60 protein-coding genes (1 of these 60 running past the window's edge) are annotated in these 54,098 nt (G+C 73.4%); 21 read left to right on the top strand and 39 right to left on the bottom strand.

All coding sequences use genetic code 11. The features are described 5' to 3' along the window. A partial coding sequence (locus AB0K43_RS15990) for a carboxyl transferase domain-containing protein (protein WP_363640260.1) occupies window positions 1–162 on the top strand: 162 nt, incomplete at its 5' end. Between the two features lie 55 nt (window positions 163–217). Beyond that, the gene (locus AB0K43_RS15995) at window positions 218–427 is read left to right on the top strand and encodes an acyl-CoA carboxylase subunit epsilon (protein WP_363639984.1); all 210 of its coding nucleotides are present in this window, start codon (window positions 218–220) and stop codon (window positions 425–427) included. Window positions 428–484: 57 nt separating this feature from the next. On the opposite strand, the gene AB0K43_RS16000 is transcribed toward AB0K43_RS15995, so the two are convergent. The 8 genes from AB0K43_RS16000 to hemL all read right to left on the bottom strand — a co-directional run bounded on the left by AB0K43_RS16000 (window position 485) and on the right by hemL (window position 8,176). Further along, window positions 485–922 (bottom strand): hypothetical protein, encoded by a 438-nt coding sequence (locus tag AB0K43_RS16000; RefSeq protein WP_363639986.1) that lies wholly within the window; start codon window positions 920–922, stop codon window positions 485–487. Window positions 923–1,068: 146 nt separating this feature from the next. Next, window positions 1,069–1,656 carry a hypothetical protein gene (locus tag AB0K43_RS16005; protein ID WP_363639988.1) on the bottom strand — a complete coding sequence of 196 codons (588 nt, stop codon included), beginning with the start codon at window positions 1,654–1,656 and terminating at the stop codon, window positions 1,069–1,071. 20 nt (window positions 1,657–1,676) lie between these two features. After that, window positions 1,677–2,807, bottom strand: coding sequence for a c-type cytochrome biogenesis protein CcsB (gene ccsB, locus AB0K43_RS16010; RefSeq protein ID WP_363639990.1), 1,131 nt, complete (start codon window positions 2,805–2,807; stop codon window positions 1,677–1,679). 3 nt (window positions 2,808–2,810) lie between these two features. Then, entirely contained in the window at window positions 2,811–4,568 is a 1,758-nt protein-coding gene (locus AB0K43_RS16015) for a cytochrome c biogenesis protein ResB (RefSeq protein ID WP_363639992.1), read from the bottom strand. A 2-nt stretch (window positions 4,569–4,570) separates the two neighbouring features. Beyond that, window positions 4,571–5,344, bottom strand: coding sequence for a cytochrome c biogenesis protein CcdA (locus AB0K43_RS16020; RefSeq protein ID WP_363639994.1), 774 nt, complete (start codon window positions 5,342–5,344; stop codon window positions 4,571–4,573). Further along, the gene (locus tag AB0K43_RS16025) at window positions 5,341–5,937 is read right to left on the bottom strand and encodes a TlpA disulfide reductase family protein (RefSeq protein WP_363639996.1); all 597 of its coding nucleotides are present in this window, start codon (window positions 5,935–5,937) and stop codon (window positions 5,341–5,343) included. The genes AB0K43_RS16020 and AB0K43_RS16025 overlap by 4 nt, the downstream gene beginning before the upstream one ends. Before the next feature lie 140 nt (window positions 5,938–6,077). Then, a complete protein-coding gene (locus AB0K43_RS16030) occupies window positions 6,078–6,728 on the bottom strand; it encodes a histidine phosphatase family protein (protein WP_363640262.1) in 651 nt (216 codons plus the stop codon). Between the two features lie 113 nt (window positions 6,729–6,841). Then, the gene (gene hemL / locus AB0K43_RS16035; RefSeq protein ID WP_363639998.1) at window positions 6,842–8,176 is read right to left on the bottom strand and encodes a glutamate-1-semialdehyde 2,1-aminomutase; all 1,335 of its coding nucleotides are present in this window, start codon (window positions 8,174–8,176) and stop codon (window positions 6,842–6,844) included. Between the two features lie 433 nt (window positions 8,177–8,609). Between hemL and AB0K43_RS16040 the strand changes: the two genes are divergently transcribed. After that, window positions 8,610–9,092, top strand: a complete 483-nt coding sequence (locus tag AB0K43_RS16040; protein WP_363640000.1) for a hypothetical protein — start codon at window positions 8,610–8,612, stop codon at window positions 9,090–9,092. Window positions 9,093–9,202: 110 nt separating this feature from the next. On the opposite strand, the gene AB0K43_RS16045 is transcribed toward AB0K43_RS16040, so the two are convergent. Next, window positions 9,203–9,607 carry a hypothetical protein gene (locus tag AB0K43_RS16045; protein WP_363640002.1) on the bottom strand — a complete coding sequence of 135 codons (405 nt, stop codon included), beginning with the start codon at window positions 9,605–9,607 and terminating at the stop codon, window positions 9,203–9,205. A gap of 222 nt (window positions 9,608–9,829) precedes the next feature. Between AB0K43_RS16045 and AB0K43_RS16050 the strand changes: the two genes are divergently transcribed. Then, window positions 9,830–10,255: a hypothetical protein gene (locus AB0K43_RS16050; protein ID WP_363640004.1), complete on the top strand. Its 426-nt coding sequence runs from the start codon at window positions 9,830–9,832 to the stop codon at window positions 10,253–10,255. Window positions 10,256–10,351: 96 nt separating this feature from the next. On the opposite strand, the gene AB0K43_RS16055 is transcribed toward AB0K43_RS16050, so the two are convergent. The 4 genes from AB0K43_RS16055 to AB0K43_RS16070 form a co-directional block, all read right to left on the bottom strand. Continuing rightward, a complete protein-coding gene (locus tag AB0K43_RS16055; protein ID WP_363640006.1) occupies window positions 10,352–11,374 on the bottom strand; it encodes a BadF/BadG/BcrA/BcrD ATPase family protein in 1,023 nt (340 codons plus the stop codon). Further along, window positions 11,371–12,126, bottom strand: a complete 756-nt coding sequence (locus AB0K43_RS16060) for an SIS domain-containing protein (protein WP_363640008.1) — start codon at window positions 12,124–12,126, stop codon at window positions 11,371–11,373. Before AB0K43_RS16060 ends, AB0K43_RS16055 begins: the two co-directional genes overlap by 4 nt. A 209-nt stretch (window positions 12,127–12,335) precedes the next feature. Beyond that, a complete protein-coding gene (locus tag AB0K43_RS16065; RefSeq protein ID WP_363640010.1) occupies window positions 12,336–14,009 on the bottom strand; it encodes an RICIN domain-containing protein in 1,674 nt (557 codons plus the stop codon). A gap of 312 nt (window positions 14,010–14,321) precedes the next feature. Then, window positions 14,322–14,561 (bottom strand): chaplin, encoded by a 240-nt coding sequence (locus tag AB0K43_RS16070; RefSeq protein WP_363640012.1) that lies wholly within the window; start codon window positions 14,559–14,561, stop codon window positions 14,322–14,324. A 260-nt stretch (window positions 14,562–14,821) separates the two neighbouring features. Between AB0K43_RS16070 and AB0K43_RS16075 the strand changes: the two genes are divergently transcribed. The 4 genes from AB0K43_RS16075 to AB0K43_RS16090 all read left to right on the top strand — a co-directional run bounded on the left by AB0K43_RS16075 (window position 14,822) and on the right by AB0K43_RS16090 (window position 16,637). Further along, window positions 14,822–15,064 (top strand): chaplin, encoded by a 243-nt coding sequence (locus AB0K43_RS16075; RefSeq protein WP_363640014.1) that lies wholly within the window; start codon window positions 14,822–14,824, stop codon window positions 15,062–15,064. 394 nt (window positions 15,065–15,458) lie between these two features. Continuing rightward, complete coding sequence (locus AB0K43_RS16080) at window positions 15,459–15,701, top strand: chaplin (RefSeq protein ID WP_363640016.1); 243 nt, start codon at window positions 15,459–15,461, stop codon at window positions 15,699–15,701. A 98-nt stretch (window positions 15,702–15,799) separates the two neighbouring features. After that, window positions 15,800–16,084 carry a chaplin gene (locus tag AB0K43_RS16085; protein ID WP_363640018.1) on the top strand — a complete coding sequence of 95 codons (285 nt, stop codon included), beginning with the start codon at window positions 15,800–15,802 and terminating at the stop codon, window positions 16,082–16,084. A gap of 154 nt (window positions 16,085–16,238) precedes the next feature. Next, entirely contained in the window at window positions 16,239–16,637 is a 399-nt protein-coding gene (locus tag AB0K43_RS16090; RefSeq protein WP_363640020.1) for a hypothetical protein, read from the top strand. A 127-nt stretch (window positions 16,638–16,764) separates the two neighbouring features. Here the strand turns inward: AB0K43_RS16090 and AB0K43_RS16095 are convergent, their stop codons facing one another. Continuing rightward, entirely contained in the window at window positions 16,765–17,451 is a 687-nt protein-coding gene (locus tag AB0K43_RS16095; protein WP_363640022.1) for a hypothetical protein, read from the bottom strand. A 398-nt stretch (window positions 17,452–17,849) separates the two neighbouring features. On the opposite strand from AB0K43_RS16095, the gene AB0K43_RS16100 reads away from it, so the two are divergent. From AB0K43_RS16100 to AB0K43_RS16110, 3 genes are all read left to right on the top strand, one after another. Next, window positions 17,850–18,194 (top strand): rodlet layer protein, encoded by a 345-nt coding sequence (locus AB0K43_RS16100; RefSeq protein ID WP_363640024.1) that lies wholly within the window; start codon window positions 17,850–17,852, stop codon window positions 18,192–18,194. A gap of 200 nt (window positions 18,195–18,394) precedes the next feature. Beyond that, window positions 18,395–18,739, top strand: coding sequence for a rodlet layer protein (locus AB0K43_RS16105; RefSeq protein ID WP_350639974.1), 345 nt, complete (start codon window positions 18,395–18,397; stop codon window positions 18,737–18,739). Between the two features lie 261 nt (window positions 18,740–19,000). Then, complete coding sequence (locus AB0K43_RS16110; RefSeq protein WP_363640026.1) at window positions 19,001–19,258, top strand: hypothetical protein; 258 nt, start codon at window positions 19,001–19,003, stop codon at window positions 19,256–19,258. Window positions 19,259–19,336: 78 nt separating this feature from the next. Here the strand turns inward: AB0K43_RS16110 and hemB are convergent, their stop codons facing one another. The 7 genes from hemB to AB0K43_RS16145 all read right to left on the bottom strand — a co-directional run bounded on the left by hemB (window position 19,337) and on the right by AB0K43_RS16145 (window position 26,612). Then, complete coding sequence (hemB, locus tag AB0K43_RS16115; RefSeq protein ID WP_363640028.1) at window positions 19,337–20,317, bottom strand: porphobilinogen synthase; 981 nt, start codon at window positions 20,315–20,317, stop codon at window positions 19,337–19,339. A 59-nt stretch (window positions 20,318–20,376) separates the two neighbouring features. Then, the gene (locus AB0K43_RS16120; RefSeq protein WP_363640030.1) at window positions 20,377–22,017 is read right to left on the bottom strand and encodes a bifunctional uroporphyrinogen-III C-methyltransferase/uroporphyrinogen-III synthase; all 1,641 of its coding nucleotides are present in this window, start codon (window positions 22,015–22,017) and stop codon (window positions 20,377–20,379) included. Next, a complete protein-coding gene (gene hemC / locus AB0K43_RS16125; RefSeq protein WP_363640264.1) occupies window positions 22,014–23,003 on the bottom strand; it encodes a hydroxymethylbilane synthase in 990 nt (329 codons plus the stop codon). Before hemC ends, AB0K43_RS16120 begins: the two co-directional genes overlap by 4 nt. Before the next feature lie 38 nt (window positions 23,004–23,041). Beyond that, window positions 23,042–24,403 carry a glutamyl-tRNA reductase gene (locus AB0K43_RS16130; RefSeq protein ID WP_363640032.1) on the bottom strand — a complete coding sequence of 454 codons (1,362 nt, stop codon included), beginning with the start codon at window positions 24,401–24,403 and terminating at the stop codon, window positions 23,042–23,044. A 34-nt stretch (window positions 24,404–24,437) separates the two neighbouring features. Continuing rightward, window positions 24,438–25,301, bottom strand: coding sequence for a redox-sensing transcriptional repressor Rex (locus tag AB0K43_RS16135; RefSeq protein WP_363640034.1), 864 nt, complete (start codon window positions 25,299–25,301; stop codon window positions 24,438–24,440). A gap of 101 nt (window positions 25,302–25,402) precedes the next feature. After that, complete coding sequence (locus AB0K43_RS16140; protein ID WP_363640036.1) at window positions 25,403–26,176, bottom strand: 3'-5' exonuclease; 774 nt, start codon at window positions 26,174–26,176, stop codon at window positions 25,403–25,405. 163 nt (window positions 26,177–26,339) lie between these two features. Continuing rightward, complete coding sequence (locus tag AB0K43_RS16145; RefSeq protein WP_363640038.1) at window positions 26,340–26,612, bottom strand: glutaredoxin family protein; 273 nt, start codon at window positions 26,610–26,612, stop codon at window positions 26,340–26,342. Window positions 26,613–26,737: 125 nt separating this feature from the next. Here AB0K43_RS16145 and AB0K43_RS16150 point away from each other — a divergent pair, with 125 nt between their 5' ends. The 3 genes from AB0K43_RS16150 (at window position 26,738) to AB0K43_RS16160 (ending at window position 30,679) form a co-directional block, all read left to right on the top strand. Beyond that, window positions 26,738–27,796: an HAD-IB family hydrolase gene (locus AB0K43_RS16150; protein ID WP_363640040.1), complete on the top strand. Its 1,059-nt coding sequence runs from the start codon at window positions 26,738–26,740 to the stop codon at window positions 27,794–27,796. A 446-nt stretch (window positions 27,797–28,242) separates the two neighbouring features. After that, a complete protein-coding gene (locus AB0K43_RS16155; RefSeq protein ID WP_363640042.1) occupies window positions 28,243–29,118 on the top strand; it encodes an ECF subfamily RNA polymerase sigma factor, BldN family in 876 nt (291 codons plus the stop codon). Between the two features lie 313 nt (window positions 29,119–29,431). Next, on the top strand, window positions 29,432–30,679 hold the full coding sequence (locus AB0K43_RS16160; protein WP_363640044.1) for a DUF5667 domain-containing protein: 1,248 nt from the start codon (window positions 29,432–29,434) through the stop codon (window positions 30,677–30,679). Between the two features lie 100 nt (window positions 30,680–30,779). On the opposite strand, the gene AB0K43_RS16165 is transcribed toward AB0K43_RS16160, so the two are convergent. From AB0K43_RS16165 to AB0K43_RS16210, 10 genes are all read right to left on the bottom strand, one after another. After that, complete coding sequence (locus tag AB0K43_RS16165; protein WP_363640046.1) at window positions 30,780–31,787, bottom strand: lysophospholipid acyltransferase family protein; 1,008 nt, start codon at window positions 31,785–31,787, stop codon at window positions 30,780–30,782. Next, window positions 31,784–32,860: an NAD-dependent epimerase/dehydratase family protein gene (locus AB0K43_RS16170; protein ID WP_363640048.1), complete on the bottom strand. Its 1,077-nt coding sequence runs from the start codon at window positions 32,858–32,860 to the stop codon at window positions 31,784–31,786. Before AB0K43_RS16170 ends, AB0K43_RS16165 begins: the two co-directional genes overlap by 4 nt. A gap of 201 nt (window positions 32,861–33,061) precedes the next feature. Then, on the bottom strand, window positions 33,062–33,160 hold the full coding sequence (locus AB0K43_RS16175; RefSeq protein WP_003948845.1) for an AURKAIP1/COX24 domain-containing protein: 99 nt from the start codon (window positions 33,158–33,160) through the stop codon (window positions 33,062–33,064). A 133-nt stretch (window positions 33,161–33,293) separates the two neighbouring features. Beyond that, window positions 33,294–33,503: a helix-turn-helix domain-containing protein gene (locus AB0K43_RS16180; protein ID WP_033825303.1), complete on the bottom strand. Its 210-nt coding sequence runs from the start codon at window positions 33,501–33,503 to the stop codon at window positions 33,294–33,296. 116 nt (window positions 33,504–33,619) lie between these two features. After that, window positions 33,620–34,471 (bottom strand): phosphatase, encoded by an 852-nt coding sequence (locus AB0K43_RS16185; RefSeq protein ID WP_363640051.1) that lies wholly within the window; start codon window positions 34,469–34,471, stop codon window positions 33,620–33,622. Further along, complete coding sequence (locus tag AB0K43_RS16190; protein WP_363640053.1) at window positions 34,468–35,667, bottom strand: acetoin utilization protein AcuC; 1,200 nt, start codon at window positions 35,665–35,667, stop codon at window positions 34,468–34,470. The genes AB0K43_RS16185 and AB0K43_RS16190 overlap by 4 nt, the downstream gene beginning before the upstream one ends. 49 nt (window positions 35,668–35,716) lie before the next feature. Then, window positions 35,717–36,913, bottom strand: a complete 1,197-nt coding sequence (locus AB0K43_RS16195) for an MFS transporter (RefSeq protein ID WP_363640055.1) — start codon at window positions 36,911–36,913, stop codon at window positions 35,717–35,719. A gap of 117 nt (window positions 36,914–37,030) precedes the next feature. Further along, a complete protein-coding gene (locus tag AB0K43_RS16200; RefSeq protein ID WP_363640057.1) occupies window positions 37,031–37,681 on the bottom strand; it encodes an HAD family hydrolase in 651 nt (216 codons plus the stop codon). Between the two features lie 10 nt (window positions 37,682–37,691). Next, on the bottom strand, window positions 37,692–38,516 hold the full coding sequence (gene proC / locus AB0K43_RS16205; RefSeq protein ID WP_363640059.1) for a pyrroline-5-carboxylate reductase: 825 nt from the start codon (window positions 38,514–38,516) through the stop codon (window positions 37,692–37,694). Window positions 38,517–38,640: 124 nt separating this feature from the next. Then, on the bottom strand, window positions 38,641–40,536 hold the full coding sequence (locus tag AB0K43_RS16210) for a BTAD domain-containing putative transcriptional regulator (RefSeq protein ID WP_363640061.1): 1,896 nt from the start codon (window positions 40,534–40,536) through the stop codon (window positions 38,641–38,643). A 230-nt stretch (window positions 40,537–40,766) separates the two neighbouring features. Between AB0K43_RS16210 and AB0K43_RS16215 the strand changes: the two genes are divergently transcribed. Next, complete coding sequence (locus AB0K43_RS16215; RefSeq protein ID WP_363640063.1) at window positions 40,767–41,261, top strand: hypothetical protein; 495 nt, start codon at window positions 40,767–40,769, stop codon at window positions 41,259–41,261. A gap of 73 nt (window positions 41,262–41,334) precedes the next feature. On the opposite strand, the gene AB0K43_RS16220 is transcribed toward AB0K43_RS16215, so the two are convergent. Both AB0K43_RS16220 and AB0K43_RS16225 read right to left on the bottom strand, forming a co-directional pair. Further along, complete coding sequence (locus tag AB0K43_RS16220; RefSeq protein ID WP_363640065.1) at window positions 41,335–41,787, bottom strand: hypothetical protein; 453 nt, start codon at window positions 41,785–41,787, stop codon at window positions 41,335–41,337. A gap of 99 nt (window positions 41,788–41,886) precedes the next feature. Further along, window positions 41,887–42,483, bottom strand: a complete 597-nt coding sequence (locus AB0K43_RS16225) for a hypothetical protein (RefSeq protein ID WP_363640067.1) — start codon at window positions 42,481–42,483, stop codon at window positions 41,887–41,889. A 139-nt stretch (window positions 42,484–42,622) separates the two neighbouring features. Here AB0K43_RS16225 and AB0K43_RS16230 point away from each other — a divergent pair, with 139 nt between their 5' ends. Further along, window positions 42,623–42,991 (top strand): PH domain-containing protein, encoded by a 369-nt coding sequence (locus AB0K43_RS16230; protein ID WP_363640069.1) that lies wholly within the window; start codon window positions 42,623–42,625, stop codon window positions 42,989–42,991. Between the two features lie 116 nt (window positions 42,992–43,107). Beyond that, complete coding sequence (locus tag AB0K43_RS16235; protein WP_363640071.1) at window positions 43,108–43,476, top strand: hypothetical protein; 369 nt, start codon at window positions 43,108–43,110, stop codon at window positions 43,474–43,476. 68 nt (window positions 43,477–43,544) lie between these two features. Here the strand turns inward: AB0K43_RS16235 and AB0K43_RS16240 are convergent, their stop codons facing one another. Then, entirely contained in the window at window positions 43,545–44,867 is a 1,323-nt protein-coding gene (locus tag AB0K43_RS16240; RefSeq protein WP_363640073.1) for a hypothetical protein, read from the bottom strand. A gap of 327 nt (window positions 44,868–45,194) precedes the next feature. Here AB0K43_RS16240 and AB0K43_RS16245 point away from each other — a divergent pair, with 327 nt between their 5' ends. The 3 genes from AB0K43_RS16245 to AB0K43_RS16255 all read left to right on the top strand — a co-directional run bounded on the left by AB0K43_RS16245 (window position 45,195) and on the right by AB0K43_RS16255 (window position 47,823). Beyond that, window positions 45,195–45,644: a hypothetical protein gene (locus AB0K43_RS16245; protein WP_363640075.1), complete on the top strand. Its 450-nt coding sequence runs from the start codon at window positions 45,195–45,197 to the stop codon at window positions 45,642–45,644. A 368-nt stretch (window positions 45,645–46,012) separates the two neighbouring features. Beyond that, complete coding sequence (locus AB0K43_RS16250; protein ID WP_363640077.1) at window positions 46,013–46,417, top strand: hypothetical protein; 405 nt, start codon at window positions 46,013–46,015, stop codon at window positions 46,415–46,417. A gap of 113 nt (window positions 46,418–46,530) precedes the next feature. Then, window positions 46,531–47,823, top strand: coding sequence for a hypothetical protein (locus tag AB0K43_RS16255; protein WP_363640079.1), 1,293 nt, complete (start codon window positions 46,531–46,533; stop codon window positions 47,821–47,823). Window positions 47,824–47,832: 9 nt separating this feature from the next. Here the strand turns inward: AB0K43_RS16255 and AB0K43_RS16260 are convergent, their stop codons facing one another. The 5 genes from AB0K43_RS16260 to AB0K43_RS16280 all read right to left on the bottom strand — a co-directional run bounded on the left by AB0K43_RS16260 (window position 47,833) and on the right by AB0K43_RS16280 (window position 53,451). Continuing rightward, window positions 47,833–48,357: a hypothetical protein gene (locus AB0K43_RS16260; RefSeq protein ID WP_363640081.1), complete on the bottom strand. Its 525-nt coding sequence runs from the start codon at window positions 48,355–48,357 to the stop codon at window positions 47,833–47,835. Between the two features lie 102 nt (window positions 48,358–48,459). Next, window positions 48,460–50,304, bottom strand: a complete 1,845-nt coding sequence (ilvD, locus tag AB0K43_RS16265) for a dihydroxy-acid dehydratase (RefSeq protein ID WP_363640083.1) — start codon at window positions 50,302–50,304, stop codon at window positions 48,460–48,462. Window positions 50,305–50,423: 119 nt separating this feature from the next. Further along, window positions 50,424–51,194 carry a class I SAM-dependent methyltransferase gene (locus AB0K43_RS16270; protein WP_363640085.1) on the bottom strand — a complete coding sequence of 257 codons (771 nt, stop codon included), beginning with the start codon at window positions 51,192–51,194 and terminating at the stop codon, window positions 50,424–50,426. An 84-nt stretch (window positions 51,195–51,278) separates the two neighbouring features. After that, entirely contained in the window at window positions 51,279–52,082 is an 804-nt protein-coding gene (locus tag AB0K43_RS16275; RefSeq protein WP_363640266.1) for a sugar phosphate isomerase/epimerase, read from the bottom strand. Between the two features lie 412 nt (window positions 52,083–52,494). Then, entirely contained in the window at window positions 52,495–53,451 is a 957-nt protein-coding gene (locus tag AB0K43_RS16280) for a Ppx/GppA phosphatase family protein (RefSeq protein WP_363640087.1), read from the bottom strand. 152 nt (window positions 53,452–53,603) lie between these two features. Here AB0K43_RS16280 and AB0K43_RS16285 point away from each other — a divergent pair, with 152 nt between their 5' ends. Further along, on the top strand, window positions 53,604–54,098 hold the 5' portion of the coding sequence (locus tag AB0K43_RS16285; protein ID WP_363640089.1) for an alpha/beta hydrolase. 261 nt of this gene lie beyond the right edge of the window; only the first 495 of its 756 coding nucleotides appear in the window; it begins with the start codon at window positions 53,604–53,606; its stop codon lies beyond the right edge, outside the window.

A 54,098-nucleotide genomic window follows, 5' to 3' on the forward strand; every position in this document is an offset into this window, starting at 1 on the left:
AAGAGCGAGCTGATGCACCCGTACTACGCGGCCGAGCGGGGTCTGGTGGACGACGTCATCGACCCGGCCGAGACCCGCACCGTGCTCGCCGGCGCGCTGGCCATGCTCCGCACCAAGCACGCCGACCTGCCCAGCCGCAAGCACGGCAACCCGCCGATGTGACAGAGCACCGCACACCATCGTCAGTCAGACTTCGAACCGGGGGAGAAACAGGACCATGAGCATCAGCGCCGAACCTCTTGTCCGCATCGTCCGCGGCTCGCTGAACGACGAGGAACTGGCCGCCCTGACCGCCGTGCTGATGGCCCGCGCGGCCGTCGCGCAGCAGGCCGCGGCCGCCCGGGCCGTCGAGCCGATCGCCAACTGGCAGCGCCTGGAGCGCCGCCCGGCGTACTACTCGCCGGTCAGCTGGCAGCAGGCGGCCTGACGGGCCCCTCAGGCCGCTCCCGCGGGCCCGTCGGGCCCGGGGGGCGGCACCGGCCGCTCAGGCCGCCGCAAGGGCGGTCGGGCGGCCTTCGTGCATCACGCTGAGGTTGGCCGCCAGCCGCTGCGGGTCCTGGGTCAGCCAGAGCCGCACGGCGGCGCCCAGCATCGTGCTGGGGGCGCCGCCCAGCCGCCAGGCCGGCGGTGCGGCGGCGCACAGCGGCGAACCGGTCACCTGGGCGATCCGGGCGGCCGCCGGCACCAGCAGGTCGGCTAGCGCCGCCGGCAGCCAGACCGTCTGGGCGCACGGCGCGGGGTCGGTGAGCGCCGCCAGCAGACGGTGCGCGTCCGCGCTGCAGTGCAGCGTCGGCAGGACGTCCAGCAGGCCGTCGGCGACCACCTCGGAGACGTCGCTGCGGTGGCCCTGCGCCAGTCTGCGGAGCAGCGCTCTCTCCGCAGCGGTGATCCGTACGGTCAGCATGACCTCGTCGCTCTCCATGGCGCGGCCCTCCTCGCGGCTGCTCGAACGATCGGGTGCTCGCCCCGCGTCGATCTGCCACCCCTGGGTGGGTGGCAAACCGAGCGTTGGAGCACGTCCTGATAACGACTGAGGTGACGGTTCCTCAGGGTTGACTACGGGTTGATTCAGGGTTGATTCGCGGCCGACACCGGTGCGGTCGACGGCGCGCCGGGCGGGTGTTCGGCCAGCCCCACCACCGTCAGCGGGAAACGCTCCAGCGGGACCGACGGCGAGGCCTCGAACCCCGGCCCCAGGGCGCCGGCGGGCCAGAAGGCCGTCCGGCAGCCGCGGCAGAGCCTGGCCTGCTCCCAGACCGCCGTCCGGCGCTGCCAGCGGCCGTGCTCCAGCTGCCCTGCCCCGGCCTTCCCGGCGCCCCGCCACCGCCGGAACAGGCCGATCGCGAGCAGCACCCCGGCCGGCACCAGCCCGCCGAGCTGGTTGCCCGCCCGGTACGCGTCGCTGGCCCCCACCAGTTCCGGGTGCGGCGAGAGGAGGTCGAACACGCCCTTGGCCGCGAGCAGGCCGCCGATCACGAACCACGCCGTGCCGGCCGTGTTGGCCACCGGGGCGGGCGGCGGTGGCGGGGCCACCAGCGCCGGCGGCGGCCCGCCGAGGGTGCCCTCCCGGTCCTCGTAGGCCTGCCGGGCGGTCAGCGCGCCCCCGGCCGGCCCGCACTGCGGGCAGGCCGCGGCCGGCTGCTGCTGATCGGTCATCACGATCCCCCGGTCCTCGCTCAGAGCCCGGCGTAGGAGTGCTTGCCGGTGACGAAGATGTTGACCCCGTAGTAGTTGAACAGCCAGCAGGCGAAGGCCAGCAGCGCCAGGTAGGCGGCCTTGCGGCCGCGCCAGCCGGCGGTCGCCCGGGCGTGCAGGTAGGCGGCGTAGGCGACCCAGGTGATGAACGACCAGGTCTCCTTCGGGTCCCACTCCCAGTACTTGCCCCAGGCCGACTCGGCCCAGATCGCGCCCGCGATGATCGTGAAGGTCCAGAGCGGGAAGACGAAGGCGTTGATCCGGTAGGACAGCTTGTCCAGGCTGGCCGCCGCGGGCAGCCGCTGCCAGACGGTGGCCGGGACGCCCAGCATCCGGCCGGTGCGGCCGGCGGCCACCCGGCGCTCGTAGGAGTCCTTGCCGACGAACAGCGCGGTCGCCACGAAGCCGGCGTAGAGCGCGCCGCCGCAGATGATCGCGGTGGAGACGTGGATGCCCAGCCAGTACGAGTGCAGCGCCGGCACCAGCTGCTCGGAGTCGGTGTAGAGGTTGGTGACCGCCACACCGAGGGTGACCAGCGCGGCGAGGATCACCGGCAGGCCGAGCCAGCGGACGTTCTTCCGGGCGGCCAGCAGGGCCACGTAGGCGAGCACCATGGTCAGGGCGAAGGCGCACGAGAACTCGTACATGTTGCCCCACGGCCAGCGCATCACCGACAGGCCGCGGCTGACCACCCCGCCGATGTGCAGCACCACGCCGAGGACGGTCAGCGAGACGGCGATCCGGCCCGCCAGGTCGCCCTTCTCGCTGGTGCCCGCCGCGCCCGGCCCGTCCGGCGCCTCGTCCGCGCCGCGGCCGCTGGTGACCACGGTGGCGCCGGCGTCGGCCAGCGCGGTGCGGGTGAGGGTGGCGGTGCCGCCGTTCGCGGTGGCGACCTTCACGGTCACCTTGCGGGCGCCCTTGGCACCCTCGGCGGCCGCCACCGTCTCGGCCAGGCTGGACTGCTCGGCCGAGCGGACGGCGACGGCGCCCTTGCTGCCGAAGGTCCACTCGAAGACGTGGGCCAGCATGGCCAGGGTGTACACGGCCATGGCCGAGTAGATCAGCTTGTTGGAGAGGTCGGCCAGCTGGGGGTCGACCGAGGCGAGATGCACCGTCTACTCCTTGGAGTCCGGGTCGGCAGGGGCTGCGGGGTGGGCCGGTTCGTCGCCCGGGTCGTCGGGCGGGCCGTCCGACGGGTCCTCGTCCTCGTCCAGCGCGGGGGCGCTGTCCTGGAGCTCGACCGCGAGCTCGGCGAGCTCCTCCGCGGTGCGGGCGGACTCGCTGCGGCCGAGGCCGGCCACCTCGACCAGGGTGCGGCCGTCCGGCCCCGCGGTGGCCCGGATCCAGATCCGGCGGCGCTGCACGAACAGCGAGCCGACCAGGCCGAGGATCGCGCAGACGGCGCCGGTCAGGGCGACCGCGTTGCCGGGCCGGTGCGAGATGTTGAAGCTGGCCCACTGCTGGTAGCCCTCGAAGGTGAGGGTGCCGTAGCCGTCCGGGAGCTCCCAGGCCTGGCCCGGCTTGAGCCGGGCCCGGGCGATGTCCCCGTCCTGCTTCAGCTGGGTCATCCGCTTGGTGTTGAGCTGGTAGACGTTCTGCGGGCCGCCGTTGTCGGTGCCCAGGTCGCCCTGGTAGGCGGTGAGCACCAGCATCGGGTCCGCCGCGTCCGGGAAGAGCGACACCGGCCCGGTCTGCTCGAAGTTGGCCGGGGCGGTGGGCAGGAAGTAGCCGTTGAAGCCCAGCATGGTCTTGGTGCCGTCGGGGCCGGTGCCGTAGTCGCTGACCTTGATCACACCGGTGGAGGTGTTGTTGGAGTCCTGCGGCAGGAAGGGCGTCGGCCCGCGGTAGACGATCTCGTTCTTGGCGTTGCGGATCGTCACCACCGGGGCGTAGCCGTGGCCGATCAGGAAGACCTTGCTGCCGCCGATCTCCAGCGGGTGGTTGACCTCGATGGTGCCCGGGGTCAGCTTGGTGCTGTCGGTGCCCTGCCAGTACCGGATGTGCGCGGTGAAGTCCCGGGCGCTGCCCATCTGGTCACCGGTGGTCTGGTACCGGGCGCTGAAGCTGTCCAGGTTGAACCCGAAGGCGTCCAGGTCGTCGGTGGTGTAGAAGGCGGAGCCGGTGAAGTCGTCCAGCTGGGTGGTGGTGTTGGAGTAGCCCTGGCCCTCCACCAGCAGCTTGCCGCCCTGGCCGCTGGCCAGGCTGGCCCAGCCGAAGCCGGCCAGCAGGGCGAACAGCGAGAGGTGGAACAGCAGGTTGCCGACCTCGCGCAGGTAGCCCTTCTCGGCGGCGACCGCGCCGCCGGCCGACTGGGCCCGGAAGCGTCGCTGCTTCAGCAGCCGGTACCCGGCCGCGTTGACGGCCTTGGCGTCGGCGTCGGTGTGCCAGGCCGCGTAGACCGGCATCCGGGTCAGGTTGCGCGGCGCGGCCGGGGGCGCGGCCCGCAGCACGCCGACGAACTGCCAGGTGCGCGGCACGATGCAGCCGGCCAGCGAGACGAACAGCAGGATGTAGATCGCCGAGAACCAGACCGAGCTGTAGACGTCGAACAGCTGGAGCCGGTCGTACCACGGGGCGATGCCCGGGTGCGCGGCCTTCCAGGTGTCGACCTTGAAGGCGTTCTGGCTGTTCTGCGGGATCAGCGAGCCGGGGATGGCCGCCAGCGACAGCATGAACAGCAGGATCAGCGCGACCCGCATCGAGGTCAGCTGGCGCCAGGTCCAGCGGGCCCAGCCGAGCACGCCGATGCCGCTCGGGGCGCCGTCCGGGCCGCCGGGGTCGCCGGGGTCGACCGGAGCGCTGGTGAGGCGCTCGGCGTCCCGCTCCGCCGTCTCGTCGGCGGGCGTGGGGTGCCCGGTCCGGGTGTCGCTCACGGTCAGAATCCGATCGAGAAGTCGCCGGTGGCGTACTGAAGCTGGTTCACGAGGGTGTCCCAGACGCCGGTCACCAGCAGGACGCCGACCGCGACGAGCATGCCGCCGCCGATCCGCATCACCAGCTGGTAGTGGTTCTTGATCCAGCCGAACGCGCTCAGCGTCCGACGGAAGGCCAGCGCGGCCAGGATGAACGGTACGCCCAGCCCGAGGCAGTACACCGCCGTCAGGAAGGCGCCGCGCCCCGCGCTGGCCTGGTTGATCGCCAGCCCCTGGATCGAGGAGAGGGTCGGGCCCAGGCAGGGCGTCCAGCCCAGCCCGAACACCAGGCCCAGCAGCGGTGCGCCGGCCAGGCCCACCGCGGGCCGGCGGTGCAGTCGCAGCTCGCGCATGGCGAAGCCCGGCACCAGGCCCATGAAGGCCAGGCCCATCAGGACGGTCAGCGCCCCGAGCACGGTCTGGATCACCGTCCGGTGGTCCTTCATGGTGGCGCCGAACTGGCCGAACAGCGTCCCCATCGAGATGAACACGGCGCTGAAGCCCAGCACGAACAGGCTCACCCCGAGCAGCATCCGGCCGCGCCGGCCACCCTTGGCCTCGGCCAGGTCGGCGGCCGAGAAGCCGGTGACATAGCTGAGGTAGCCCGGCAGCAGCGGCAGCACGCAGGGCGAGAAGAACGACACCAGGCCGGCCGCCAGCGCGATCGGGGTGGCGATCAGCAGGGCACCGCTGGAGACCGTCTCGTTGGTGAACTCGGCGGCCAGCCGGCCGCTCACTGCTGCTCCGCGAGGACCGGCTTCAACATCGCCTCCAGGTCCTCGGTGGTGAGCGGGTGCAGCGAACGGGCGGCCAGCCGGCCCTGCCGGTCGACCACGATGGTGGTCGGGATGGCCGAGGGGTTGAGGGTGCCCTTGGGGAACTTGAGGATCTCGGTACCGGCCGGGTCGTAGATGCTCGGGAAGGTGATGCCCTTCTCCTGCTCGAAGCGGACCGCGTTGGCCGGGTCGGTGTCCCGGGTGTTGATGCCCAGGAACTGCACGCCGTCGGCCTGGTGGGCCTGGTACACCTGCTGGAGGTTCTTCGCCTCGGCCCGGCAGGGGCCGCACCAGGAGCCCCAGATGTTGAGCACCACGACCTTGCCGCGGTAGTCGGCGAGCTTGAGGTTGCCGCCGTCCAGGCCGACCCCGGCGATGTCCGGCGCGGCCTTGCGGACGTCCGTCCCGGCGGTGTCGATGCCGCCCTTTCCGGCGACGAAGCCGGCCTGGCCGTCGCTGCTGCTCCCGGAGGAGCTGCAGCCGGCCACGGCCAGCAGGGCGGCCGCGCCGAGAGCGGCGGCGAGGCGGAGGCGGCGGGGGTGCGTCCCAGACATGTGAAAAGTTTCGCATGGGACTTCGGGCGGATTTCGGGGGGTCCGACGTTGCGGGTCGGACCCCCACTGACCTGCGGTTCTTATACTTATGATCCACTTAATCCGGTCATACCGCCCGGCCGCCCGGGCCCGGGGGCGAGCTACGCCCCGAAGCTCTTGCCGACCGGCTTGTCGCCCTTGCGGCCCTTGCCGACCAGGTGGGCCGGCAGCAGGTCGCGGGCCGGCTCGCGGTAGCCGATCGAGACGATCCGGTCGCCCTCGTAGGTGAAGCTGGTCAACGAGGCGAGCGAGCACTGCCGGTTGCGCGGGTCGTGCCACAGCCGGCGCCGCTCGGCGAACGAGCGGACGATCCAGATCGGCAGCTGGTGGCTGACGCAGACCGCCTCGTGCCCGCGCGCCGCGTCCCTGGCCTTGGCGAGCGCGCCCATCATCCGGACCACCTGCTCGATGTACGGCTCGCCCCAGGAGGGCTTGAACGGGTTGGTCAGGTACCGCCAGTACGCCGGGTTGCGCAGCGAACCGTCGCCGACCCCGAAGGTCTTGCCCTGGAAGATGTTGTCGGCCTCGATCAGGCCGTCGTCCACGGCCACGTCCAGGCCGTGCAGCTTGGCGATCGGCGCGGCGGTCTCCTGGGCCCGCTCCAGCGGGGAGGCCACCACGTGGGTGATGTCACGGTCGGCCAGGTGCTCGGCCACCCGGTCGGCCATCTGCCGGCCGAGCTCCGACAGGTGGTAGCCCGGCAGCCGGCCGTACAGCACGCCCTCGGGGTTGTGCACCTCGCCGTGCCGCATCAGGTGGACGACGGTGGTGTCTTTGGCACTCACTGCTCTCGGTCTCCTCGGTGCTCTGCTTCTGGGGCCCTGCTTCGGGCGCTGCTTCTGGGGGCGCTGCCGCGGGTGACCGCTCAGGCCGGCCGGGCCTCGGCGGCCGCGCGGGCGGCCGCGGGCAGGGCGGCCGCGATCCGCTCGATCGCCCGCTCGTCGTGCGAGGCCGAGACGAACCACGACTCGAAGGCGGAGGGCGGCAGGTAGACGCCCTGGCTCAGCATCGAGTGGAAGAAGCCGTTGAAGCGGTAGGACTGCTGGCGCTTGGCCTCGTCGTAGTTGGTCACCTGCTCGTCGGTGAAGAACACCGAGAACATGTTGCCCGCGGTCTGCAGCCGGTGGGTCACGCCCTCCTTGGCGAGCGCGGCCGACACCAGGCCGGAGATCTCGGCGGACACCCGGTCGACGGTGGCGTACACCTCGTCGGTGCAGTTCCGCAGCTGCGCCAGGCCCGCGGCGGTGGCGATCGGGTTCCCCGAGAGGGTGCCGGCCTGGTAGACCGGGCCGGCCGGGGCCAGGTACGCCATCACGTCGGCGCGGCCGCCGAAGGCCGCGGCGGGGAAGCCGCCGCCCATCACCTTGCCGAAGGTGAGCAGGTCCGGGGCCCAGCCCTCGCGGGCGGCCTCCAGGCCGTACCAGCCGGCCCGGGAGACGCGGAAGCCGGTCATCACCTCGTCCGAGACGAACAGCGCGCCGTCGGCGCGGCAGAGCTCGGCGAGGCCCCGGTTGAAGCCGGGCAGCGGCGGGACCACGCCCATGTTGCCGGGCGAGGCCTCGGTGATCACGCAGGCGATCTCGCCGGGGTGCGCGGCGAAGGCCTGCCGGACGGCGTCCAGGTCGTTGTACGGCAGCACGATGGTGTCGCCGGCCTGGGCACCCGTCACACCGGGCGTGTCGGGCAGACCGAGGGTCGCCAGGCCGGAACCGGCGGCGGCCAGCAGCGCGTCCACATGTCCGTGGTAGCAGCCCGCGAACTTGACGATCTTGGCCCGGCCGGTGAAACCGCGGGCGAGGCGGATCGCGGACATGGTCGCCTCGGTGCCGCTGGACACCAGTCGGACCTGCTCCACCGGGGCGATCCGGGCGACGATCTCCTCGGCCAGCTCCACCTCGCCCTGGCCCGGGGTGCCGAACGAGGTGCCGCGGGCCACCGCCTGCTGCACGGCCTCCACCACCGCCGGGTGCGCGTGCCCGAGGATCATCGGCCCCCAGGAACAGACCAGGTCGACGTAGTCGCGGCCGTCCGCGTCGGTGAGGTACGGCCCGGTGCCGGACACCATGAACCGCGGGGTGCCGCCCACCGCCTTGAAGGCGCGCACCGGCGAGTTCACACCGCCCGGCGTGACCTGCGTGGCGCGCTCGAACAGCGACTGGGACTGGGGGGCTTCGTACGGGTAGCGCTTCGGTTCGTTCATCGGCTCGCTCATCGACTGCGTCCTCAGGTCGGGTTACCGGGACATGCTCTCAAATCGTGTCCTTCGGCTCTGCATGGACGAGCCGATCATCTGGAACGATGATCCGTGTACTGCTGCCGTCAGACAGCACGGAGCAGAGGTACGGTTATCCGTACTACCCGGCTTCCGCTGCCGCCGGCCGACCCGGCCGGCTTCCGGTCGGACCGTGCGGTCGGACTGTGTACGGCGGCGCGAGACGGGTATAGGGCACGTTCGGAGGGACACCGAGCGTGTGGGGGTCTGTCGATTCCGGCGAATTCCGGTGAGGATGGTCCGAGTGTCCGAGGCGCAGGACGGCTCCGACGAGGCCGTGGGTGGTTCCCGCAGGTCCGCCCGAGCCGCGGGCGGGGGTACGGGTGCGGGCAGGGGAAGGCGGGGTGAGAGCGGCGTCGGCGTGACCTACAAGTACTTTGGCGCGCCCGACCGGGCGACCGCCGCCAGAGTGCCCACTGCTCTCGGCCCGGACGGCCTCGGCCTCGACGCGGGCGAGCTCGGCTCGCTCGGGCGCCTCGGTGACCTGATGGAGACCAGCGGCTCCCCCACCGGCCACCTCTCGACCAAGATCAAGCCGGAGACCATGAGCGCGATGGTGCTCACCGGCATCAAGGGCGTGCCGCTGCACCAGGTGCCGCCGCTGGAGCTGGTCGTCCTGCACCCCGACTACGCGGTGGTCCAGCTGCCGCAGACGGTGGTCGAGCCGCTGCGGAACGCGGACGAGACCGAGCTGGGCGCGGCCGCCTTCATCTGGTCCACCGTGCCGGACCGGCGCGGGCCGCGGGACGCCTTCGTGATCTACACGATGCTGCACGAGTGGCAGGACTTCGCCAACCGGCTGCACGAGGCCGGGCACCAGCTGTACTGCCTGGTCTGGCCGTGACCTGAGGGGCGGTCAGCCGGCCGCTCGCGGTCCCGCCGTGAGCGGCCGGCGTCGTCACATGCCGAATCCGCCCGCGCCGGGAGCGCGGGCGGATTCGTCGGCGGTCGAGCTCAGTGGTTCTTGCCGAGGCAGAGCACGAAGGGGTCCGAGGACTTCTCCAGGTACGAGGCCTCGATGCCCTCGACCTCGTCGCAGACCTTGTCGTCAGTGGTGTTGCGGACGACCTTGAGGACCTTGAAGTCGGCGTTGGTCGCGCCGCAGTCGACGATCGCGACCTTCGGCTTGCTGTCGCTGCCGTCGTTGTGGACGCAGTTGCCGACCTCGGCGATCGACGGGTCGTCCATGATGTAGTACCCGAAGGCGAAGAACGCGACCACGAGCACCACCACGGTGCCGAGGACCTTCTTGAGCTTCTGGCCGGCGGTGCGCTCGGGCGCGGGCGCGGCGCTGACGCCGGGCGGGAATTCGGGCAGGTCGGGGTGGTCGGTGGTCCCGGGGGCCGGCGGAGTGCTCAACGTGGTTCCTTGCTCATGGTGGTGCGGTGTCGGCAGACGGTAGAGGACGCGCCGGGGCGATCTGAAGGCCCGGCTGGTGAACGTTGCACAGTCGTGTCCGCACGCCTGCCCAGAACGACCCAAATCGGGGTGACGCTACGTCGGCGAACCGTCGTTGCACCAGGTCAGAGGCGCTCTTACGATGAGCGCCGCGCAACTCGCGCCCGACCCCGGAGACACCCGATGAACCAGAAGTACGCCCAGAAGTGCCTCGCCGTGGTGGCTCCCGCGTTCGCACCGGGCGAGCAGGTCACCCTGGTGGAGTCGGTGGCGATCGGTAAGGTCCCGGCCGGCCGTCAGGTGGCGGCGGCGGCGCTGGCCGGGGTGGTCAGCGGAGGCACGGTGCTGGTCGCGGTCAAGCCCCGGGCGTACTACCTGGTGCTGACGGACCGCCGGATGTACCTCGTCGACAACGTCAACGGCCGGGTCGGCCGGAGCATCGTGTCGGCCACCCCGCGGGAGAAGATCACCGCGGGGCCGCTCCGCAAGCACCTGCTGACGCTGTCGATGGAGGTGCGCTTCGAGGGCGCCGCCGCGCCCAGCCGGTTCAGCTGGGGCCGGGTGGTGGCGGGCAGCGCCCGGGCGGTCGCCGAGGCGCTGGCGGGCTGACCCGGCCGCCCTGACCCGGCCCCCGGCGACCCCGGCGACCTCCCGGCGACCTCACGGCGGCCAGGAGGCCCGGCACAGCAGGGACCGGACGGCCGATCAGCTGCTCGGACCGGTGGCGGGTGCCGTCTCCCGGCTCCGGGCCGCCCCGGCGACCAGCCTCCGGTGAAGTGCGGTCAGGTCGGTGGCCGGCGGGGCGATGGTGCGGGCGGCGAGCCACGCGGCGGCGCCCGCACCGTCACCGGCGTGCACGGGCACCGCGTCGGGCCAGCGGTCCACCACCCGGCGCCGGACGGCGGCGGCGAGCGGGGAATCGGCGCCGAGGACACCGCCGGCCAGCACGACCGGGAGCCCGGAGCCCGGTTCGCGGACGGCGGCCAGGGTGTCGAGCAGGTGGTCCGCCGCCTGCTCGACCAGCCGGCCGGCGTCCTGGTCCCCCGCCCGGGCGGCGTCCAGCACCAGCGGGGCGAGCCGGGCGAGGCGGACCGGTGGCTGCGCGTGCACGGCGCCGATCAGCGCGGCCCGCAGCCCGGCACCGCCCGGCGCCCCGGCGGGCCGGTCGGGCAGCAGCGTGTCGAGCACCTCGGCCAGCAGGCCGGCGGCCGGCTGCGCACCGCGGTCGACGGCCGCCAGGGTGGTCCGGACGGCCGCGCGGCCGAGCCAGTAGCCGGAGCCGCGGTCACCCAGCAGCCAGCCGTGGCCGTCGGCGGTGCGGACGGCAGCGAAGGCGCGGACCTCCGCGGCGACCGCGCCGGTGCCGCCGATCAGGGCGGTGCCGTCCGGACCGCTGGTGCCGGCCGCGTACGCCAGCTCGACGTCCCCGGTGAGCCGGGGGGCGACCGGCAGACCCGCGGCGGGCCACAGGCCGGCCAGCGCCGGGGAGCCGGACAGCCCGCCCGCGAGACCGAGCACGCCGGCCGCCACACCGGCCGGGTCGACGGCGGCGAGCGCCTCGCGCAGGGTGCCGGCGATGGCCCGCAGCGCGGCCGGCTCACCGTTGGAGACGGGGTTGCCGCCGCTGCCCCGGGCCGTGCCGAGGATCCGGCCGGCCAGATCGGCGACCAGGACCCGGGTGGTGGAGCCGCCGACGTCCAGGCCGAGGACGAGGGGCCCCGCCGTCACGAGGCGCGCCGGATGCGGCCGGCGTAGCGGGCCTCCAGGGCGCGGTTGTGGGCGTCGCCGTCGGGGATGTTCGCGGAGAGGTAGACCGGCGGGACGGCGCCGCTGCGCTCGATCCGGTGGATCACCTCGGCGACGATCTGCTGGGCGAGCAGGGCGGCGGTGATCGAGGAGATGCCGCAGGCCTTGGCGCCGTTCGCCATCTCCAGCACGGCGTCGCCGTACGGCGCCGCGTTGTCCAGCACCACGTCGGCGAGGTCGCGCAGCCGCAGGCCGGACGGGTGCTTGGGCTCGACCCGGGCGGTGTGCTCGGCCGAGGTGATGACGATCAGCGGGTGGCCGTGCCGCTTGGCCAGGTGGGCGAGTTCGACCACGCAGCCGTTGACCCCGGAGTTGGAGGCCAGCACGAAGACGTCGGCGGGGTGCGGGGCGGTCAACTCCCAGAGCAGGGCGGCCGATTCGGTGCCGCGCTCCAGCTCCGGGCCTTCGAGGATCTCGACCGGCCGGCCGCCGCGCAGCACCACGTCGCGCAGCGCGATCCGGTTGCTGGGCACCAGCCCGCCGGCCCGGCCGGCGATCTCCATCGCGAGCGCCTCGGAGTGGCCGGTGCCGAAGGCCTGGACGACGCCGTCGGCGGCCAGCGCGGCGACGATCAACTCGGCCGCCGCGACCACCCCTTCGGCCTGTTCCTTGGTGACGCGATCGATGGCGGCATGGGCCGCGGCCGCGAAGTCCGCTGCGGAAGGAGAGGGCACCGGTGGCCTCCTTGTCGTGGTCGGATGGTACGCAACTCTGGGGGTGCCCGAACACCACTGTCAATGAGTGGACTAGACCAATCGGGGGACAGTCACGCACTTCCGCCCGAACGGATCATGACCGCCCGTCAGTCCGCCCGAAGCCCGACGCGAGGCCCGAACCGAAGCCGGGCCGGGCGGGGCCGACGTTCCGGCCCCGCCCGGCGGGCTCAGCCGTGCAGGTAGACGATGCCCAGCTTCTCCAGCCGCCAGTGCTGGCCCGCCGCCCCGCTGTCGGCGGCGAGCTCGACCAGCGGGTTGCCCTGCCCGTCGAGGTCGGCGGTGGCGGCCGCCACCTTGCCCTGGTCCTGGGAGTCCGCGAGCTTGTAGGTGCCGTCACCGACCGGCTTCAGCACCCAGTGCTGGTTGCCGCCGCCGTTGCAGCGCCACTGCACCAGCCTGGTCCCGGGGGCGGTGGCCGCGCCGGTGGCGTCCAGGCACATGTCCCGGTTGCCGCTGAAGTCCAGCTCGTAGCTGCCGTCGGACTTGATCTCGAACACGAAGGACTGGTTCAGGCTGCCGGCCGCCGGATAGACGATGGCGCTCCGGCCGTTGGTGGAGTCCCCGTACGTGCCGCCGCCCGCGAAGTCCAGCACCTTGCCGGTGGCGGCGTTGGTGAGCTGGTACCAGGAGCCGTCCTCCGGCTTGTCCGGGAACGGCTGCCCCGGTGCGAGCGGCGTGATCGAGGTGGTGTTCTGCTGGTTGAGGCTGCAGAACGCCTGCTCCAGCGCCGGCTGCTGGTAGAACTGCGCCAGGCAGACCGCCTCGCCCCGGTAGCCGGCAACCCGCAGGTGGTAGGACTGCCGGACCATGTTCATGCAGACGCCGGGGATCCCGATCTCCTGGTCGCAGCCGTTGCGGGTGCGCTCGGAGAGGTCGATGACGTCGCCGTTGGTGTACTCGTACGGCGAGCTGGTCCACTCGGCGCAGACCTCGTGGCCGTAGCTGACCCGGCGCTGGTCCAGGTAGCGCACCCCGGGCACCTGGCCGACGGCCTGCCGCAGCGCGTCGCTGAGCATCGGCACCACCAGGTTGTGGCCCCAGGCGAGGTCCTCGGGGAAGGCCGGGCAGCCGTCGGCGACCTTGCCGACGTAGTCGTTGCGCCGGATGTCGGGGGTGATCGGGGTGAAGTACGACTGGAAGACCAGCTGGTAGGAGCCGTCCTGGTAGCCGGCCCGCCGCATGGTGCTGCGGATGTCGGTCAGGGCGGCGACCACCTTGGGCTTCACCCCCTCGGCGCGCCGGGCGATCTCCGGGGTGCCGATGGTGTCGCGGCACCCCTGCGACTTGGGGATCGGGAAGTACTGCGCCAGGCAGCCGAGCATGATGCCGCTGAAGTCGAAGTCGTCGTTGGCTCCGATCGTGACGACCACCATCTTGACGTCGTACTGCCCGGCCACCTGGGCGAGTTGGGCGTCCTGCTTGGGCTCGCCGAAGTCGCCGCTGCCGCCGCCGGTGATCTTCGCCAGCTCCGGATCGCTGACCAGGTCGCCGGTCTGGGCACCGGAGCAGGCCAGGTCGATCGGGGTGAGCCCGCCGAGGCCGGTGACGAAGATCTCCGACTTGGCGCTGCGGTGGCAGTAGTTGGTGGGCGTGTCGGTGCCGGGGGTGTAGTCGTCGCCGGTGTCGGTACCGGCGCCCTCGCCCGAGATCGCACTGTCGCCGAGCGCGACGATCGCGGGCGCCTTGGCCGCAGCCGCAGCCGCGGATGGTGGTGGTGCGGCGGCGTCCGCGGCAGCGGCACTCGGCATCGCGCCGAGCCCGAGGGCGAGCGACAGCCCCGCCGCGGCCAGCAGGGCGACCGGCCTTCTGCTGTGCGCACCTGACGATCGAGACCTGATCACGCATGACTCCCTGAGGGGTGGGGGGCCACCCGGCGTGCGCCGGGAGGCGCGGAGCATGGAGCGTGCGACGGTGCCACCCGGACCGGTGGGGGTGTTCGCGGCGGACCGGGCGGCACTGAACATGAGTCAGGCTCATATGTTAGGTACTGACAAGTAACGCAACAAGGGTCGCGGCAGGCCCGAAAGCGCGGGTGCCGCCGCCCCGGGACGCGCCAGGGCCGCCACTCCGCGTCTCAGGAGGGGGAGAGACGGAGCGGCGGCCCGGATGCTGCGGAATCGACCAGCAGGCCGACTAGGGCCTGTGGGCCTGCGTCAGCCGACGTTGGCGCAGGAGTTGCCGAACGCCGGGTTGAGCAGGCCGATCACGTTGATCGAGTTGCCGCAGACGTTGACCGGGATGTGCAGCGGGACCTGAGCCTGGTTGCCCGAGATCACGCCCGGGGAGCCGGCCGCGACACCCTCGGCGCTGGAGCTCGCCGCGGCCGAGCCCGCACCAACCGCGACGATGCCGACGACAGCGGCGCCGACAGCGGCAACCTTCTTGACGCTCATATGAGTCTCCTCGAAAAATCAGATCTTCCAATTACCGCGCACCAATGGCCCAGCACGGAAGCGCACAAGGCGTGCACCAACCCCAACGAGGGCAAGGGCACGCGGATGCGCACACCCCTCGACAATCACCCGGATGCATCAATGAAGGCATTCGGGTGATCGCCGGGCCCGGCCGTTTCCCACCGCGTCCTGGGTCGTTCTCCCTGGCGAACCCAGCTCCATCCGGTGCCCGCCACCGGACGAAGAAATGAGACTTCACCATGCGCAAGCTCGCCTACGGCGCGTTCGGTTCTGCCGCGGCCGCGGCCCTGCTGCTCGGCTCCGCCGGCGTTGCCGCCGCCGGTGGCGCGTCGGCCGAGGGTGTCACCGCCGGTTCCCCCGGCGTGCTGTCCGGCAACCAGATCCAGGTGCCGGTGCACGTGCCGGTCAACCTCTGCGGCAACACCGTCGACGTGATCGGCCTGCTCAACCCGGCGTTCGGCAACTCCTGCCTCAACGCCTGAGGCCGACGGGTCCGTTCGACTCCCACCGGACGGACCGGCTCCCGCCATGGCCCCCACCAGGAGCCCATGACCCCAGGAGGGCCGAACCGCCTCGACACCGGCCGAGCGCCATCATGACCGGTCCGATGGTTCGTCACATATGCCTCGACCCCCATTTCTTCGAGGCACTCTCCTGGCCGCGCCGGAGTGCGGATGTCTCTCGACCGTGCGAGAAATAACCGCGGGGCGCACCACAGTGAGCGCGGCCGCTCCCGCCCAAGCCACGGGCGACACGCAATCCCTGAGCCGCGTGAGTGACAATCACGGCGCATCCCTAAATCAGCGGGCGATGATTCTGATTCGTCGCCCGGCACCCGACCTCCAACAGTCGGGCAGAAAACGGAGGAAGAACCCCATGCGCAACATCAAGAAGGCTGCTGTCCTGTCCTTCGCCGCCGCCGGCCTGGTGCTCGGTGCGGCCGGCGGTGCGGCCGCCAGCTCCGGCGCCGAGGCCGTCGTCGCCAACTCCCCCGGCGTGCTCTCCGGCAACTCGATCCAGATCCCGGTGCACATCCCGGTCAACGTCTGCGGCAACTCGATCAACGTGATCGGCCTGCTCAACCCGGCGTTCGGCAACTCCTGCGCCAACGTCGGCTGAATCAGCCGTAGCTGACGCTGCAGTACCCGCGTCGCACCGCCCCGGGAGGGGCGGTGCGACGCACTCCTCCCCGTGTGTGATCTAGGAGATCAACTCCCATGCAGAACGTGAAGAAGGCTGCCCTCCTCTCCGCCACGGCGGCGGGTCTGGTGCTCGGTGCGGCCGGCGGCGCGGCCGCCAGCTCCAGCGCCGAGGGCGTCGTCACCAACTCCCCCGGCGTGCTCTCCGGCAACTCGATCCAGGTGCCGGTGCACGTGCCGGTCAACCTCTGCGGCAACTCGATCGACGTGGTCGGCCTGCTCAACCCGGCGTTCGGCAACTCCTGCGCCAACGTCGACGGTGGCATCCAGCACGAGACCCCCGTCGTGGACGACGACTGCTGATCACCCGCTGATCCGCCCCGCCTCGTGTCAACTGCCCCTCGGCCCAAGGCCGGGGGGCAGTTCGCATCGGCGGCCGCCGCCCGTCGGCCGGATCGGCCGCAGCGGCGGCCCCGGTGCCGCCCACCACCCGTTCACACCGAAGGATTGGTCCCGCATGGCACTCAAGACGAGTGGCGCCGGCGCGCTGGCCGCGCTCGGCGCGGCGATGCTGCTGGGTGGCGCCGCCCCCGCGGCGCACGCCGCCCCCGCCCTGCCCACGACCGGCCTGCCCACGCCGGAGCTCAAGGCCCCCCAGCTCGCACCGACCGATGTCGGCCAGGCCATGGCGGGCACCTCCGCCGGCCTCGGTTACGCGGTCGCCCCGGTGAAGTCGCTGCGCCTGGACCCCTGGGCGCAGTCCTCCGCCGACTTCCTGAACAACGGCGTCGGGGTGCAGCCCGACAACGGCCTGCCCGCGCTGGGCACCGGCACCCTGACCTCCCCGCTGAGCGCCGGCGGCGGCGCCAAGGACCTCCCGGCCGTCGGCCCGCTGCTGGGCTTCCTGCCGGGCTGACCTCCGGGGCCGCCCGGCCGGCCCGGCGCACCACGGCGACGAGCCCGGTACCTCCCCCGAAGGGCGGTACCGGGCTCCGGCTGCTGCTCGGGCGGGCCGGCCGGCGGTCAGCCGGCCGCGCCGGCCGTCACTCCCCGGTGTCGTGGTTGAGGACCCCGTCGACGCTGGTGGTCGCCGCCGAGGTCAGGTTGCGGACCGTGTCCACCGCGGACACCGGCCGGTCGTCGCCGCCGAGCGAGGCCTTGGCGCCCGGCACCACCTGCACCCCCTCGCTCACCAGCCGCGGGTCGAGCCGGCCGAAGCTCAGCGCCCCGTCCGCCAGCTCGCCGCTGTGGTCGCCGAGGTAGCTGACCGGCTGGCCGAGTTCGAGCGCCGGGCCGGCCGCGTGCAGCGGGGCGGCGGGGGCGTCCAGGCCGAGGGTGCCCGGGGTGAGGCCTTCCGCGGCGGCGGGCAGCGGCAGCGTGGTCTTCAGGGCGGGGCCGACCTTGCCTGCGGCCAGCGAGGGCACCACCTGCTCCGGCATCAGCTGGTGCTTCTCCTGCGGCACCGGCGGCATCAGCGGGGAGGTCGGGATCGCCCCCGAGACCTCGCCCCCCTCGGCCAGCACCGGCAGCTGGCTGGTCGGGGCGCTCAGCGGGACCGTGAAGGGCACGGTCTGGGTGGACAAGGTGTCCTCCAGCGCGGCGACGTCCTTCGGCGTCATGGGGGTTGCCGTGGCCGTGCCCTGGGTGGCCACGACGCCGGCGCCGACCGCCAGGAGCAGGGCTCCGGTCGCCCGCTTGGAGAGCTTCATGCTGTTCACCGTTCTGTCCATGATCTTTTGATGGGTGCCTTCGGTCGATAGCCGCTGCGCAGCGGAAAGCACTCTGTCCAAACGAGCGACGCCCACCCGGGATTGCGAGAGTTAACCGGTACGGCCTATTAATCAGACCGTCTGACACTCCTGAGAGCGATCCCGGTCCCCCTCCCGTGAATCTGCCGTAACTTTCCCGCCGCTGACTCTTTGAGCTGGTTGTCGCAGCCAGGACAGCGGCAGGAGTCGGATCGCGGATCGGCTTGAAGCCCTTGATCTTCAAGGATCGGTCGCATTCCGAAATCCCCCCTGACGGGCTAGCAACCGCAGACCAGGTCGCTCGTTGAACGCTTTGCACGAAACAGCGGTCAAGCCCGCCGAGACGACCGTCCCTAGCATTCAGAGAGGTATCTCAGCTCATGCTCAAGAAGACCTTCGCCTCCGTCGGCCTGGCTGCCGCCGCGCTGGCCGCCATCGCCACGCCCGCCGCCGCGATCGGTGACGCGGACGGCGCCGCCGCCTCCATCCAGGGCAACGGTGGCACCAACTCCACCGGCACCTACGGCAACCACAGCCCCAACTTCCACTTCCTCGACAACCCGAACATCTGCCTGCCCGAGATCCACAACATCGGTGTCGGCGTGCTCGGTGTCGCGGTCCCGGTCGAGGTCGCTGCTCTGAACAACCAGCCGAAGCAGACCTGCGTCGTCGGCCAGAGCACCCTCGGCAGCGGCGACGGCGGCGTGTCCCACCTGGTGGGCTGAGGCCGTCTCCGGCTGAGGCCGGGCCTGGCGGCCCCTGCGCCGCCGGCCCGGCACCACCACCACCCAGTTCGGGGCCCGTACGTTCCGCACTGGTCCGGGGCCCGGTCCGCTCCCCCGGCCGGGCTCGCTCCACCGGCCCAACCTGAGCCACCGGTTGGGCACTCGCTCCACTCCATCAGATCCGAAAAGGAACCTCAGAGATGATCAAGAAGGCTCTCGCCGTCGCCGGTATCGCCGCCGCCGGCTTCACCATGGCCACCGCCCCCGCGATGGCCATCGGCGACGCGGACGGCGCCGCCGTCTCCGGCCAGGGCAACGGTGGCACCAACCACACCGGCACCGAGGGCAACCACAGCCCCAACTACCACACCCTGGACAACCCGAACCTGTGCCTGCCGGAGGTTCACAACATCGCGGTCGCCGTCATCGGTGCCGCCGTGCCGATCGAGGTCAAGGCTCTGAACAACAACCCGGAGCAGACCTGCGTCGTCGGCCAGAACACCGTGGGCAGCGGCGACGGTGGCGTCAGCCACCTGATCGGCTGATCAGCCGGGTAGCAGCGACCGCCGGGCCGGGGGGATCCTCCCTGGCCCGGCGGTTGCCGTTTCACCGCAGGTCAGAGCGGGTTTCGACGGTGACAGACTCACCCGTACGGCTGCGGTGCGTTCGGGTGACAGCGTGTCGATCCGGCGCGTACTGACCATCCGCCCGACGCACCATGTGTTCACGTGTAGTGACTCCCCCGTCACGCGTTCCGTCGGCTCTGTCCGCAGGGTGCCGAGGGCACGCAGAAGAGAGGACTTCTCATGAAGAGCATGCTGGGCAAGGCCCTGTTCACCGCGGCCGCCGCGGTGGCCGTCGCCGGTGTCTCCGCCCCCGCCTACGCGCACGTCGCCGCCGGTGGCGGCGGCGAGTTCGTGGCTTCCGCGCACGAGCCCTTCCTGGCCGGCGAGCAGCACGGCTGGGCGGAGACCAGCCACATCTTCGCGGCCGGCCACCAGTGGGGCTGGGCGACCGACGAGGCCGTCGCCGGCGGCGAAGAAGGCATCGCGATCATCGACTGACGCCACGCGCAGCACGGAGGCCGGGTCGCGTTCGCCGCGGCCCGGCCTCCGGGGTGTGCTGGGGTGTCGGACGGAGGGTCAGCGGACCATCCGGGCCGCCTCCAGGGCCCAGTAGGTCAGGATCTGCTCGGCGCCGGCCCGGCGGATCGAGGTGAGCGTCTCCAGGATCATGCGCTCCCGGTCCACCCAGCCGTTGGCCGCGGCGGCCTCGACCATCGCGTACTCGCCGGAGACCTGGTACGCGGCGACCGGCACCGGGGAGGCGTCGGCGATCTGCCGCAGGATGTCCAGGTAGGCCATGGCGGGCTTGACCATCACCAGGTCCGCGCCCTCGGCGAGGTCCTGCTCCAGCTCGCGCAGCGACTCGCGGGCGTTCGCCGGGTCCTGCTGGTAGGTCTTGCGGTCGCCCGTGAGCGAGGAGCCGACGGCCTCCCGGAACGGGCCGAAGAAGGCCGAGGCGTACTTGGCGGTGTAGGCCAGGATGCCGACGTCCTGGTGGCCGGCCCCGTCCAGGGCCCGGCGGACCACGCCGATCTGACCGTCCATCATCCCGCTCGGCCCGACCAGGTGGACGCCGGCGTCGGCCTGCACCACGGCCATGTCCGCGTACCGGGTCAGGGTGGCGTCGTTGTCCACGCTGCCGTCCGCGGCGAGGACGCCGCAGTGCCCGTGGTCGGTGTACTCGTCCAGGCAGAGGTCGGACATCACCACCAAGGCGTCGCCGACCTCGGCGACCACGTCCCGGATCGCCTGCTGAAGGATGCCGTCCGGGTTGGTGCCCTCGCTGCCGATCGCGTCCTGCACCTCGGGGACGCCGAACAGCATGATGCCGCCCAGCCCCGCCTCGGCCGCCTCGACGGCGGCCCTGCGCAGGGTGTCCCTGGTGTGCTGGACCACCCCCGGCATGGAGCCGATCGGCCGCGGCTCGGTGATCCCCTCGCGGACGAAGGCGGGCAGGATCAGCTCGGCCGGGTGCAGCCTGGTCTGGGCCACCAGCCGGCGCATCGCCGGCGTGGTGCGCAGTCGGCGCGGGCGGATCGACGGGAACTGGGCGGACACAGGGCGACTCCGAACGGTGAGAGGCCCGGGGAGGCGGCGGGGCCTCCCCGGGCGGGGTGTCAGCGCGCGGCCTTGCGGCGCGAGCCCGGACGGCGCTCGCTGGGCCGGTAGACCGGCTCCCCGGCGGCCGTGGCGGTGTCCCGGCGGTTGGCGCCGAACTCCGCGAGGGCCTGGGCCAGCGCGGCGGCGGACGGCGCGGGGGCCATCACGTCGACCCGCAGGCCGTGCTCCTCGGCGGTCTTGGCGGTCGCCGGGCCGATACAGGCGATGATCGTGACGTTGTGCGGCTTGCCGGCGATGCCGACCAGGTTGCGCACGGTGGAGGAGGAGGTGAAGAGCACGGCGTCGAAGCCACCGCCCTTGATCGCCTCCCGGGTCTCGGCCGGCGGCGGCGAGGCGCGGACGGTGCGGTAGGCCGTCACGTCGTCCACCTCCCAGCCGAGCTCGACCAGACCGGCCACCAGGGTCTCGGTGGCGATGTCGGCGCGCGGCAGCAGCACCCGGTCGATCGGGTCGAACACCGGGTCGTACGGCGGCCAGTCCTCCAGCAGACCGGCGGCGGACTGCTCGCCCGAGGGCACCAGGTCCGGCTTGACGCCGAAGTCCACCAGCGCCTGCGCGGTGGTCTCGCCGACCGCCGCGACCTTGATGCCGGCGAAGGCCCGGGCGTCCAGCCCGTACTCCTCGAACTTCTCCCGGACGGCCTTGACCGCGTTGACCGAGGTGAAGGCGATCCACTCGTAGCGGCCCGTCACCAGGCCCTTGATGGCGCGCTCCATCTGCTGCGGGGTGCGCGGGGGCTCCACCGCGATGGTGGGCACCTCCTGCGGCACCGCGCCGTACGAGCGCAGCTGGTCGGAGAGGCCGTGGGCCTGCTCCTTGGTCCGCGGCACCAGCACGTTCCAGCCGAACAGCGGCTTGGTCTCGAACCAGGAGTGGGACGAGCGGTGCGCGACCTGCTCGCCCACCACGGCTATCACCGAGGTGGCCGGGTCGACCGGGGCCGACACCGGGGAGGGCAGCACCCGGGCCGCCTTCAGGTCGGCCGCGATCGAGGCCAGCGTGGAGGTGAAGGTGCGCTGGCGGGTGGTGGTGCCGGAGAGGGTCGCCGAGAGCGCGGCCTCGGGCTTGCGGCCGTTGGCCACCAGCGCGTTGGCGGTGGCGGGCAGCTGGCCGAGGGTGGTGCGGACCACCAGCGTGGTCTCCTGCGCGCCGAGGTCCGGCACGCCGCCGGCCAGCAGCTGGGCGGCGTCCACGAAGCGCACGTCGGCGCCGTGGCTGCCGCGCAGCGGGACGCCCGCGTAGGCCGGGACGCCGACCGACTGGGCGACCCCGGGGATCACCTCGAAGGGGATCGCCGAGCGCGCGCAGACCAGCATCTCCTCGGCGGCGCAGCCGTCCAGGCCGGGGTCGCCGTCGACGGTGCGGACCACGTGCTTGCCGGCTCGGACGGCGTCCGCGACCAGCTTGGCCACGTCCAGCCCGGCCTCCTCGGCCGGGCTGTGCACCTGGACGCCGCTGGGGCAGTGGGTGCGTACCGCGGCGGCGGTCAGCGGGTCGGTCACCAGGACGTCGGCCGAGGCCAGCACGTCGACTGCGCGCAGGGTCAGCAGGCCCGGGTCACCCGGACCCGCCCCCAGGAAGGTGCAGCGGCCCGTGCTGGGGACCGGGCTGGCGGCGGTGGCGGCAGTGGGGCTCATCGGGCTCGCTCCCCCATCAGGTCGGCCGCGCCCTCGGCGAGCAGCCGGGCGGCCAGCGCGCGGCCCAGGGCCGCGGCCTGCTGCTCGGCGTCCTCGTCCAGGACGATCGGGCCGGTGGCGGTCATCTTCAGCAGGGTGGCGCCGTCGACGGTGCCGACCACGCCCTCCAGCCGCAGTTCGGTTCCTTCCCAGGTCGCGAGAGCCGCGACGGGGGCGGAGCAGCCGGCCTCCAGGGTGGCCAGCAGGGCTCGCTCGGCGACCACGGCGGCCCGGGTGGGCCGGTGGTCCAGCGCGGCCAGCAGGGCGGCCAGCTCCGGGTCGACGCACTCGACGGCGAGCGCGCCCTGCCCGGGGGCGGGCAGCATCAGCTCGGGGTCGAGGTGCTCGGTGATCTCCTCGGCGCGGCCGAGCCGGTTGAGGCCGGCGGCGGCCAGCAGCACCGCGTCCAGCTCGCCCTGGGCGACGTAGCCGATCCGGGTGTCGACGTTGCCGCGGATCGCGACCGTCTCCAGCTCGGTGCCGCGGGCGGCGGCCCAGGCGTTCAGCTGGGCCATCCGGCGCGGGGAGCCGGTGCCTATCCGGGCCGGGCGGCCGGCCAGCTTCTCCACCAGGTGCTCCAGGCCGAGGCCGTCGCGGGCGACCAGGGCGTCCCTGGGGTCCTCCCGCTCGGGCACGGCGGCCAGCCGCAGGCCGTCGGGCGCCGCGGTCGGCAGGTCCTTGAGGGAGTGCACGGCGAGGTCGATCCGGCCCTCCAGCAGCGCGTCGCGCAGGGCGGAGACGAAGACTCCGGTGCCGCCGATCTGCGCGAGGGCCTCGCGGGAGGTGTCGCCGTAGGTGGTGATCTCCACCAGCTCGACGGGGCGGCCGGTGACCTTGGACACCGCACGGGCGATCATGCCCGACTGGGCCATCGCGAGGGCGCTGCGGCGGGTGCCGAGGCGGAGCGGTCGCGGCTCACCCTGGGGGTTGCGCGGTTGACCATGCATGGGTTCGTCCTGGTCGTGCTGGGTGGCTGACTGGTGGTTCATCTGGATGCTCCGGCCGACTGGCTGCCGGGGTGCGCGCTCTGGGCGCCGATCGGCGTACCGACCGGGGTGCCGGAGACAGCGTGCACCGCCGCCGGGTCCAGGTCGAACAGCTCGCGCAGGGCGTCCGCGTACGAGGCGCCGCCGGGCTCGGCCGCGAGCTGCTTCACCCGCACGGTGGGCGCGTGCAGCAGCTTGTCGACGACCCGCCGGACGGTCTGCGTGATCTCGGCCCGGGACCTCTCGTCCAGGTCGGGCAACCGGCTGTCCAACCGGGCGAGTTCGCTGCTGACCAGGTCGGAGGCCATCGACCGGAGGGCGACCACGGTGGGGGCGATCCGGGCCGCGCGCTGGGCGGCGGCGAAGCCGGCCACCTCGTCGGCGACGATCGTGGTGACCGCGTCGACGTCGCCCGCGCCGGGGGTGGCGGCGTGCGCGTGCGAGAGGCTCTCCAGGTCGACCAGCAGGGCGCCGGGCAGGGCGTGCACGTCGTGGTCGACGTCCCGCGGCATCGCGAGGTCGAGGAAGGCCAGCGGGGTGGCGGCGGTGCGGGTGGCGAGGGCGCGGGACACCGCGTCGGCACCGATCACCACGCCGGCCGCGCCGGTGCAGGAGATCACCAGGTCGACGTCGGCGAGCGCGTCGGGCACCTTGGCGAAGTCCAGCGTGCGGGCGCCACCGCCGAGGATCTCCACCAGGCGCTCGGCCCGGGCAGCGGTGCGGTTGGCGACCAGCAGGTCGGTGACCCCGGAGCGGACCAGGGTGGCGGCCGCCAGCGAGCTCATCGAGCCCGCGCCGACCACCAGCGCCCGCTTGCCGGCGATCTCCCCGGCCCGGGCGGCGATCTGCTCCAGGCCGAAGGTGACCAGCGACTGGCCGGCCTTGTCGATGCCGGTCTCGCTGTGCGCCCGCTTGCCGACCCGCAGCGCCTGCTGGAACAGCTCGTTCAGGCCGCGCCCGGCGGTGTGCTCCTCCTGGGCGCGGGCCAGCGCGTCGCGCAGCTGGCCGAGGATCTGGCCCTCGCCGACCACCATGGAATCCAGGCCGCAGGCCACCGAGAAGAGGTGGTGGACGGCCCGGTCCTCGTAGTGGACGTAGAGGTGCGGGGTGAGCTCCTCGAGGTCGACGCCGCTGTGGTGGGCGAGCAGCAGCGACAGCTCGGCGACGCCGGCGTGGAACTTGTCCACGTCCGCGTAGAGCTCGATCCGGTTGCAGGTGTTGACCAGCGCGGCCTCGCCGACGGTCGCCGTGGCGGCGGCGTCGTGCAGCAGCCGGGTGGGGACGTCGCCGGTCAGCGCGGCGCGCTCCAGCACGCCGACGGAGGCGGTGCGGTGGCTGAGGCCGACCACGAGAAGGCTCATGCCCGACCCCCGTGCAGACAGTGGTTCCTGGTGTTCACGCCGGCATCACCGCGGAGCGCTCGCCCTCGGTGCCCTTGCCGGGCTTGCCCTTGGCCGGCTCGGCCTTGGCGGTGCCGCCGGCGGCCCGGCGGAGCTTGGCGGCCGCGGCCCGGACCGGGCCCGGGGCGCGGTCCAGCATGCCGCCGTCCTGGGTGGGCTCCTCGCCGGCCTTGCGCTGCTCGTGGAAGGCGAGGATCTGGAGCTCTATCGACAGGTCGACCTTGCGCACGTCCACCCCGTCCGGGACGGTCAGCACGGTGGGCGCGAAGTTCAGGATGCTGGTCACGCCGGCCTCCACCAGCCGGTCGCAGACCTGCTGGGCGGCGCCGGGCGGGGTGGTGATCACGCCGATGGAGACCTGCTGGGCGGCCACGATGGCCTCCAGCTCGTCCATGTGCCGCACCGGCAGCCCGGCCGCGCTGCTGCCGACCACGGCCGGGTCGGCGTCCAGCAGGGCCGCCACCCGGAAGCCGCGGGAGGCGAAGCCGCCGTAGTTGGCCAGGGCGTGGCCCAGATTGCCGATGCCGACGATGACGACCGGCCAGTCCTGGGTGAGGCCCAGCTCGCGGGAGATCTGGTAGACGAGGTACTCGACGTCGTAGCCGACCCCTCGGGTGCCGTACGAGCCGAGGTAGGAGAAGTCCTTGCGCAGCTTCGCGGAGTTGACCCCGGCGGCGGTGGCCAGCTCCTCGGAGGAGACGGTGGGCACCGAGCGCTCGGAGAGCGCGGTGAGCGCCCGCAGGTAGAGCGGCAGGCGGGCGACGGTCGCCTCCGGGATGCCCCGGGCACGGGAGGGTCGGCGCGCGGCGCCTGCGTCGGGCGTCTGCGAACTGCTCTGGGTGGGTCGGCCGATTGCCACGGTGCTCCTGTAGGTGAAGCTGGGCTTAGGCAGCCAGGCTATGCGTTTGTGAACGTGTGCACAAAGATGGTGTCCGATTTGTCCCCGCACAGTGATGCGCATCACTCACCACCGGCCGTGCGGAGCGGCAGCCGGGGATGGTCCGTACCCGGTGGCAGTGGGCCGACCGGCACCTCCCGGCGGATCTGCGGGACCGGCCCGCCGGACCGCTCGGCCCGGTCCTGGTCCAGCCGGGGCCAGGGCAGCACGGCCGCCTCGCGCAGCGGCGCGCGCCAGTCCGCGACCCGCTCCCCGGCCCGGCCGGCGCCCCGCTCGGCGGGGTCGGCCGGCTGCGGCGGGACGGCGACGCAGTGCCTGAGCAGCTCGGCGGTGGCCCGGGCATCTCCCAGCGCGGTGTGCGCCGGGTACCAGCCGAGACCGGCCGCGGCGGTGCAGGCCGCCAGGCCGTAGCCGCCCGCGTCGGGCAGCCGGCCGCGGGCCAGTCGCATGGTGCACAGCTCCGGGACGGCCGGCAGCTCGACGCCGATCCGGGCGAACTCACGCTCCAGGAAGGCCCGGTCGCAGCTGACGTGGTGGCCGACCAGCACCCGGCCGGCCAGCAGCTCCAGCAGGGCGGGCGCGACCTCGCGAAAGCGCGGGGCGCCGACCACCTGGTCCTGGGTTATCCGGTGCACATGGGTGGGACCGACCGGGCCGGCCGGATCGATCAGGGTGGAGAACTCGCGCTCGGTGCCGAGGGTGTCGTCCAGCAGCACGACGGCGACCTCGACCACCCGGTGCCGCCACGGGCTCCGGCCGGTGGCCTCGACATCGACCACGGCGAACCCGCCGGGCGGGGCGGGTGCGGGAGGCGCGGGGCGGCGACCGAGCGGCATCGTCCTGCTCTCCTCTTATCTACAGCCCCCGGCGGACACCGAACCTGACGATGGTAAGCCGACGAACGAGCCGTTTTTCAAGGAGATCTTCATCTCGCGGGCAACGATTTGGCGTACCACCCCCGCCGAACGACGGGGGTCGCCGCCGCCGGACCGGCTCCGGTCAGGCGCCCAGCGCGGTGCGCAGCCGGCGCTCGTCGACCCGCCAGAAGTCGTGCTGGCGGCCGTCGATCAGGGTGACCGGGATCTGCTCCCAGTACTTCTCGTACAGCGCCTCGTCCTGGGTGATGTCCTTCTCCTCGAACGCCGCGCCCAGCTCGCCGGTGACCCGGACGATCACCGCGCGGGCGTCCTCGCACAGGTGGCAGTCCGGCTTGCCGATCAGGGTCACGGTCCGGTCCGCCGGGTTCTTCTTCTCGCGTCGCAGCAGGCTCACCCGGCCATTGTGCCTCCCCGGTGCCCGGTGGCCGGGCGGCGGTCACGGGCCGGATGCGGGCTGTTAACGGCGCCTGCACATCACGGTCACGGGATCCGACAGCGCTGCTGGCTATGCTCGGTGCCATGGCCGCGCTGAGAAGGCTCACCCAGGCAAGGCGTTCCCCGAACGAGCGGACCGCCCTGGCGGGCGAGGCCGCCGCCGAGGCCGCCGAGGCGGACCTGCTCGCCCTCGGTCCGGTCGGCACGGCCACCGGTACGGCCGCGGCCACGGCCGCCCCCGCCGCAGCAGCCGCCCCCGGGGACACCGCCGCCGAGACCGCCGCGCCCGCGCAGCCGCCGGCCGACGGGCGCAAGGCGGCCAAGGCGCCGAAGGCCCCCGCCGAGGACCACACCCCGACGCCGGACGACCCCCGGGCGGCCGCGTTCTTCGACTGCGACAACACCATCCTGCGCGGGGCCGCGATCTTCTACCTGGGCATCGGGCTGTACCGCCGGCGGTTCTTCAGCCGCCGGGACGTGGCCCGGTTCGCCTGGCAGCAGGCCTGGTTCCGGCTGCACGGCTCGGAGGACCCGGCGCACATCGCGGACGCCCAGGACACCGCGCTCGGTCTGGTCGCCGGGAAGCGGACGGCGGAGCTGGAGGCGATCTGCGAGGAGATCTTCGAGGAGGTGATCGCCCGCAAGATCTGGCCCGGCACCCGCGCCCTGGTCCAGATGCACCTGGACGCCGGCCAGCGCACCTGGCTGGTGACCGCCGCCCCGCAGGAGGTGGCCCGGATCATCGCCCGGCAGCTCGGGATGACCGGCGCGCTGGGCACGGTCGCCGAGACCGCGGACGGGGAGTACACCGGCCGGCTGGTCGGCGGCCTGCTGCACGGTCCGGCCAAGGCGGCCGCCGTGCAGTCGCTGGCCCGCCGGGAGCAGCTGGACCTCAGCCGCTGCGCGGCGTTCAGCGACTCCGCCAACGACATCCCGATGCTGGCCCTGGTCGGCCACCCGTATGTGATCAACCCGGATGCCACTCTGCGCCGGCACGCCCGGGCGATGGGCTGGCGGGTGCGCGACTTCCGGACCGGCCGCAAGGCCGCCCGGATCGGGCTGCCGGCCGCGGCCGGGCTGGGGGTGCTGGTCGGGGCCGCGGCGGCCGCGGTGGCGATGCAGCGGCGACGGCGTACGGCCTGATCACCGCGTCAACCTGGCGTTTGTCCGGCCACTCCATGGATGGGCTTCGGCTCACGCTATCGAGCGAACCGCCGCCCGGGCGGCGAGGTGACCGAACCAGATCGCCGGTGACGGGATCTGATCGTTCGTCGACTTGGGAAAGTCGGGGGTTGCGAGGCCCCAGGGCGGGGAAACCGCCCCTCCTTCCCCTAAATTGGTCACACCACGCTTACGAGCGCTCACGTTGCGCCAGACGGCTGTTGGCAACTCCGGTCATTACCAGCTGAATATGCGCGACAAGTGGACTTCAAACGACCACTTCGACCACAGGGTGTAGCTGTCATTGCACAAAGCGTTATCCTCTCCTGGATGCACGCCACCACGCATCCCCGGTGACGGGGGGTCAGGCAGTGTGCTCTCCGCACTGGCGGAGGTGACCCGTCCACAGTTCTGCCTCTGGGAGTCCCGTGTACCCACCCGTCCGGAACGACGCGCCTACCTCCCCCCGCCCGTCGACCGCCACCCTGCGTCCCGGTACGCGCCTGGACCAGCTGTGGGCCGCGATCCGTGACTTCGAGCTGCTCGGGCCCCAGCTCGCCCTGGCCGGCGCCGCCCCGGCCGCCGGCCTCGGCCGGCCGCCCCGCCCCGCCGCCGGCGCCCTGCTGCGCTCGACCGCCACCAGCGGACCGGGCACCGCCGCGAGCGGCGGAGCCGCTGCCGGCGCCCGGGGCAGAACCGCCGTCGGCACCGGCCGCGGCCGGGCCAGGTCCGCCCCGAACACCGGCTTCGAGACCGAGCACAACCCGATCGTCGACCTGGTCGAGCGCGCCCAGAATGGCGAGAGCGAGGCCTTCGGCCGGCTCTACGACCACTACTCCGACACCGTGTACCGGTACATCTACTACCGGGTAGGCAGCCGGGCCACCGCAGAGGACCTCACCAGCGAGACGTTCCTGCGCGCGCTGCGCCGGATCGGCACCTTCACCTGGCAGGGCCGGGACTTCGGCGCCTGGCTGGTGACCATCGCCCGCAACCTGGTGGCCGACCACTTCAAGTCCAGCCGCTTCCGGCTGGAGGTCACCACCGGCGAGATGCTGGACTCCAACGAGTGCGAGCGCAGCCCCGAGGACTCGGTGCTGGAGTCGCTCTCCAACGCGGCCCTGCTGGACGCCGTCCGGCGGCTCAACCCGCAGCAGCAGGAGTGCGTGACGCTGCGCTTCCTGCAGGGCCTCTCGGTCGCCGAGACGGCTCGGATCATGGGCAAGAACGAAGGCGCCATCAAGACCCTCCAGTACCGCGCGGTGCGCACGCTGGCCCGCCTGCTGCCGCCCGACGCCCGGTGACCGGGGCGGCCGCGGCAACCGCGGGTCCCGGCTCGGGCGAGATATCCGAGACCCCGCCGGACGCCCCACCGGGCGCCCGGTCAGGCACCCTGTCAGCTCCGCCCCGGCCCGCACACGTGCGGGTGAATGGGCGGTCACATGATCAGCCGTGCGTAACCGACTCCCGGCACCGCTCGTTGGCCAGCGTGCAATCCGTCATCGGGGCCGCAGTCAAGCCCGATCCAGGCATGTCACCCGATGGTGTGGTTTCGGCCCGCCGAGGCAACCGTCCGGCCGGCCTGGGTGTCGAAAACGACGAAGGGAGGTGTGGCCCGTGACGGCAAACGTGCTGGAGCACCGGCGGGCAAAGGCCTTCGCCGAGGCGCTGGAGGCCCACCGGACAGAGAGCAGGGCCGACACCGAAGGCGCGGCCCGGGAGAGCTCTTCCCGGGGTGGCCACGCCCGGAGCGGTTCGGCCGCGATGGCCGAGCTGCTGGCGATGGCCGGCGCGCTGGGCGCGGTGCCCGAGCCGGAGCTGGACGCACAGACCCGTGCGGTCCAGCGGGCGCAGCTGATGGCCGCGTTCGAGCAGGAGTGGGCCGGGGTCCGGCCCACCGCGGTGCTGCCCCGGCAGCGCAGGCACCGGGCGGTCCGGGCGGTCTCGGGCAGTCGCTGGGGCCGGAGGCTGGCGATCGGCGGCCTGGTCGCGGGAGTGGCGGTCGGCAGCTTCGCCGGCGCGGCCGCGGCGAGCACCAACGCGCTGCCGGGGGACACGCTCTACGGCATGAAGCGCGGTCTTGAGGGGCTCCAGCTGGACTGGGCCGACTCCGACTCCGAGCGCGGCGCCCTGCTCCTGGAGCAGGCCTCCACCCGGCTCGACGAGGCGCAGTCACTGCTGCAGCGGGCCGGTTCGGCGAACGCGCTGAGCCCCGACACGGTCGAGCAGGTCCGGCGCGCGCTGGACGACATGCACACCGAGGCCGTGCGCGGCCGCGACCTGCTGCGCGCGGTGTACCGGAGCAACGGCTCGCTCGCCCCGATGCGCAAGCTGGCCACCTTCGCCGACGGCGAGGACGACCGCTGGAGCACGTTGCAGAGCCGGCTCCCCGACCAACTGACCAGCCAGGCCGGCAAGGTCGACCAGCTCTTCGACGACATAAGCGAGGACGTCGCGCCCCTGCACCTGGAGCAGCCGCCCGCCGCGGGCGGTTCGGCTCCCGGTGGCTCGGGAGCGGGCGACGACCAGTCCCCGGGCACCACCGGCCACGGTCCCGGCCTCGTCGGCGGCCGGCCGGACGCACCCGCCGGTACGCCCAACTCGCATGCGAAGAACGGTAGTTCGGGTGGAGCGGCAGCCGGTGGCACGACCCCGAGCAGTGCCCCGGGCGGGGTCGGCAGCCTGGTCGACGGGCTGACCAACGGCCTGACCGGCGGGGGCGCCGACAGCACCCCGTCGGCCGGCCGGCCGGACCGCTCGGGCGAGGGCTCCCCCGCCCCGTCCGGTGCGGCCACCCCGCAGGGCCAGGGCCTCACCATCCCGCCCCTGCTCCCGGGTCTGCTGCCGGGTCTGACCCTCAACTGACCGACGGCTCGGCGGCCGCAGGCACCTGCCTGCGGCCGCCGAGCCGTGTGCTGCGGGCGGCTGCCGTTCAGCCGGAGAGGCGGCTCCGAGGAAGACCGGCTCAGAAGAAGACCGAGCGGCGCTGCACCAGGAGCTTGTACAGGGTGTGCTGGATGGTCTCGCGGACCTGGTCGGTCAGGTCGAAGACCAGCATCGGGTCGTCCGCGGCCTCCTTGGGGTAGCCGTCGGTCGGGATCGGCTCGCCGAACTGGATGGTCCACTTGGTGGGCAGCGGGATGGCGCCGAGCGGGCCGAGCCACGGGAAGGTCGGGGTGATCGGCAGGTAAGGCAGGCCGAGCAGCCGGGCCAAGGTCCGGAAGTTGCCGATCATCGGGTAGGTCTCCTCCGCCCCGACGATCGAGCAGGGCACGATCGGCACCTGGGCCCGCAGCGCGGAGGCGACGAACCCGCCGCGGCCGAAGCGCTGGAGCTTGTAGCGGTCGGCGAAGGGCTTGCCGATGCCCTTGAAGCCCTCCGGCCAGACCCCGACCACCTCGCCGCGCTCCAGCAGGGTCTGCGCGTCCTCGTTGCAGGCCAGCGTGTGCCCGGCCTTGCGGGCCAGCTCGCCGACCACCGGCAGGACGAACACCAGGTCGGCCGCGAGCATCCGCAGGTGGCGCCGGGCCGGGTGGTGGTCGTGCACCGCGACCTGGGTCATCAGCGCGTCCAGCGGCACCGTGCCCGAGTGGTTGGCGACGATCAGCACACCGCCCTCGGCGGGGATGTTCTCGATGCCCCGGACCTCGATCCGGAAGTACTGCTCCGCCAGCGGGCGCAGCAGCGAGAGGAAGACCTCCTCGGTGAGCTCCTGGTCGAAGCCGAAGTCGTCCACCTCGTAGTCGCCGGTGATCCGGCGCCGCAGGAAGGACAGGCCCTCGGCGGCCCGGCCCTCCCAGCCCTTGCCGAACAGCCGGGTGGCGCTCTCGCCGAGCCGCCCGGCCAGCGCCCCGCCGACCGCCCCGGCGAGCCGGTCGGCCAGGTCGGCCTGTCCGCCGCCCTGCCAGCTGGGGGCGGACTGGATCGGGATGACCTTGGCCTCGCCCGCGGCGTGTTCCCTGGCGGCAGTCATCGCGGCATCGGCTCCTCGGTGTGGTGGCCTGCGGTGTGGTGGTGGGCATCGGGCGCGAGCAGGCCGGCCAGCCGGTCGGTGACGGCGCACAGCCGCTCGGGCGGCAGCAGGCCGGTGGACTGGGCGGCGGCGAAGTCGGCGAAGGCCTGCGGGGTGGTGTACCGCGGGGTGAAGCCGAAGGTGCCGCGCAGCCGGGCGGTGTCGACCACCCGGCCGTGGCTGAGCAGTTGGATCTGCTCGGGCGACATGTCGGCCAGCCTGGTCTGCCGGACCAGACCGGCCACCAGGTTGAGCGCGGGCAGCAGCAGCGGCACGGTCGGCCGGCCGAGCCGGCGGGCGCACTGCGAGAGCAGCAGCACGCCGTCACCGGCCACGTTGAAGGTGCCGGTGTTGGTGGTGCCGGGGGCCGGCTCCCCGGCGGCCAGCCGGAGCACCTCGACCGCGTCGTCCTCGTGGACGAACTGGAGCCGGGGGTCGCGGCCGAGCACGGTGGGCAGCAGCGGCAGGGCGAAGTAGGCGCTGAGCGGGGTGTCGCCGGCCGGGCCGACGATGTTGGCGAACCGCAGCACGGTGACGGCGACGTCGGGGCGGCGCCGGGAGAAGCCGCGGACGTAGCCCTCCACCTCGGCGGCGTCCCGGGCGAAGCCGCCGGGCGGCAGCTGCTTGGGCTGCATGCCCTCGGCGAAGACCGCCGGGTCGCGCGGCGCGGAGCCGTACACGGCGGTGGTGGACTTGACCACCAGGCGGCGCAGGCCGGGGGCCTTCTGGCAGGCACCGAGCAGCTGCATGGTGCCGATGACGTTGGTCTCCTTGACGGCGCTGCGGCCGCCGGAGCCCATGGCGCTGACGTTGAGGTGGACCACCGTGTCGACGCCGTGCTCGGCGATCACCCGGGCGACGGCCGGGCGGCGCAGGTCGAGCTTGTGGAAGACGACCCCGGGCGGCAGCTCGCCGGGCGGCGGCTGGACGTCGACGCCGACCACCTTCTCGACCCCCGGCCGCCCGGCGATCTCGGCGGCGAACCTCACTCCCAGGTGGCGGGCCACTCCGGTGACGAGCACGACCTTGCCCACGTGTCCGTGTCCTCCTCAGTCCCGTCCCTGCCTGAAACCGTACCGCGCGGGGATTTCCTGGACGCAAACACGCCGAGGGGTGGAAACACGACTGCCCGCCCCGGCGGAATGCCGGGGCGGGCAGTGCGCACACCTGGTACGCGAGAGCGACCGTGGGCGGGCTGACTCCCGCGCGATACGGGGCAAGCGCCAGCCGAGGTGTTACTTCTTGTTGCGACGCTGAACGCGAGTCCTCTTCAGAAGCTTGCGGTGCTTCTTCTTGGCCATACGCTTGCGACGCTTCTTGATGACAGAGCCCACGGAACAACCCTCGCTCACTCGGACCCACGCCCGTGAGAGACGGGAGTCCATACGACTGACGGAGGGCCTAGCCTACCCCCCGCTTCGCTCAAGCCGTAATCGGCCCCGATCGAGCGCTTGCGCCGTGTCCGGCCTACGCGCTCTGCAGCCGCACGTAGGACTCCTTGAGGTAGTCGTGGACCTCCTTCTCGGGGACCCGGAAGGAGCGGCCGACCCTGATGGCCGGAAGCTCTCCACTGTGCACCAGGCGGTACACCGTCATCTTCGACACCCGCATGACCGCGGCCACCTCGGCCACGGTCAGGAAGACGACATCCTGGAGGGGGCGTTCGCCGGAACTCATGACCTCACCCGACCCTTACCCGTGTGCAAGGCACCGGCTTCCCCTCCGGTGACTCCACCGGCACACGTGTATCCCCAGAGTAGTTATGGGTGGTACCAGTGGGAAGAGGGAGAAGCTCACTCCTTGTACGGTGCGAGATCCGCCCGTTGCAGTACGTAGTCGCTCAGCGGTCTGTAGCACTCGGGGGGAGATCCGTCGTCCACCGGGACCACCACCGCGACCGTGCCCTCCGCCTCCCCGACGAACGGCGCCGGGTCGTTGGAGTCGGCCGGGCCGCCGGCCGGGATGCCCAGGCGGCCTGCCCCGCAGAGCCAGCCGTGGTCGCCCAGGACCAGGCCCGGCAAGGGCTGTCCGGCCCGGGCGAGCTCCGCCAGGGCGAGCCGGACCGGCTGCGCGGAGTGGGTGTGCAACAGGTCCGCACCGCTGCGGTCGAGTCTGCCACCTCGTGCCGATCCCCCGTCAAGGGCCCGGACCACGGCGACCGGGCCGCGGTAGTCGAGGACGCAGCTGCGCTCGCCCTCCGGGGTGGGCTCACGGAAGCGCAGACCGCGCGCGGGGGTGAGCAGGGTGCAGCCGGCTGCTTCGAGCGCCCTCGCGAGGGAGGTGTGAAACGCCGTCAGCTTGGTCGGGTGCCCGGTGCCGGTGAGCACGGTGGCGCGGCGCCGGGCGGCGGCGGCCAGCAGGTCGGCGAGCCGGTCGAGGGCGTCCAGGGTGCGGTCCGGGTCGATGGTGTCGGGGCCCTGGCCACGGCCGAAGTCCGGGTCCACGCCGACCCGTTCGGCCATCAGGGCGAGGACCGCGCCGGGGCCCCAGCGGCCCTCCGGGGCGAGGCCCATCAGGGCGGTCGGATCGCCCTGGCCGAACAGCCGGTAGCTGCGGAGGTTCTTCTGCCGGCCGGTCGGGATGTCCCCGCCGGCCAGCCGGCGGCGCAGCAGGTGGGCGCGCAGTTCCACGCGGCCGGTGCTCACGGCAGCAGGCCGTGGTGCGGCAGGACGGCCCGGCGGGCGGCCAGGATCGCTTGGTCGAGGCGGTCGGCGGGGTCGTAGCCGTGGTCGTGGAAGTCCCGCCAGTCGGGCGTGACCCCGTCGGTCATCCGCAGCGGGGCCTGCTGCCTGGTGCGGCGGTAGACCTCGGCCCGCCACAGCTCCGGGGTCTCGGCGGCCGGGTCGATCGGGCGGCCGGCGGCGGTGGCCACCAGGTGCGTCCAGGCCCGGGGCACGACGTCGACCACGGCGTACCCGCCGCCGCCGAGGGCCAGCCAGCGGCCGTCCGCGTGCTCGTGGGCCAGCCGGTGGATGCTCTCGGTGACCAGCCGCTGGGCGTCCAGCGAGACCGCGAGGTGGGCGAGCGGGTCCTCGACGTGGGTGTCCGCGCCGTGCTGGCTGACCAGCACCTGGGGGCGGAAGGCGGCGAGCAGTTCGGGCACCAGGGCGTGGAAGGCCCGCAGCCAGCCGGCGTCGCCGGTACCGGCCGGGAGCGGCAGGTTGGCGGCGGAGCCCGGGGCGTCCGGCCCGCCGGTCTCGGTGGACCAGCCGGTCTCCGGGAAGAGCGTCGCCGGGGACTCGTGCAGCGAGACGGTCAGCACCCGGGGGTCGTTCCAGAACGCCTGCTGCACGCCGTCGCCGTGGTGCACGTCCACGTCCACGTAGGCGACCCGCTCGGCGCCCAGCTCCAGCAGCCGGGCGATGGCGAGGGCCGGGTCGTTGTAGATGCAGAAGCCGGCGGCCTTGTCGGGCATCGCGTGGTGCAGGCCGCCGGCGAAGTTGACGGCGTGCCGGGCCTCGCCCCGCCAGAGGGCCTCGGCGCCCGCGACGGACTGGCCGGCGATCAGTGCGGAGGCGGCGTGCAGGCCGGGGAAGGCCCAGTTGTCCTCGGTGCCCAGCCCGTGCCGGGCGTCGGTCAGGGCGGGGTCGGCGGCCACCCGGCGCACCGCCGCCAGGTAGTCGGCGGTGTGCACCAGGCGCAGCGTGGAATCCCCGGCCGGCGGCGCGGCGCGCAGCGTGGTGCCGGGCCCGGTGGTCAGGCCGAAGGCCTCCACCAGCCGCATGGTCAGGGCCAACCGGGTCGGGTCCATCGGGTGGCCCGGGCCGAAGTCGTAGCCGGTCTCGGCCTCGTCCCAGTACAACTGCAGGCCGCAGGGGGTCTCGCGCTCGGCTTCGGGCATGCGTCCAACGGTAGCGGGCGCGGCGGGGGCGGCCGGAGCGGCCCGGGCCCTACCGGTCGGCGAGCACCGGCTCGGCCGCCGGGGCCGGGGCGAAGTGGCCGGACAGCGGCAGGATCAGGAGCACCAGCGCCATCGGGGCGAGGAAGGCCCAGCGGTACGATCCGGCGTCGGCGATCGCGCCGACCAGCGGGGAGCCGATCAGGAAGCCGACGTAGTTGAAGAGGTTGAGGCGGGCCACCGCGGCGTCCGAGTCCTGCGGGAAGAGCCGGCCGCCGGCCGCGAAGACCTGCGGGATGATCGCGCAGATGCCGAAGCCCAGCACGGTGAAGCCGGCGATGGCGGCCCACGGGCCGGGGGCGGCGGCGGCCAGCGCGAAGCCGAGCGCGGCCAGCGCGGCGCCCGCGCGGACCACCGGGACGGCACCCCAGTGCTGCACGGCCCGGTCGCCCAGGGTGCGGCCGACCAGCATCGCGACCATGTAGCCGAGGTAGGACAGCTTGGCTACGTCGCCCGGGCTGTCCAAGCCGTCGGTCAGGTACTTGACGCTGTAGTTGGAGACCGAGGCGTCGGCGATGTAGGCGACCGCCATCGCCAGGCAGAGCGGCAGCAGCGGCTTCCACGGGATCGACCGGGCGGCGGCCTCGGCGGCCTCCCGTACCGCGTCGCCGAGTTCGCGGCGCCCGGCGAACCGGGTGCCGGTGAGCAGGGCCAGCGGGATCAGCACCGCGGCCGCGCCGCCGAACAGCACGGGCAGCCCGAGGTGGTAGTGCGCGCCGAGGCCGGCGACGGCGGCGCCGACGATGCCGCCGAGACTGAACGCGGCATGGAAGCCGATCATGATGCTGCGGCCGTAGCGGTGCTGGAGGCCGACACCGAGCATGTTCATCGAGGCGTCCAGCGCGCCGACCAGCAGGCCGAACGCGCCGAGCGCCAGGCCCAGCTCCCAGAGCCGGTCGCCGAAGCCGGTCAGGCCGAGGGTCAGGCAGACCGCGGGCTGGACGATCCGCAGCACCGCCCGCGCGCTGGTGCGCTTGACCAGCCACTCCGAGGAGATCGAGCCGACCCCGGCCAGGATCGGCACGGCCGCCAGGAAGACCGGCAGCAGGCTGTCGCTCAGCCCGTAGCGGTCCTGGAGCTCCGGGATGCAGGTGACCAGCAGGGCGAAGGTGACCCCTTGCAGCAGGAAGCTGACGGCGAGCGCCGCGCGGGCCTGCCGGAGCCGTTCGGTGATGACCGCTTCCTGCATCTGCCCGACCTCGCTCACCACCGGCGCTACCGGCCGGTACGAAGATATTGGCGCGAGCGTAGGTGGTGCGGGGGTTTTGCGGGAGGGGTGCGACGGGATCAGTTGGACCGGCGATCCTCAGGCCAGCAGCGCCGGTACCAGGTCGAGGTCGGCCAGCAGCCCGGTCGCCCCGGCGGCGGTGAGCTTGGCCGGGTCGGTGAGCGCCGTGTAGCCGTACACGTCCATGCCGGCGGCGCGGGCGGCCAGCACCCCGTTCGGGCTGTCCTCGATCACCAGGCAGCGCTGCGGTGCGACGCCCAGGGTGCGGGCGGCGTGCAGGAAGAGGTCCGGGGCGGGCTTGCCGACGCCGACGTCCTGCGCGGAGAAGATCCGCTCCTCGGCCAGCAGGCCGCGCAGGCCGGTGCGGTCGAGGGCGGTGCGGATCCAGGCGTGGTGGGCGGAGGAGGCCAGGCAGTACGGCACGCCCTGCTGCTGAAGGGTCTTCAGCAGCCGCTCGGCGCCGCGGACCGGGGTCAGCTCCTGCTCGAAGGCGGCGAACACCCGGGCGTGGAACAGGTCGTCGAAGCCCTGCGGCAGGGTGGCGCCGTGCCGCTCGCCGATCACGTCGTGCACCTTGTGCGCGGCGCAGCCCATGTAGTCCCGGTAGGAGTCCTCGATGGTGGTGGGGAAACCGAGCTCGGTCAGGTACTCGGCGAGCACCCGGTTGGAGATCGGCTCGCTGTCCACCAGGACGCCGTCGTTGTCGAAGATGACCAGGTCGTAGCTCACCCGGCCGAGCCTACTTGCCGCCCGACGCCAGCTCGCGGGAGCGGTCCCGGGCGGCCTCCAGGGCACCGAGCATGGCGGCCCTGACCCCGTGGTTCTCCAGCTCGCGGATGGCGGCGATGGTGGTGCCGGCCGGGGAGGTGACCGCCTCGCGCAGCTTCACGGGGTGCTCGCCGGAGTCGCGCAGCATGATCGAGGCGCCGATCGCGGACTGCACGATCAGGTCGTGCGCCACGGTACGGGGCAGGCCGAGCAGGATGCCGGCGTCGATCATCGCCTCGACCAGGAAGTAGAAGTACGCCGGGCCCGAGCCGGAGAGCGCGGTCGCCGCGTCCTGCTGGGACTCCGGCACCCGCAGCGCCTTGCCGACCGAGCGGAAGATCTCCTCGGCGCGCAGCAGGTGGGCCTCGGTGGCGTGCGAGCCGCCGGAGATCACGCTCATGCCCTCGTCGACCAGGACGGGCGTGTTGGGCATCACCCGCACGACCGGGGTGCCGGCGGCCAGCCGCTCCTCGAACCAGGTGGTCGGGATGCCGGCGGCGGCCGACACCACCAGCCGGTCGGTGGCGACGTGCGGAGCCAGGTCCTGCAGCAGGACGCCCATGTCCTGCGGCTTGACCGCCAGGATCAGGGTGTCGGCCAGCTCGGCGGCCTCCGCGTTGGAGACGGCCGTGACGCCGTAGCGGGTGGTCAACTCCTCGGCGCGCTCCGCCCGGCGGGCGGTCACCAGCACGTCGGCCGGATCCTTCCCGGCCCGCAGCAGGCCGGAGAGCAGGGCCTCTCCGATCTTGCCGGTCCCCAGGAAGGCGATCTTCTGTCCGGTTGCGCTGCTGGTCATGGCCGCTGCTCCTTCGTACGGTGCTGCGGCCATCCTCGCACCGGGGCGGGGGCCGGCGCGGGAGCCGTCCACGGTGCGGGCACGCCTCACCCGCCAAGCGGACCCGGGTGGCCCGCGGGCGTCCTCACGGGGCGGCCGGGCGGGCGGCGGAGTGCCAGGCGCTGAGCCGCTCGCGGGCCGCCCGCCGCTCCTCGGGCGGTTCCTCCTCCTCCAGCCGCTCGGCCGCGTACTCCTCGATCAGGCCGTGGAAGCGGTACCGCAGCGGCTCAGGTGTCTGCAACAGGTGCGTGTCCGTGAGGAGTTCGAGCAGGTCGGCGGTGACGTCGACGGACCGGTCGAGCAGGGCTGCGGCGGACTCGGCGTCGAACAGCCGGCCCGGGCGCAGCCCCAGCAGCCGGAACGCCCGCGCGGCCTCGCGCTCCGTCCGGTCCTTGCTGCACCGCAGCAGGAGATAGCTGCTCGCGAAGGTGTCACGCACCGCCAGGTGCCCGGCGGTGAGGGCCGGCAGCCGGCCGCAGCCGGCGTCCAGGTGCTGCACGAAGGTCTCCAACGGCCAGCACGGGCGGGCCGACAGGCGGGCGCCGATGATGCGCAGCGCGAGCGGCAGGCCTGCGCAGGCGGCGATGATCCGGTGGGCGGCGGCAGGCTCCCGGCGCACCCGCTCGGGACCGCAGAGCGTTTCCAGGAGGGCGTGTTGCTCCTCGCGGTCGAGCGGGCCCAGCCGCAGCTGGGCTGCGGCCGGCAGGTCGGTGAGTGTGCCCCGGCTGGTGACGATCACCGCACAGCGGCCGTTCCCCGGCAACAGCGGCAGGACCTGGGCAGTGTCGCGGGCGTTGTCGAGGACGAGCAGCACCCGGCGTTCGGCCAGCTCGCTGCGGAGCAACGCGGCCCGGTCGTCGGTGTGCTCGGGGATCGGCTGGGCCCGGCCGTCGGGGTCGACCGGACCACCCAGGTCGGTCAGGAAACCGGCGAGCAGATCGTGCGGGTCACGCGGGCGGTCGGGGCCGAGGCCCCGGAGGTCGACGTACAGCTGGCCGTCGGGGAACAGGTGCCGGAGCCGCTGTCCGGCGTGCACGGCCAGCGCGGTCTTCCCGACCCCTCCCATCCCGGTGACCACCACCACCTGGGGGAACACGGCGGACGCGGACGCCGTCAGCACCTCGGTCAGCACGGCGAGCTCCGCCGTCCGGCCGGTGAAATCGGCCGTGCCGGAGGGAAGCTGGGACGGCGTCGACCTCGCCGCCCGGCTCGCCGGCACAGGCTCGCCGACCGCTGCCGCGGGTGGTGCCTGGCCGACCAGACCGGCGGCCGCGCCAGGGCGCCGCAGCAGCGCGGGGTCGGCGTCCAGCACCCGCTGGTGGAGGGTGCGCAGGTCGGGGCCGGGGTCGACGCCGAGCTCCTCGGCCAGCCTCCGGCGGACACCGTCGTAGGCGCGCAGGGCGTCGGCCTGCCGGCCGCTGCGGTAGAGCGCGGTGATCAGCTGGGCGTGCAGCGCCTCGTTCAACGGGTACCGGGCACTCCAGCGGCTGAGCTCCGGCGCCACTTCGGCATGCCGGCCCAGCTCCAGCTCGGCCTCGAAGTGCCACTCCAAGGCCTGCAGGCGGGCCTCGACCAGGTGCTGGACCTCGGACCGCAGGCCGACCGGACCCGGCAGGTCCGCCAGCGGCTCCCCGCGCCACAGTGCCAGCGCCGCGGTGGTGCGGCAGCCCACCTCCGGCCAGTCCTGCCGAGCGCGAGCGGCCTGGGCGTCCGCCAGCAGCCGGGTGAACTCCCGGGCGTCGAGTTCGCCGTCCCGCACCGACAGCCGGTAACCGTACGGGGTGCTGCGCAGGCGCTCCTCACCGTCCTCGCCGAGCGCCCGGCGCAGGCGCACCGCGTGATTGTGGAGGGAAGCCGTCGCGGTGGCGGGCGGCTCACCGGCCCAGAGGGCCTCCCGGAGGCTGCTCAGCGAGACGGACCGGTTGGGCTGGAACAGCAGGGCGGCGAGCAGCATCCGGCTCTTGGCACCGCGGATCTCCAATGTCCTCGTGCCTTCACGAACCATCACCGGACCGAGCAGGCCAAATCGCATCGAAACCGCCCCCCACAGGCATCAACAGTGTTTTCAGTAGAACACGTTGGTGATCTGTTAGTCGGACGTTGACGGGTTTCCCGAGGGGTTCGAGAGGCTCATCACCGGTGGCGGAACAGCCCAGCGAACCGCCACCGGACAGTTCTCACGCGGACCTTTCGACGAAAGAGGAACCACTCATGGCAGTCAACCGCCTCAGCGGCTCGCCGATCCGCCGGACGCTCACCCGGGCCGCGCTGGTCTGCACGGCGGCCGCCGCCGCGCTCGGCCTGGCCGGCACCGACGCGATGGCCGACTCGGCGGCCGCCACCTTCACCCTCGGACAGGGCGACTGGTGGGCCGGCTCGTCGGTCTCCTCCAGCAACACCCACCTCGACTTCCAGAGCGACGGCAACCTGGTGCTCTACGCCAACAGCGGCCGGGTGCTGTGGGCCAGCGGCACCGACGGGCGGGGTGTCACGCACGTGGACTGGTCCGCGTCCGGCTACGTCAAGCTCCAGGACAGCAACAACAACACCCTCTGCACCGTCGGCAAGCTGAGCCCGGCCGCCGGTGGCCGCGCGATGGTCCAGGACGACGGCAACCTGGTGTTCTACCGCAGCAACGGTTCGGTCGCCTGGGCCAGCGACACCAGCGGCTTCGCCCAGGGCAACACGAACTACTGCTACTCCTGACCGCGGCAACACCGCCCGGGGGGCCGGGGCCACTCGCCGTGGTCCCGGCCCCCCGGGCCGCTGCGCGCGAGGATCACGCGCCCGGGGGCGGCTCCAGCTCGACGGTGATGCCGAGCCAGTCCAGCAGCGGGCGGCAGGGGCGGCACGGGAGGTGGGCGGTGGTCCGGGGCGGGGTGCCGCCGAGGTGCAGGAGGGAGAGGGTGGCGCCGTCGAGCTCCTCGGGAAGCCGCTCGACCGTGCGATCGGCCAGGTCCAACCAGCCGGTGAGGACGGTCAGTTCGGGACAGGAGCCGGCGGTGGGGCCGAGCAGCTCGACGAGCAGCGGGTGCGGCGGCGGGTGGCCCGCGTTGGACACCCAGCGGACCACCTGCTGCGGGCTGCCCGGCACCTGGAGCGAGGCGATGTAGGCGGGCAGCAGGCCGCCCTCGGCCGGCGTTCTGCTGGTCGGCACCCCCGAGTTCACGGCGCGGGCCTCGCGGATCGCGGCGGACACCTCCAGCGCGTTCAGTCCCCGGTTGCGGCCCACGATTCCTCCGTCTCGGCGCAGTTCGCCCTGCTCAACGGCGAAACCGCAGCTCAGGTCACCCTCCACCGGCGACCTCCCGCCGCGCGAACGGGTCGGACCCTAGAAACCGTCCGTCGGGAGGCCGTTGTTCTCGCGGTAGACGTACGTCCAGAACTCCACCGTGACGTCTGCGTGGTCGAGTTGGGCGGGCAGGCCGGCGAACTCGCGGCGGACGTAGTCGGTGAGATCGGCCCCGTAGTCGATGATGTCGGTCTGGTACACCGAGAGCACCGGGTGCCCGAACCGGCCCGGCGTGCCCGGCAGGTAGCGGTGCCCGTAGACCGGGACGAGCTGCGGGACGCCGGCCAGGTGCGCTCTCGCGGCCTCGACGGCGGCGGCGGTGGCGGCCGGCCGGTCGCCCCAGCGCGGGTACCAGAAGGAGTTGTGCTCGACGTCGAAGAGGGTGCCCTCGACCGGCCAGTCGAGCATCTCCCGCAGGACGGCCGGGTCGCCGTCCCGCCAGTCGGGCCACCGGCCGCCGAGCGGGAGGCCGGCGCCGAGGAACACCCGGTGGTCGGCGGCGAACCGGAAGCCGTACCGCGCCTCGACGGCGTCGAGCTCCCGCTCGCTCAGCCCGGGCGCGGGCTCCGTGCCGATCAGGCGCTGGAGTTCGCCGGCGGCGGCCGCGGTGAGCGGGCGGGGAGGTCGCGGGGTCACTCCCGCAGGCTACGGCAGTGCGGCCCGCCCGCGATCGACCGTGGACCTCGCACCGACGGCCCGTCACCCCGCCCTCCCCCCGTGCGAGACTCGTGATCTTGGCTCCGGCTACGGGAGCCGCGACGGGAGGACGGTAGTCATGGCGCTCTTCGGGAACGCGCACAAGGTGGATCCGGCGGCGGCGCAGCAGGAGTTCGCCCGGCTGTTCGGGCAGGGCGAGCAGGTGCACTCGGCCTACCAGCTGATCCGCGACACCTTCATGTTCACCGACCGCCGGCTGATCCTGATCGACAAGCAGGGCATAACCGGCAAGAAGACCGAGTACCACTCGATCCCGTACAAGAGCATCACGCACTTCGCGGTCGAGACGGCCGGCAACTTCGACCTCGACGCCGAGCTGAAGATCTGGATCTCCGGCAACCCGCTGCCGATCCAGAAGACCTTCACCAAGGGCGTCGACATCTACGAGGTCCAGGCGATCCTGACCCAGTACGTGGCCGTCAAGTAACGGTGGACCTGACGGTCGGTCATGGGGTAGACAGTCCGTCGGCCCGATCGCGTCGGGCCACTGCGACAGCGGGGGGCCGCATGGTGGGCAAGGGCAAGGCATCCAGGCGCGGCCTCATGGGTGCGGGCGCCGGCCTGCTCGGCGCCGGGGTGGTCGCGCTCGGCGCGGCGGCCGCCATCTCGCTGCCGGCGGCCGACCCGAAGAGCTCCGGGCACCCGCCCACGGCACTGCCGACCTCCGGGACGGCGACGCCGAGCGGGTCGCCCACCGGGCAGTCGCCGGCCCCGGTCACGACCACCATCATCGTGGTGGCCCCGGCCGCTCCGGCCGACGGCGACGACGGCTCCCTGACCGGACTGATCACCGCGGTGGCCGGCCTGGTGTCGGCGGTGGCCGGCGCCTACACGATGGTGGTCGGCGCACGGCGCGGCCCGGCCCCGCACCCCGGCCGGGCGGCACCGGCCCCGGAGGGCGGCACCCCGTGACACCCGGCCGGGCGCCCGGAGGAGGCCGCGCCCCGCCCCCCACGGGGCGAGGGCGGGCCGGGGTCGGGTCAGCCGCGGACGAAGTAGCCCGTGAGGTCGCCGATCACGTGCGTGAAGCCGGCGTGGTTGTAGATGTCGACCGGGTTGTGGTCGAGCCCGACGGTGGCGCTGTTGGCCACCGTCAGGCCCGGGGTGAAGTTGAGCGTCGAGGTGTTGGGCCGGCCCTGGTTGCCGGGGTAGACCGTGAGGTGGCCGGCCTGCGTCGCCTGGGTGGCGGTGATGTTGAGGGCCGCGCCCACCGCGTCGGCCGGGACGCCGAAGCTGCCGGCGACCGGCCGCTCGGTGACGCTGAAGGGCAGCTGCCCGGCGCCGCCGCCGGTCCTGGTGTCGAACAGCCGGACCGGCTCGATCGCGCTGAACAGCCCGGTCCCCGAGGGGCCGTAGCTGCCCACCACGTCGACGATCACGTGCGCGTTGCCGGCCCGGTTGAAGATGTTGATCTTGCCGTCGGGGCCCACCGGGACGACCACCTGGTTGGCGACCGTCCGGCCCGGCTCGAAGTTGATGCTGGAGGCGTCCGGACGCTCGGCTCCGTGCGGCAGCGCGTCGTGCGGCCAGATGGTGAGGAAGCTGTTGGCGTCCGGCGCGGTGACGGTCACGTTGAGGATCACCGCCTTGGCGTCGGCGGTGTGCAGGTCCTCCCTGGCCACGTCGACCGTCCGGGTGGCCCAGCCCCCCATCGGGGTGCCCGCGCCGTCGCGGGTGTCGAGCACCCGGGTCGGCCGGACGGGGGCGTACTTGTCCGGGGCCCCGGCGAGGTAGTACCCGAGCACGTCGACGACCACATCGGTGCGGCCCTCGTGGTTGTAGACGTTGATCGACGGCACCTGGCCCTGCTTGATCGCCACCGTGGCCATGGCGGCGACCGTCGCGCCCGGCTTGAAGTTCAGGGTGGAGGTGGGCGGCACCGTGCCGTCCGGGAGGGCCTCGGGGCCGACGCTGAGGTAGCCGTCGGCGGTGGTGTCGGTGGCGGTCACATTGACCACCACCGCGGTGGCGCCGGCCGGGACCACGTTGATGAAGCTGGGCGGCATGTGCCCCTCGCGCCGCTGCAGGTTGACGAGGTAGTTCTCCCCCGCGGCCAGCGGGCGGACCGGCACGTTCCACCCCACCTGGTCGTAGTTGCGGGTGTCGAGCACCCGGGTCGGGACGATCGGCACGAAGGCGGCGGGCGTGGTCGGGCCGGCGTTCGGCGCGGCCTTCGGCGCGGGCGCCGGCGCCGGCGCCGGCGCCGCGAGCGTGGCGGCGGTGGCGACGCCGGCGGCCAGGGCCGGGGCGGTCAGCGCGAGGGCCGTGACGACGGCCAGGGACAGGATCGGTCGGACACGCATGGTGCTGGTTCCCCCCAGGGATCGGTACGTCCTCCCCGGCCCGCCCTGCGACGGAGGGCCGGTTCGCGAGGCTCATAGGAACAGAACGCCGGCGGGCGGCTTCGGTTGCGGACGAACCCAGGGACTTCTCACCCGTCGTCCACACCGCGCCCACACCTGTGACCGCAGCAGCGGACGCCCGGCGCCGTCCCGCATCCTAGGGCGTGGGTGCACCACGCATCCCTTCCGGGGCCGGGGCCGGCCCCGGGCCCGCCGGAGCACCCCGTAGGGGGAAACTCAGGGGCCACCCCTATGGCTTCCGGGCCCCGGCAGGCGCACCGTGGGGTCATGGGACACGAGGAATTGTCGCGACGTGAGAACCGCCAGCTGGCCGTCGCCTCGGCGACGCTCGGGCCGTGGCGGACGGCCACGGCGGTCGGTGCCGTGGTGGCCGGCGGCGCGCTCGCGGTGGATGTGGTCACCGGGAGCTGGTCGATGGACATCCTGGCCGGACCGGCCGGGCTGGGCCTGTTCTTCTTCTTCCTGGTCGGCACCGTGGGCGGCAAACTGCGGCGCGACACCGGGGACCGGAGGCTGCGCCGCTGGGCGGACGAGCACCCCTGGCAGTCGGCGCTGCCGGCGGCGGGCGCGCTGCTGGTGCTGAACACCGTGGCGCTGACGCTGCTCGGCAGCTGGGGCCTGTTCGGGGCGCTGTTCGCCTCGCTGCTGCCGGCCGGTCTGCTGCTGATCGTGGCCGGGGTGGTGGGATCGGTGAAGCAGGCCCGCAGGCGGAGCTGACCGCAGCTGCGGAGCCGACGGATCGCGGGATCATCCACCCGGCCTCCTCTGTTCACGCACAAACAGCGTGTTCTGCCTCGGAGTTGCCGTCTCGGCTCCGCACAATTCCCTGGTTCCGAGAGCCGAGAGCCGAGAGCCGATAGCCGAGGAACCAGAACCCGGCCCGACCGGTGACCCGCTCGACCCGGTCGTCCTGGACGAGGAGTTCATCCGGGGCGCCGCCGTCAAGGAGGCGTCCGGCCGGGCCCGGACGCTCGGCGCCAGGTGGCGCCACCGGCCGCCGCAGGCCCCGGAGGTCGGCGGCGCCGGTGGCTGGTGGTGCTGGTGGCTGGTGGTGCTGGTGGCGCTGACCGCGGTGGTCACCCTCGGTGCGCTCAACCTCGACCGACTGCCGTTCGGGACACCGGGCGGCCACCCCGGCGCCCGCCCGGCGGGCACCCTGGACCGGCCTGGTGGCCGCCAACATCGATCCGGCGACGGTGTCGGGCGGCGTTCCGACCGCCGCGCTGGAGCTGATGGACACCGCGGCCCGGACCGCGGCCGAGCGCGCGCTCGCCGCCCCTGGCCGCACGGCCGCACCGACGGCCTGGTTCAGCCGCTTCGATCCCCGCCGGGCCGTGCCCGTCACCCCGGCGGTGAAGGTCCGGAGCACCATCACCACCCGCCACGACGGCGAGAACGGACTCCTGGTGCACGCCGACCTCCGTACGACCGGTCCAGGCCGCTCCAGGAGCACGACGGCTGCGTCCCGGCGGCCGGCACCTGAGGCCTGACGCACCGCCGGGACCAGGCGAAAGGGCGGAAACCGGCACCGAACGGCCGCCCGCGGGCCGGGGCGCCCCCACCCTGGCGAACGGGTGTCCGAGGGCGTCGGCATACTGACCGCGTGCCGATAGCCGAAGACCCCAGCCCGCGCCCCTCGGAGGAGCCCTCCTCGGACCCGTTCGAGGACTTGGTGCTCGACGAGGAGTTCATCAGGGGAGCTACCGTCAAGGAGCCCTCCGGGCGCTCACGGATGCTCAGCGCGAAGTGGAAGCGCCAGCCGCCCGAGGCCGTGCCGTTCCGGCACGAGGCTCCGCAGGAGCCGCGGATTCGGCGCCGCCGGTTCGGCCGCCGGGCCACCCGGGTGGACTCGTGGGGCCGCCCGAAGCGGCGCCAGCCCGCATGGCAGGCACCACTGTTCATCACGCTGGCGATCGCCGTGACGCTGGCGGCCCTGAACGTCGACCGGCTGCGCGAGTGGTACCAGGGCCGCGGGGACGGCAGCTCGGCCGCCGCCCCGACCCTCGGCCCGGAGACGGCCGCGCCCACCGCCGCACCGCCCGCCGTCGACCCCGACACCCCGACCCTCGAGAACCCGTGGGCGGGCTCCCCCGCCGCCCAGTGGCCGGCCGGCGCGGACGCGCTGGCGCTGCCGGCGGCAACCGCGGTCGGCGTGTTCGACAAGGACCAGGTGGCCGACCAGCTGAGCAAGGTGAAGCAGTTCCTGGTCGCGGCCAACATCGACCCGAAGACGCTCGCCGGGGCGACCCCGCAGGACGCCTTGGCGCTGCTCGACCGGCACAGCCGCGAGCTGGTCGAGAAGGACCTGGCCGGCCCGTCCGCCGAGCACGACCCGGCGAGCCTGTTCAGCCGCTTCGACCCGCGCCGGGCCGTGCCGGTCACCGACCAGGTCAGGGTGCAGGGCAGGATCACCTTCGACAGCGACGGCGACAAGGGCGTCCTGGTCCACTCCGACGTCACCTACGTGTACGCGCTGCGCCCGGGCCCGGACGCCGGCAAGAAGCACGACGCGCCCGGCGGCGCCCCGGGCGGGCCCTCCGCGGGCGCCAAGCCGGTCGCCTGGTCCGACGGCGCGGGCGGCAAGGGCGGCGCGGGCGGCGACAACCGGGTGGAGCGGGAGATCGTCCGCCGGGTGGTGGACTTCCGCTTCTACAACCCGGCCCGCTACAAGGTCGACCCGGGCAAGCTGGTGCTGGAGGCCTGGAACGGCGACTTCGGCAACAACGTCTGCACGATGGGCAGCGGCTACCTGGAGCCGTCCTTCCCGATCCCGGGCCTGCCGGACGGCGGCGGCACCGGCGGGAGCCCGAGCGGCCCGCCGACCGACCCGTACGACCGGTCCAAGCCGCTGGGCGAGGACCGCGGCGAGGGCTGCGGGACGCTCTCCCGGACCTGAGCCGAGCCGTCAGCGGCGCTTGCGGCCGGGCTTCCCACCGGGGCGCCCGGCGCGGGCGTCGCGGCGGCGCAGGTGGGCCGCGACGGCGCGCTCGTGCGCGGCCCGCCGGACACCCTCGCCCGGCGCCTCGACCAGGCTGCGGAAGAAGTACGCGGCCAGGGCGCCGACCCCGCCGATGATCCAGACCGCGCCGAGCGACCTGTCCTCGGCCATCCAGCCGGTCAGCGAGTCCCGGCCCTCGGTGAGCACCTTCCAGGTGCGCACCGCGGCCAGGCAGGAGCAGATCGCGATGGCGCCGACCAGCAGGAGGTTCACGAAGCCGCCGGCCTCGGACATCGTCACGCCGGCCACCGCGAAGCGCAGCAGCAGGGCGCCGACCGCCGCGGCGGCCAGCGCGCCGAGCGCGACCAGGACCCGCCGGGCCCAGTACCCGGCGCCGCGCTCGACCCAGCTGGTGCCGAACCAGCGGATCGGCTCGGGCGCCGGGCCGTCGCCGGGTCGGGGGCCGGGGATGGTGCTCTGTACGTCGTCCACGGATCCGATTATGGCCCGGCCCGGGGCCCGGACCACGAACGGAGCCGCCCCCGGCGCGGGGACGGCTCCGTCACGGCTGCGGGCACCCGCCCGGGCGCCGGGTCAGCCGAGCTTGCTGACGTCCCGGACGGCGCCCTTGTCCGCGGAGGTGGCCATCGCGGCGTACGCCTTGAGGGCGGCGCTGACCGGGCGGACCCGGGACTTCGGGCGGTAGCCGCCGTCGGCCTCCAGCTTGAGGCGCCGCTCGTGCAGCTCCTCGAAGGAGACCTTGAGCTCGACCGAGCGGCCGGGGATGTCGATGGCGACGATGTCGCCGTCCTCGACCAGCGCGATGGTGCCGCCGGAGGCCGCCTCGGGCGAGGCGTGGCCGATCGACAGGCCCGAGGTGCCGCCGGAGAACCTGCCGTCGGTGATCAGCGCGCAGGCCTTGCCCAGGCCCCGGCCCTTCAGGAAGGAGGTCGGGTAGAGCATCTCCTGCATGCCCGGGCCGCCCTTGGGGCCCTCGTAGCGGATGACGACCACGTCGCCCTCCTTGACCCGCTTGGTGAGGATCGCGTCGACCGCGTCCTCCTGCGACTCCAGCACCACGGCGGGGCCGCTGAAGGTCCAGATCGACTCGTCCACCCCGGCGGTCTTCACGATGCAGCCGTCCTCGGCCAGGTTGCCGTAGAGCACCGCCAGGCCGCCCTCGACCGAGTAGGCGTGCTCGACGCTGCGGATGCAGCCGCCGGCGGCGTCGGTGTCCAGGGTGTCCCAGCGCTCGGACTGCGAGAAGGCGGTGGCCGAGCGGACGCAGCCGGGGGCGGCGTGGAACAGCTCGACGGCGGTCGGCGACGGCGAGCCGCCGCGGATGTCCCAGGTCTTCAGCCACTCGGCGAGCGAGCCGGAGTGCACGGTGTGCACGCCCTCGTCGAGCAGCCCGCCGCGGTACAGCTCGCCGAGGATGGCGGGGATGCCGCCGGCCCGGTGGACGTCCTCCATGTAGTACTTGCCGTTGGGCGCCACCTTGGACAGGCAGGGCACCCGGCGCGAGATCGCGTCGATGTCCCGCATGTCGAAGTCCAGCTCGGCCTCCTGGGCGGCGGCCAGCAGGTGCAGGATGGTGTTGGTGGAGCCGCCCATCGCGATGTCCAGCGCCATGGCGTTCTCGAAGGCGGCCCGGGTGGCGATGGAGCGCGGCAGGACGGAGTAGTCGTCCTGGTGGTAGTGGCGCCGGGTGATGTCGACGATGGTGCGGCCGGCGTCCTCGTACAGCGCCTTGCGGGCGGTGTGGGTGGCCAGCACCGAGCCGTTGCCCGGCAGCGCCAGGCCGATCGCCTCGGCCAGGCAGTTCATCGAGTTGGCGGTGAACATGCCCGAGCAGGACCCGCAGGTCGGGCAGGCGTTCTCCTCGATGATCGCGATGTCCTCGTCCGAGACGTTCTCGTTGACGGCGTCGGAGATCGCGTTGACCAGGTCCAGCTTGCGCACGGTGCCGTCGACCAGGACGGCCTGGCCGGCCTCCATCGGGCCGCCGGAGACGAACACGGTGGGGATGTTGAGGCGCAGCGCGGCCATCAGCATGCCGGGGGTGATCTTGTCGCAGTTCGAGATGCAGATCAGCGCGTCCGCGCAGTGCGCGCTGACCATGTACTCGACCGAGTCGGCGATCAGATCGCGCGAGGGCAGCGAGTAGAGCATGCCGTGGTGGCCCATGGCGATGCCGTCGTCGACCGCGATGGTGTTGAACTCGCGGGGGATGCCGCCGGCCTCCTTGATCGCCTCGGAGACGATCCGGCCGACCGGCTGGAGGTGGGTGTGGCCGGGCACGAACTCGGTGAACGAGTTGGCCACCGCGATGATCGGCTTCCCGAAGTCCTCGCGGGCTACGCCGGCGGCCCGAAGGAGCGCGCGGGCGCCCGCCATGTTGCGACCGTGGGTGACCGTACGGGACTTCAGCTCGGGCATTCGCGCCACTCCTTCGGAGGCTGCTGGCGACCGCTGCTCTGGTGGGAGGGCGCAGGGCCGCTGTGGCTATCGAGCCTACGCTCCGGGCCCAGCCGTCGGACGGACCGTCCGCGATCCGGTCAGCCGACGTCGGCGCCGACGCCGACCGAGAGGCTGAGCCGCCAGGGCTGCAGGATCGAGCCGTCCGGGAACTCGACCCGCAGCGCCGCGCGCTCGGCGGCCAGCAGCTCGTCCCTGACCTCCGCCGGCAGCACCGCGAGGTGGGAGCGGGAGCCGAGCTCGGCGACCAGGCTGTCGACGGTGGTCCGGCGCTCCCAGGCCAGCTCGACCTCGGTCACCCGCAGGCCGTGCTCGGCCAGCGGCTCGGCCGTGCTGTCCGGCCGCACGTTCGGGTGGTACGGGGTGAGCGCGGCCACCAGCCGGTCGCGCGAGGCCGCCAGCCAGGGGACGCTGCTGTCGGGGTGGTTCCACCACAGCGCCAGCGCGCCGCCGGGGCGCAGCACCCGGATCGCCTCCGGGACGGAGCGGGCCGGGTCGGTCCAGTGGAAGGCCTGCGCGTAGGTGATCAGGTCGGCGGTGGAGTCGTGGAACGGCAGCTCCTCGCCGCCGGCCCGCACCAGCGGGGTGCCGGGCGCCGCCGCGAGCAGCTGGGCGGCCATCCCGGCGCTCGGCTCGACGGCCGTCACCCGGGCGCCGCGGGCCTGCAGCAGCCGGGTGGCGATGCCCGTCCCGGCGCCGACGTCCAGCACGTCCGCGCCCCGCAGCGGGCGCCCGGTCAGGCGCTCCAGCTGCTCGAACAGCTCCGGCGGGTAGGCGGGCCGGTGGGCCTGGTACTGGGCCGCCACCGGGCCGAAGGACATGGCGTAGTCGCGCTGCTGAAGACCGGTCATGGGACTCCCCCTTCGTATCCGGACAGCCTACGTGGCGGCCCGCGGCGGCGGGGCGGGAGCGGCGGGCCCGGCCCGGTACGGCGGTCAGCGCAGGCGGGCCGGAGTGGCCAGGTGGAGGCGGGTGAAGGCGAGCGCCTCCGCGAGGTCGGCCTCGCGCTCCGCCGGGGAGGCGGAGCGGCGGGTGTTGACCTCCAGCACCACATGCCCGTCGAAGCCGGTACGGGCGAGCTGCTCCAGCAGGGCGGCGCAGGGCTGCTTGCCGCGGCCGGGGATGAGGTGCTCGTCCTTGCCGGAGCCGGCGCCGTCGGCGAGGTGGACGTGGGCCAGCCGGTCGCCCATCCGGGCGGACATCTCCAGGGCGTCGATCCGGGAGGTGGCCGCGTGCGAGAGGTCGATGGTGAAGTGCCGGTACTCCTCCTCGGTGACGTCCCAGCCCGGGGCGTAGGCGAGCATCTCGCGGTCCCGGTAGCGCCACGGGTACATGTTCTCCACCGCGAACCGGACGTGGGTCTCGCCCGCCATCCGGTCGATGCCCTCGACGAACTCCCGGGCGTACTGCCGCTGCCAGCGGAACGGCGGGTGCACCACCACGGTGTCGGCGCCCAGCTTCTCGGCGGCGGCCCTGGCCCGTACCAGCTTCGTCCACGGGTCCGAGGTCCAGACCCGCTGGGTGATCAGCAGGCAGGGCGCGTGCACCGCCAGGATCGGCATCCGGTGGGCGTCGGAGAGGCGGCGCAGGGCCTCGATGTCCTGGCTGATCGGGTCGTTCCAGACCATCACCTCGACGCCGTCGTAGCCGAGCTTGGCGGCCAGCTCGAAGGCGGTGGCGGTGTTGGCCGGGTAGACCGAGGCGGTGGAGAGCGCGACCTTGGTGTCCGGGATGTGCAGGCCGGGGTGCGGGGGGAGCACCAGCCGGTCGGTGGTGCGCAGCAGCGGGGCGCGGCGGGCGGCCTTGGCGGCGCGGGCGGTCTTCACGGCCTTGGCCGCCTTGGCCACCTGTGCGGTCTTGGCGGCCTTGACGGCCTTCGCCGCCCGGGCGGCCTTGGCACCGCGGCTCTCCCTGGGCCCCTCGCCCTGCTCCGCCCGTTCGGCCGCCTCCGCTGCGGCCCGGGCGGCCCTGCGCTCGGCCGCCGGTTCGGCGGTGGCCCTCGCGCGGCGCGGCCGGCCCGCCCCCGGCTGCCGCTTCCCGGCAGCGCGATCCGGCCGGGCCCCGTCCTGGTCCGCTGGTTCCGCCACGGGCAACAGCGTAAGCGGCCACGCGGCCGAATGGGACGTGCCGGACGTCACGGGGCCGTCGCCGTCAGGCGGTCAGCGCGGGCGGCCGGGTGGCGGCGAGGTCGAGCGTGTCCAGGCGGCGCAGGATGATGCCCTCCCGAAGGGCCCAGGGACAGATGTCCAGCTGTTCCAGGCCGAACAGGTCCATCGCCGCGTCCGCCACCAGGGCGCCGGCCAGCAACTGTCTTGCCCTGCCCTCGGAGACGCCGGGGATCTGGGCCCGCTCGGCGACCGTCATGGTGCTCAGCCGGGGCAGCCAGGCGGACAGCCCGGCCCGGGTGAGCCGGCGGGGCACCCGGGCACCGGCGTCGGCCGGGGCGGCGCCGGTCATCCGGGCGAGTTGCTTGAAGGTCTTGGAGGTGGCGACGGCGTGGTCGGGCGCGCCGATCCGGGCGAACTCGCCCACCACCCGGGCGATCTCGGTGCGGATGTGGCGGCGCAGCTCCCGCAGGTCGTCCGGGTCGGCGACGTCGCCGGGCAGCCGGGCGGTCAGCCGGCCGGCGCCGAGCGGCAGCGAGCAGGCCACGTCGGGCTGCTCGTCGATGCCGCAGGCCATCTCCAGCGAGCCACCGCCGATGTCCAGGTTGAGCAGCCGGCCGGAGGACCAGCCGAACCAGCGGCGGACGGCCAGGAAGGTCAGCCGGGCCTCGTCCTGCCCGGACAGCACTTGGAGGGCCACCCCGGTCTCGTCGGCGATCCGGGCGAGCACCGCCTCGCCGTTGACCGCCTCGCGGACGGCCGAGGTGGCGAAGGGCAGCAGGTCCACCACGCCCTTGTCCTCGGCCACCCGGATCGAGGAGGCGACCATGGCGGTCAGGCGCTCGACGCCCTCCGCGCCGATCGCCCCGTCCGCGTCCAGCAGCTCGGCCAGCCGCAGCTCGGCCTTGTGCGAGTACGCGGGCAGCGGGGCAGCACCGGGGTGGGCGTCCACCACGAGGAAGTGGACGGTGTTGGAACCTACGTCGAGCACACCGAGTCGCATAACGCTCCACGCTACGCGATCCGACCCGTTCACCTGCCCGATTGTGCGGTCCCGGGGGCCGGGCCGGGGCCGACCGCGATGGTTGACCGGCAGCCGATCGGGGATGAATTCCCATCGGACGGGGACCTCATCTCGGCTCGGAGGACGACCATATGACGATCAGTCACCGACTCATCGGCACCGGCGAGCACCGGGTGGTGGTGCTGCACGACTGGTTCGGCACCACCCGGAACTGGGGGCCGGTCCTGGACTACCTGGACGGCGAGGAGTTCAGCTACGCGTTGCTCGACTACCGCGGCTACGGGGACCGGGCGCAGGTGCCCGGCGAGTACACCCTCGCGGAGATCGCCCAGGACGTCCTGGACCTCGCCGACCAGCTCGGGTGGGGCCGGTTCTCGCTGGTCGGGCACTCGATGGGGGCCAAGGCCGCCCAGCGGGTGCTGGTCGAGGCGCCGCACCGGGTCCACCGGCTCGCCGGGATCACCCCGGTGCCGGCCTCCGCGTACCCGCTGGACGCCGAGGCGCACGCGCTGTTCCACGGCGCGGCCGAGCGCCCGGCCAACCGGCGCGCCATCCTCGACCTGGTCACCGGGCAGCGGGCGAACGGCGCCTGGCTGGACCTGATGACCGCCCGCTCGGTCGCCGAC

The organism is Kitasatospora sp. NPDC049258, from assembly GCF_040678895.1.
Lineage (GTDB): Bacteria > Actinomycetota > Actinomycetes > Streptomycetales > Streptomycetaceae > Kitasatospora.

Coding starts and splice junctions, on each gene's coding strand:
- AB0K43_RS16025 (WP_363639996.1), bottom strand. CDS start 5,937: ATGTCTGGGACGCACCCCCGCCGCCTCCGCCTCGCCGCCGCTCTCGGC.
- AB0K43_RS16120 (WP_363640030.1), bottom strand. CDS start 22,017: ATGAGCCCCACTGCCGCCACCGCCGCCAGCCCGGTCCCCAGCACGGGC.
- AB0K43_RS16240 (WP_363640073.1), bottom strand. CDS start 44,867: ATGCGTGTCCGACCGATCCTGTCCCTGGCCGTCGTCACGGCCCTCGCG.
- hemL (WP_363639998.1), bottom strand. CDS start 8,176: ATGAACGAACCGAAGCGCTACCCGTACGAAGCCCCCCAGTCCCAGTCG.
- AB0K43_RS16215 (WP_363640063.1), top strand. CDS start 40,767: ATGGCAGTCAACCGCCTCAGCGGCTCGCCGATCCGCCGGACGCTCACC.
- AB0K43_RS16080 (WP_363640016.1), top strand. CDS start 15,459: ATGCGCAACATCAAGAAGGCTGCTGTCCTGTCCTTCGCCGCCGCCGGC.
- AB0K43_RS16090 (WP_363640020.1), top strand. CDS start 16,239: ATGGCACTCAAGACGAGTGGCGCCGGCGCGCTGGCCGCGCTCGGCGCG.
- proC (WP_363640059.1), bottom strand. CDS start 38,516: ATGACCAGCAGCGCAACCGGACAGAAGATCGCCTTCCTGGGGACCGGC.
- AB0K43_RS16130 (WP_363640032.1), bottom strand. CDS start 24,403: ATGAGCCTTCTCGTGGTCGGCCTCAGCCACCGCACCGCCTCCGTCGGC.
- AB0K43_RS16140 (WP_363640036.1), bottom strand. CDS start 26,176: ATGCCGCTCGGTCGCCGCCCCGCGCCTCCCGCACCCGCCCCGCCCGGC.
- AB0K43_RS16070 (WP_363640012.1), bottom strand. CDS start 14,561: ATGAGCGTCAAGAAGGTTGCCGCTGTCGGCGCCGCTGTCGTCGGCATC.
- AB0K43_RS16150 (WP_363640040.1), top strand. CDS start 26,738: ATGGCCGCGCTGAGAAGGCTCACCCAGGCAAGGCGTTCCCCGAACGAG.
- AB0K43_RS16085 (WP_363640018.1), top strand. CDS start 15,800: ATGCAGAACGTGAAGAAGGCTGCCCTCCTCTCCGCCACGGCGGCGGGT.
- AB0K43_RS16095 (WP_363640022.1), bottom strand. CDS start 17,451: ATGGACAGAACGGTGAACAGCATGAAGCTCTCCAAGCGGGCGACCGGA.
- AB0K43_RS16000 (WP_363639986.1), bottom strand. CDS start 922: ATGGAGAGCGACGAGGTCATGCTGACCGTACGGATCACCGCTGCGGAG.
- AB0K43_RS16190 (WP_363640053.1), bottom strand. CDS start 35,667: ATGCCCGAAGCCGAGCGCGAGACCCCCTGCGGCCTGCAGTTGTACTGG.
- AB0K43_RS16235 (WP_363640071.1), top strand. CDS start 43,108: ATGGGTGCGGGCGCCGGCCTGCTCGGCGCCGGGGTGGTCGCGCTCGGC.
- AB0K43_RS16030 (WP_363640262.1), bottom strand. CDS start 6,728: ATGCGGCACGGCGAGGTGCACAACCCCGAGGGCGTGCTGTACGGCCGG.
- AB0K43_RS16245 (WP_363640075.1), top strand. CDS start 45,195: ATGGGACACGAGGAATTGTCGCGACGTGAGAACCGCCAGCTGGCCGTC.
- AB0K43_RS16105 (WP_350639974.1), top strand. CDS start 18,395: ATGATCAAGAAGGCTCTCGCCGTCGCCGGTATCGCCGCCGCCGGCTTC.
- hemC (WP_363640264.1), bottom strand. CDS start 23,003: ATGCATGGTCAACCGCGCAACCCCCAGGGTGAGCCGCGACCGCTCCGC.
- AB0K43_RS16195 (WP_363640055.1), bottom strand. CDS start 36,913: ATGCAGGAAGCGGTCATCACCGAACGGCTCCGGCAGGCCCGCGCGGCG.
- AB0K43_RS16075 (WP_363640014.1), top strand. CDS start 14,822: ATGCGCAAGCTCGCCTACGGCGCGTTCGGTTCTGCCGCGGCCGCGGCC.
- AB0K43_RS16050 (WP_363640004.1), top strand. CDS start 9,830: ATGAACCAGAAGTACGCCCAGAAGTGCCTCGCCGTGGTGGCTCCCGCG.
- AB0K43_RS16180 (WP_033825303.1), bottom strand. CDS start 33,503: ATGAGTTCCGGCGAACGCCCCCTCCAGGATGTCGTCTTCCTGACCGTG.
- AB0K43_RS16165 (WP_363640046.1), bottom strand. CDS start 31,787: ATGACTGCCGCCAGGGAACACGCCGCGGGCGAGGCCAAGGTCATCCCG.
- AB0K43_RS15995 (WP_363639984.1), top strand. CDS start 218: ATGAGCATCAGCGCCGAACCTCTTGTCCGCATCGTCCGCGGCTCGCTG.
- ilvD (WP_363640083.1), bottom strand. CDS start 50,304: ATGCCCGAGCTGAAGTCCCGTACGGTCACCCACGGTCGCAACATGGCG.
- AB0K43_RS16005 (WP_363639988.1), bottom strand. CDS start 1,656: ATGACCGATCAGCAGCAGCCGGCCGCGGCCTGCCCGCAGTGCGGGCCG.
- AB0K43_RS16100 (WP_363640024.1), top strand. CDS start 17,850: ATGCTCAAGAAGACCTTCGCCTCCGTCGGCCTGGCTGCCGCCGCGCTG.
- AB0K43_RS16110 (WP_363640026.1), top strand. CDS start 19,001: ATGAAGAGCATGCTGGGCAAGGCCCTGTTCACCGCGGCCGCCGCGGTG.
- AB0K43_RS16270 (WP_363640085.1), bottom strand. CDS start 51,194: ATGACCGGTCTTCAGCAGCGCGACTACGCCATGTCCTTCGGCCCGGTG.
- AB0K43_RS16280 (WP_363640087.1), bottom strand. CDS start 53,451: ATGCGACTCGGTGTGCTCGACGTAGGTTCCAACACCGTCCACTTCCTC.
- AB0K43_RS16230 (WP_363640069.1), top strand. CDS start 42,623: ATGGCGCTCTTCGGGAACGCGCACAAGGTGGATCCGGCGGCGGCGCAG.